The following is a 56553-nucleotide window of genomic DNA, read 5'->3' as shown; positions in this document are numbered from 1 at the left end:
CCGCAGCTATCTGATGGTGTCCACGGTGTTCGGCCTCATTGTCGCGGTCCTCGACACCGGCGCCCTCTGGCTGCTCGGCATCCCCCTGCCCTTCCTGTGGGGCCTGCTCTCCTTCATCACCAACTACATCCCGAACATCGGCTTTGTCATCGGTGTCATCCCCCCGGCGCTGCTCGGCTTGCTCGATGGCGGCGTGTCCAAGATGTTGCTGGTGATCGTCGTGTACAGCACCATCAACGTGATCATCCAGTCGGTGATCCAACCGAAATTCGTCGGCGATGCCGTTGGTCTCTCGACGACCCTGACGTTCCTGTCGCTGGTCGTGTGGGCGTGGGTGATCGGTCCGCTCGGTGCCATCCTCGCGGTGCCGCTCACCCTCATGTGCAAGGCGCTGCTCATCGACATCGATCCCTCCACGCGCTGGGTCGACGTCCTACTGACCTCGGCGGCACCGGCCGCCATCGAAGAGGTGGCCGAGGATGAGGAAGAGGCCGAAGCCGAGGGGGTGAATCCGCCGATCGAACCGGCTGTCGGCCCGCCGATCGTGCCGCACAGTGAGGACCCACCCACCGGATCGGGCGAGTCTACCCACCGCGACTGAGTAATCACCCGCATGTGGTGGGGGTCGCACTGGGCGACAGTAGGTGCCATGAGCAACCAAGAGATCCCCCAGACCCCCACCACCGCGGCCTATTTCCTGCAGGCCGCCATCGCCTTCGGTATCAGCCTCGCCACCGCCGTTGTCGGCATCTTCTACCTGCCGATCGACCCGTGGCAGCGCGGGTTCCTCGGCATCACCCTGCTCTTTCTGACGTCGAGCACCTTCACCCTGGCCAAGGTGGTGCGCGATCGGCAGGAGCAGACCACCGTCCGCAATCGTCTCGACGAGGCGCGGATGGACAAGATCATGGCCGAGCACGACCCGTTCACCCGCATTGCCTGAGCTCGACACTTCACCGCTTCATCCACCCGGCGTCCGCAGCGTTCACCAGAGTGCTGCGGACGCCTTCTTTCGTTCTTCGCCGTCGGTGACGTACTCTGCCTAGAGCTCACATATATTTGATATGCCATCGCTTCTGATGGCCGGACGCAAGGCAGGGTGACAGCCCGATGGACATGACCTGGTCGGATGCCGACATCGCTTTCCGCGATGAGGTGCGGAGCTTTCTCGACGAGAAGCTGACGCCGGAACTGCGGGCCGCGGGCCGCCTCAGCACAAGCGTGTACGCCGATCACGAGGCGTCGATGACCTGGCAGGCCATCCTGCACGAGCGCGGCTGGGCGGCCCCGGCATGGCCGGTTGAGCACGGCGGTTGCGACTGGTCGCTCACCCAGCACTACATCTACAGCCGCGAGTCGATCCTCGCCGGAGCGCCGTCGTTGTCGCCCATGGGGATTCGCATGGTGTCGCACGCGATCATGGCGTTCGGCACGCAGGAGCAGAAGGACTACTTCCTGCCCGGCATCCTCGACGGCAGCGTCTTCTTCTGCCAGGGCTACTCCGAGCCGGAGTCCGGATCCGACCTCGCGTCGCTGTCGATGGCCGCGGTCAGTGACGGCGACGATCTCGTGGTCACCGGATCGAAGATCTGGACCACCCACGCGCAGGAAGCCAACTGGATCTTCTGCCTGGTGCGCACCTCGAAGCAGGAACGCAAGCAGCAGGGCATCACGTTCGTGCTCATCGACATGACCGCCCCCGGCGTCGAGGTCCAGCCGCTGGTGATGGCCTCCGGTGAGGAAGTCCAGAACCAGGTCTTCTTCGACGGTGTGCGCGTCCCGAAGAAGAACGTCCTCGGGACGATCGACGACGGCTGGACGGTCGCGAAGTACCTGCTGGTGTTCGAACGCGGCGGCGGCGCGGTCGCGCCCGCCCTGCAGGTGATGGCCGAGAACGTGGCCGAACACGCCGCGACGGTGACCGGCCCGCTGGGCGGTCCGCTCAGCGACGACCCGGCCTTCGTGCAGAAGCTCGCCGACGCGCGGGTGCGCGCCAAGGTGCTCGAGGTGCTCGAGTACCGAGCGCTGGCGACGATGAGTTCCGGCAAGGATCCCGGGCCGGTCGCGTCGATGCTGAAGGTGCTCGGGACCGAGTTGAGCCAGCGGATCACCGAGCTGAGCCTCGAGGCTGCCGGACCGCACGGACGCGTCTACCAGCCGCACGCCACCAAGCCGGGCGGCCCGATCGACAAGTACGTACCGCCGGCCGACGGCTACGTGAGCGGCGATCCGTGGCAGGCCGTAGCGCCGCTGAAATACCTCAACGACCGTGCCGGCTCGATCTACGCGGGCAGCAACGAGATCCAACGCAACATCCTGGCCAAGGCCGCACTGGGACTGGGCTGAGAGAACAGGAAACTCACAATGGACTTCACCCTCACCCCCGAACAGCAACTGCTCCGCGACGGCCTGAGCAAGTTCCTCGACACCCGCTATGACCTCAACACCAGCCGCGACGTCGCCAAGATCGGCGACGGGTGGCAACCGGAGATCTGGCGGGCCTTCGCCGAGGATCTCGGGGTCATCGGCGCGGTGCTCCCCGAGTCGATCGGTGGCGCCGACGGCGGCGCCGGAGAACTCATGGTGGTCACCGAGGCCCTCGGTCATGCGCTGGTCGTCGAACCCTTCGTCGACACCGTGATCCTCGGCGCGCGACTGCTGGCTCGCTTCGACGACAAGCGCGCTCGCGCCGTGGCCGAGGCCATCGCCGAGGGCACCGCGCTCTCCGCGCTGGCCGCACTGGAGGACACCTCGGGCGGCAACCTCAATCGCGTGGCAACCCGGGCCGAACGCCACGACGACGGCTGGATTCTCAACGGCACCAAGGCCGTTGTCACAACCGCACCGCTGGCGAACTACCTGCTCATCACCGCTCGGACCGCCGGCGAGGTCGGCGACCGCGACGGCATCTCACTGTTCCTGGTCGACCTGACCGAGGGCGCGCCGGAGGGCTTGGCGATGGAGGCGGTGCGCACCGTCGATGATCGACGTGCCGCCGACATCACCATCAGCGACCTGCGACTGCCCGCCGATGCCCTCATCGGCACCGAGGGCGCGGCACTGCCCGAACTCGAGTTGGCGTGGGACGAGGCGACCGCCGCGGTCGTCTCCGAAGCGGTCGGCGCGATGCGCAAGGTGCACGACGACACCGTCGAGTACGCCAAGCAGCGCCAGCAGTTCGGTGTGCCGATCGGCAGCTTCCAGGCGCTGCAGCACCGCATGGTCGACATGCTGATGGAGCTCGAACAGTCCGTCGCCGCACAGTATCTGGCGATTCTGAACCTCGATGCCGCACCCGCGGAGCGAGCGGCCGCGGTGTCCGCGGCAAAGGCAACCATCAGCCGCGCCGCACGATTCATCGGCCAGAACGCGGTACAGCTGCACGGCGGCATGGGCATGACCGAGGAACTGGCCATCGGCCACTACTTCCGACGACTCACCGTCATCGAATACGAATTCGGTTCAGCGGACGCACATCTGGCCCGTTTCGCGGCACACACGCAGTAGCTACGAGTCGGTCCACACCGGCTGCCGTTTGCCCAGGAAGGCCGAAATGCCTTCCTGGGCATCGCAGGTCATGGCGTTGGTGGCCATGGTCTCGCCCATGATCGCGTATGCGTCGGGCTCACTCTGATCGATCTGCCGATAGAAGGCAGACTTGCCGATGGCCAGCGTCGAGGCACTCGACGACGCGATCCTGGTCGCGAGATCAGTCACCGCAGAAGATAATTCGGCATCAGGTACGACGTCGTTCACCAGACCCCAGTCGGCGGCGGTCGCGGCGTCGATCACATCACCGGTGAGTAGCATCTTCATCGCCCGCTTGCGTCCGATGGCGCGAGTCAACGCGACCATCGGCGTCGAGCAGAACAGTCCGATCTTCACTCCCGGCGTGCTGAACCTGGCCGATTCTCCGGCCACCGCCAGATCGCAGGTCGCGACCAGCTGACATCCGGCTGCGAAAGCGATGCCCGCGACCTCGGCGATCACCGGTTGCCGCACGGCGTGTACGGCGGCCATCATCTCGGTGCACGCGGCGAAGATCGCGCGTTCGTCGTCGAGGGTGCGGTCGACGAGTTCGGTCAGATCGTGACCGGCCGAGAACGCCGGCCCGAGCGCGCGGATCACGATCACCCGCACCGCGGGGTCCGCGTCGAACCGCTGCAAGGTCGAGGTGATCGCGCCCATCGTGGTCGCCGACAACGGATTGCGCCGCTTGGCCTCGGCGAGGGTGATCACCCCCAGCGGCGCGTCGACCTCGACCTCGATGGCTTTCGAATCGGTATCTACCGAATCCTGCGACATGACGGTCTCCTCACCGGTCGTCGATCTGTGCTGCCCGCTCACTCAGTCGGTTGTAGCACGCGGAGTGACCAACGGAAGGACCACTTCGTCGACGATCGCAGCCATCGCCTCCTCGGTCAGCGGCGCCATGGTCATCATCAGGTCGTGCCGGAAGAGGTCGAAGGCCACCGCCCGGACCCTGGGCGTGAGCCGCGCCGGATCGGCCTCGCCGCGCGCCACAGCACGATCGAAGAGCATGTCCATCGATCGTCCGGCCCGCTCGCCGAATGCTTCCTCCCGCAATTCGGCGAACGAGCGACCGGTCTCGGCGTGGTACGCACTGATGACGGCCACCAGCAACGACCCGATCTCACCACGATGATCATTGGCCCGCGCGAGGTAGGCGAGGAGATCACCGCGCAGCGACCCGGTGTCGGGCGGGTCATCTCTGGGCACCCGGTTCATTGCGTGTTTGATGGCGGCGCCGGCCAGGTCGGCTCGGTCTGTGAACCGTCGGTAGATCACCGGCCGGGAGGTCTCGGCGCGTTCGGCGACGGCCTCGATGGTGAACCCCGCGTAGCCGTTTTCGGCGAGCTGCGCCCAGGCCGCATCGAGGATGGCGTCCTCGAGTTCCTGGCCTCGCCGGCGTCGCGGCCGATCCGCCTCAAGAATCATTTGTGTATCTTATCGCGGCGGCGTACTCTGCGTTTAGATACACAAGTGTTTCTTGCGTGAGAGGGATTTCCATGACTCCGACGAGCAGCGCTCCGGCGGCTCCCCCGATCCCACGCTCGGCGATCATCACCGCGATGGTGCTGATCGTCGGCGGCATCGCGGTCATCTTCGACTCGACGATCGTCAGCATCGCCCTCGACACCCTCGCCCGCGATCTGAACGTGAGCGTCTCGACCATTCAGTGGGTCAGCACCGGTTACCTGCTCGCGCTCGGCGTCACCATCCCCGTCGTCGGCTGGGCGCAGGCCCGCTTCGGCGGTAAACGCCTATGGCTATCGGGTCTGGTGTTGTTCATGGTCGCCTCGATCGCGTGCAGCCTCGCGTGGAATGCGACCAGCCTCATCGCTTTTCGCGTCGTCCAGGGCGTCGGTGGCGGAATCCTGATGCCACTCATGGCCACCCTGGCCATTCAGCAGGTGCCCGGTGCGGCCAATCTCGGTCGCCTGATGGCCATGGTCAGTCTGCCCGCCGCCCTCGGCCCCATCCTGGGTCCGGTGGTCGGCGGCATCATCCTCAACTGGGGCGACTGGCCATGGCTGTTCTGGGTGAACGTGCCGTTCTGCGTCATCGGTTTCGCGTTGGCGTGGAAGTTCCTCCCGGCCGACGAGCCCACCGGACGGGCGCGACTGGACACCGTCGGCCTACTCCTAGCCTCCCCCGGCCTCGTCGGCATCCTCTACGGACTCTCGAACGTGCACGGCGACGGCGGTTTCGCCCGGACCGACGCGTGGCTGCCGATCCTCTTGGGCATCGCCCTGCTGGCGGCGTTCGTCGTGTGGGCGACCCGGCGCCCGGCGACCGCCCTCGTCGACGTCAGCCTGCTGGCACGCCGTTCGGTCGGTTCGTCGTCGGCCGTACTGTTCCTCTCCGGCGCTTCGCTGTACGGTTCGATGTTGTTGTTGCCGTTGTTTTTCCAGATCGTGCACGGTACCGACGCACTCAAGGCGGCGCTGCTACTGATTCCGCAGGGCGTTGGCGCCTTGCTGAGCCGAACCCTGGCCGGCAAGTACACCGATGCCATCGGCGCCCGCGTGGTGGCCACCGTCGGGTTCGTCATCATGGGTGCCGCGACCATCCCGTTCGCGCTCGCCGACGCCGACACGAGCCAATGGTGGCTGATGGCGGTCCTGCTGGTCCGCGGCTTCGGGATGGGCGCGGTGATGATCCCGGTGATGGCGGTCGCCTATATCGGCCTCGACCGCGCCGAGATACCGCACGCGAGCATCATCACCCGCCTCGCCCAGCAGGTCGGCGGCGCGTTCGGCACCGCGTTGCTGGCGGTGATCCTCGAGTCCAGCGTCGCCGGCGCCCACAGCCTCGCCGATCGTGCGCATGCCTTCGACGTCGCGTTCTGGTGGGCGGTCGGCTTCACCGTGGTCGCGATCGTCATCTGCGTGGCCTTGCCGGCCAAGCCCGCAGCAACCGCCCCCACCCCGGCCCCTGAGGTGTGAGGAGCGTTAGCGACGAGCCACGACCGATCCCTGGGTGTTACAGCTAGCGAAGAGCCACGACCGCTCCCTGAGGTGTGAGGAGCGTTAGCGACGAGCCACGAAGGGCCTGGTGAGAGACCCTCCATGACCCTTCGAGACGGCCCTCCGCTAGCGCTCCGGACCTCCTCAGGGAGCGGGAGGAGACGGCCCTCCGCTAGCGCTCCGGACCTCCTCAGGGAGCGGGGACGGTTACAGCTCGAGGGTGTTGACCGCCCATCCCGACGCAATCAACCGCGGCACGCGTCGTCGCTCTTCGGGCTTCACCGGCGGTCCGGTACTGGGCGCGGATTCGACTGTCCGCGAGTTCTTCTCCTTGTCCGGTGGCCGGTCCCGTTCCCGCAACCGGCTGGCCAACTCCGCACCGACGATCCCGTTGCGGTTGACCCGCGGCTTCCCCCGCCGCCCGTCACGCCCGTTACGCACCCACGCGGGACGCCCGGCATCGGGGCCGTCTTTGATGATGTGGGTCGACCACTGACCCGGCTTGTCCCCGACCATCCGATTGTGTTTGCCGCACGCACCTGCCAGGTCGATGACATCGGTGAACCCGCCCTGCGCCCAATCCTTCTCCGCATGATGAGCTTCGAGATGAGTGAACGGCTGCGTGCAATTCGGACACGTACACACCGCCCCGTCCCGGGCGAACAACATGAACCGCTGTGCTTGATTGGCAAACCGGTTGGCCTGACCCAGATACAGCGGCTCGGCACTGTGCCCGGAGAAAACAGCCAAGTGCTGCTGCGCCTCGGCGGCCAACTCGATCACATCCGAGATCGGCAGCAGCGCACCACTGGCGGTGGTGGCCACCCCGGCCTGTTCGCGCAGGGCGGTGTCGGTGATGGAGATGATCAGATGCGGAGGCAACCCCCGATGGGATTTACCGAGGACGCCGCCGTTGACGACCGCATCCAACAGTGCGTGCAACGCATCATGATTACGTTGCGCCGGAGTCCGGTAGTCCCGCTCGGCCGCCTTCTTCAACACCTCGATGTCAACGTCATCGCGGCTGCCCTGCGGCGAGTCCGGATCTCCGGGCATGTTCATCCCGGGAGCCGCCCACGCCGCGAACACCACATCGAGCAGGGCCCGGGTGACCGGATCGAGATGTCCTTCCAGGGTGCTCATCAACTGGGCGTCCTGCTTCGAGAGTTCGAGACTGCGGCGCCGCGCCCGGTCTTTGTCGTCGGTGAGGGTGCCATCGGGGTCGAGGTGCCCCAACAACTCGGCACCCAGCACGATCAGCTCTTTGGGCTCATGGTCGCGGGCGTAGCCGGCCATCACCTCTTCGGCCTTGTCCCGCAACTCGGGTTCCACCCCAGTCGGGATCTTGTCGAGAATCTTGATCACCGTCAACACATGCTCGGGACCGATCGCCCCCTCGGCGAACGCCGCCGCAAGATTCGGCAGCTTCGGGTCCACGAGTTCCCCGGTCAACGAGTACATCGACAACAACGCTGCCATCAACTTGCGGCGCCGACCCGGATCGGTGATCCGCAGATGCAACACCATGAAGTCGGTGAGCCGACTAAATCCCTCACGTTCCGGGACCCCGCGATCCGAGCAATCCATCACCCGCCGCAACCCGACATAGGCCAACCGCCGTGCGGAGCGTTCATGGGATTCGGCGACCGCCAGCACCTCGTCGTGCGACGCCGAGGTGCTCTCCGCAGCCACAATGCGGTCCACCAACTCGTCGAGCTCGCGGTACAGCCCGACGATCTCCGCACCACCCTCACCGCTGGTCATCGAGCCTCACCCCCTCAAGTGTCTCGAACTGATGTTCGATAGCCTACCTCGCACAAACGTTCGAGGCAAGGGGTGAACCGTCAATTGACATGGTGTGATGCATCGGGACATCGGTGAAGGTTCTGCATCAGGACATTGGTGACAGTTGGCGTGTCAGGACTTCGGTGACGGCGTGGTCTTGGTGGCCACAAACTGAGCGTTGAATGCGGCCGTATTGACTCACCGCCTCACCCCACCCGCGGAAAACGACCTTTACAGTTTCCTTCAGCCTTTACCAGTGAAGGACGCGCCGCCCGCAGGAGGAGGACCTCTAAGCCTGGGTGCGCTGGGCGTGTAGTTCGCGCAGGGTCTGATCAACCCAGTCGTTCACGCTGGTGCGCGGCAGGACGGTGATCTGGTAGCCAAGTTCTTTGTAACCGCAGGTGAGGCGCTCGTATTCTGCGGTTGCTTCGGCGAGTGAATGTCTGCGAGCGTCGTCTGTGGACCAGATCGCCTCCCACGGCGGTGTGAAGAACACGCGGTGGTGGTAGCTGCGCAAGGCGTCGAGGCTGATCGTCGCATCCGTGCCGGTGTAGTGACGGATTGCGATCGCAGCGTCTACCAGGCCGCGATCGAAGAACGTCCATGACGGACCCGGCGTATGTGACGCGGCGGCAATGTCAGCGGCGGCAAGGTTGGCGCAATTGTTGGCGAAGGCCGGTGCGTCGGCCCAAGGTAACGCGTTGCCGCCGGTAGCGAGCTCGTGTTCGACAACCCGCCGGCCGGGTTCGTCAACGGTGCGGTAGCCGCGACGCGCGAGTTCGCGCAAGAGCGTCGATTTACCGCCACCGGAGCAACCAGATATCACGACTAGACCACTCACTCCTCGACCTCTCCTCTCGTACTCAGCTGCGACTTCACAGATTGCGGACGGGGACCTGACGAGAGCGCATCAGGAACTAGATGCTGTCAGGTGCCTGTCGGGGGTCGCGCCAACACGGACACCGACTCATTGGTGATGAAGTGTCACCACCAAGACCACCCACTCTGTCACCGGTGTCCTGATGCGTAAGTGTCACCGATGTCCTGCAAGATGACAGGTCAATTGATATTGGCTCCCACCAACGCAATACACGCGGCCACGGCAGGTTCGACGATGGACGACAGCGGCTGATCGTGTTCCACCGCGGATGCGGCGAGTTCGCGGATGCCGCCCCAGATCATCACCGCGGTGGCATGCGACATCGGCGCGATGCCGGCCGCGTGCATGCGGGGCGTCGCCGTCAGCGGCACCAGTACCGCGATCAACGACTCCATCGCCTCGACTTGGATCTCGCGGGCGTCGTCGCCGAGCGCCGGCAGTTCCCGAATCCAGCTCCAGGTCACTTCCGGATGCTTCTCACACACCTCCACATACGAATGCACCGCCTGCCAAATCTGCACTTTCCATTCGGCGTCGGGGTCGACGCCGGCGACGATCGCGGACACCAGGGATTCGTTGGTGGTCCGCAACAGTTCGACGAAACACGCCTGCTTGTCCGCGAACTCCTGATAGAAACTGCGCCGCGAGGTCTGCGCGACGCGGACGATGTCAGCCACGGTCGTCGAGCGGTAGCCCTGGCCCATGAGGCAGGTGGTCATGGCATCCAGCAGACGTCGGCGCACCGGCGACACCTGTTGCGACACCACGGCCTCGGACACAGTTCACACGATACGACGCGCACCCTTGCCGTCGGCGGTACGCATGCGTACCGTCAGGTGGTACACACACGTACCGCATGGCCGACCTGGAAAGAGTGCTGGTCCGATGAACTCACCGCATGTAGACCTGCTCGACGCCGACCATCTGCCCACGACACTCCCACCGGGTCCCCGTCTACCCGTGGTGGTGCAGGGTCTCGGATTCGTCGCCGCGCGGCGAAGCATGCTCGCACACCTGACCCGCCGCCACGGCCGGGCTTTCACCATTCACATCCCACTGTTCGGCCGGGTGGTGATCCTCGCCGATCCGGCATTGGCCCGCCAACTGTTCACCACATCGACCGAGGTGGTGCACAACGTCCACCCCCATCTCGGACGAATCCTCGGCACGGGGTCGGTGTTCGCCCTCGAAGGCACCGATCACCGTCGACGCCGCAAACTGCTGACCCCACCGCTGCATGGCAAACGCATCAAAGGCTACGAGGCGGTCGTGGAGGCCGAGACGCTGGCCGAGATCCGGTCATGGCCCGCCGGACGCCCACTCCGGACCCTCGAACCGATGATGCGGATCACGCTGAACGTCATCCTGCGCACGGTATTCGGCGCCCAGGACGACGACCTCGATTCGTTACGCACACTCATCCCGCCGATGGTGACGGCGGGATCCCGCCTGGCCACCCTCCCCGACCTGCCCGTCCCGCTCGGCCCACGAGATCCCCGACGACGCTTCGACGCCTATCGCACGCAGTACGACTCGCTGATCGCCGGATTGATCACCAAGACGCGCAACGACTCCCGACTCGAGGAGCGCGACGACATCCTGGCACTCATGATTGCGAGCCGCTACGACCACGGCACCGCCATGACCGACGCCGACATCGCCGACGAACTCCTCACCCTGCTCGTCGCCGGCCACGAGACCACCGCGACCAGCCTGGCGTGGGCGTTCGAACGCATCTCCCGGCATCCGGCCCTGCTCGCCGATCTCACCGCCGAGGCCGCGACCGACGACAACGACCTCCGCACCGCGACCATCCTGGAAACCCAGCGCGCACGCCCGGTGATCGATTTCGCCGGCCGGAGCGTGGTCGCGGACATGGTGGAGCTCGGACCCTACCGAATCCCTCAGGGCTACAACGTCCTTGTCGCCATCTCGTTGCTGCACGACGACAGCCGCGAGTTCACCGACCCCGAACGATTCGACCCCTCCCGCTTCCTCGGCACCAAACCCGGTGCGGCGTGGCTCCCCTTCGGCGGCGGAACGCGACGCTGCATCGGCGCCGCGTTCGCCCACATGGAGATGGATATCGTGCTGCGCACGGTGTTACGCACCGTCACCATCGAAGCCACCAACGCCCCTGCCGAACGCTGGCATTCGCGCGGTGTGGCCTCCGCGCCGGGGCGGGGTGGGCGGATTACGGTGCGGCGCTATGCTTCTGGTTGAGTGCTGGGTTTCGGGTGTGGGTCACGTGCCCTTCGTGGCTCGGCTGGCGCCTCGCACCTCAGGGACCGTAGGAAACGACGGCGCCTCGCACCTCAGGGATCGTAGGGAACGGCTGGGCCTCGCTGCTCAGGATCGTGGGGAACGGCGGCGCCTCGCACCTAGGGATCAAAACGGCCTCCTCAGTGCTCCACCGACCCCAACAACTCATCCAGCGCAGCGGCGTCGAGACCGAGCATGGGCGCGATCCGGCCGAGTGGGAACGACGACACCAGCATCAGCATCGTCGGATCGAGATCGTCTATGCCCATCGTTGCCGCGACGCGTTTTCGGAGGACCGGGCCTGCAGTGGGGTCGTCGAGGATTTCGCCGAGCGTCGACGACCGACCGAGTGGTGCCGTCGCCCCGTCGCCGGCGACAGAGACGGTGGTGGTCAGTCGGATATCACGACTCGACGCACCGATCTCGACGCGGTAGTCCCCCGCCTCGACACTCCAGTCGTCGGTCGCCCGATCCCAGTAGGCGAGGTCACTGCGGGTGATCTCGATGCGGAGTCGTTGGCGCGCACCGGGTTCCAGGTCGGCGACGCCGATCCCCTTGAGTTCGCGGGGCGCCCGCGCCACCACCGAGGTGTCGAGGCCGACATAGCACTGCGCGATCGCCCGGCCCGCGCGGGCGCCGGTGTTGGCCGCGGTCAGTTCGACGACGAACCCGTCGTCGGTGTCCGCCACCGTCAGGTCACTGAATTCGATTGTGGTGTAGGACAACCCGTGTCCGAACGGGTAGCGGACGGCCAGGTCGCGGGCGTCGTACCAGCGATAGCCGACGAAGACTCCCTCGCCGTAGCGCACGTGGAGCTTCTCGCCGGGGAAGTCGAGAAAGGCCGGGCTGTCCGACAGCCGGAGCGGGATCGTCTCGGCCAGCCGCCCGGACGGATCGCTGTGCCCGTACAGGATGTCGGCGATCGCGCCGCCGCCGGCCTGCCCGAGCAACCAGCCCTCGAGGATGACCGGCGCCGCTTCCACCTCCGCGAGGTCGACAACACCGCCGTTGGACAGTACGACCACCGTCCGCGGATTCGCCTCGACCACCCGTGCGAGCACCTCGAGCTGCGACGCAGGCAACCTCCAGTCGCTGCGATCGAAGCCCTCGGATTCGTCGTCGTCGCCGAGTCCGAGGAAGAGCACCGCGACCTCGGCCGCGGCCGCCGCAGCCACCGCCTCGTCCACCAGGGCGGCGTCGGATTCGCTTGCTCCGACGACGAATCCGGGCGCGAACGACACCGTCTCGGCGACCGCCAGCGCCCGCATCTCGTCGAGCGCGCAGTCGAGCCGGAACGGGTTGATCTTGGAACTACCGCCACCCTGATAGCGCGGTGTCCGGGCGAACTCCCCGATCACCGCAACCCGCGTCGACTCGGTCAGCGGCAGCACCGGCGTTCCGTCGACATCGGAGTTCTTGAGTAGCACCGCACACCGTCGGGCGACCTCGCGGGCAAGCTGGTGATGCGCCTCCCGGTCATAGGTGGCGTCATCAAGACCACTCTCCCCGGCGGCCAACGCGAGCTCCACCACGCGTTGCGCAGCGGCATCGAGATGCTCGGGACCGAGGCGGCCGTCGGCGATCGCCGCCCGCACCGCGCCCGGTCCGACGTCGCCGCTCGACGGCATCTCCAGATCGACGCCCGCGGCCAACGCGGCCACCCGATTGTCGACGGCCATCCAGTCCGACACCACCAGACCGTCGAAACCCCAACGCTTACGCAAGGTTTCGGTGAGCAACCAGGTGTTCTCGGTGGCGTAGACACCGTTGATCTTGTTGTACGACGCCATGATGGTCCACGGTTGTTCGGTCCGCACGATGTATTCGAAGGCGCGCAGGTAGATCTCGCGCAGCGGACGGTCGTCGACGTCGGCGCTGACCCGGAGCCGTTCGTGTTCCTGATTGTTGACCGCGAAATGCTTCACCGATGTACCGATGCCGTGGGCTTGTACACCCCGCACGAGTGCCGCTGCCATCCGTCCGGTCAGAAACGGATCTTCGGAGAGGTACTCGAAATTGCGGCCGCCGAGCAGCGACCGCTTGATGTTGACCCCGGGCCCGAGGAGCACCCCGACCTCCTCGGCCAGGCATTCGACGCCGAGCGCGTCCCCGACCCGCTCGATCAGATCGGCATCGAACGACGACGCCATCGCAACAGCCGGCGGAAAACACACGGCGGGGACCGAATCGTTGATACCCAACGCATCTGCGCTACCCGATTGCTTGCGGATGCCGTGCGGGCCGTCGGTCAGCATCAGCGGCGACACCCCCTCGTCGTCCAGACCGACGGTGTACCAGAACGACGCGCCGGTGGTCAGCGCCGCCTTGTCGGCGCTGCTCAGACGCTTGACGATCTCGGCGGCGCGAGTGCGGTGGTTGGCCGGATGAGCCGCCGTCGACGACCCCGAAGGAGCACTGGTGGTATCGGTCATGTCACAAGCGTGCCGCAAAACCGTTCCGGTGTATGCCAACTCGGCAAGTTCACGCCGAGGGGCCCGCAACGGCCCACATGTCCGGGCGTATAGTGGCCCGGGCCACACTCCCGAGTCGAGGAAGGTCGCAGATGACGGCTACCGATGCACGTGCCGAGGACCCGAACATCAGTTACGTCTCGACCGATCCGGACCGCCCACCGGTGGCGATCGTCGATCGGTCGCCGATGACGACCGGCAAGAAGATCCTGTTCGCGGTGATCGGCCTCATCGGCGCCATCTCCTGGGCGATCGTCGCCTTCGTCCGGGGCGAGAACGTGAACGCGGTCTGGTTCGTGCTCGCCGCCGTGTGTACCTACGTCATCGCGTATCGGTTCTACGCGCGCATGATCGAGATAAACGTCATCAAACCGCGCGATGATCACGCCACACCGGCCGAGATCCTCGACAACGCACGCGATTACATGCCCACCGATCGCCGAGTGCTGTTCGGACACCACTTCGCCGCCATCGCCGGCGCGGGTCCCCTGGTGGGACCGGTACTCGCCGCGCAGATGGGCTACCTACCCGGCACCATCTGGATCATCATCGGCGCTGTGTTCGCCGGATGTGTGCAGGACTATCTCGTGCTGGCCATCTCGACGCGCCGCCGCGGACGCAGCCTCGGACAGATGGCGCGCGACGAACTCGGCCGGGTCGGCGGCACCGCGGCCATCGTCGCGGTCTTCGTCATCATGATCATCCTGATCGCGGTGCTCGCGCTGGTCGTGGTCAACGCCCTGGCGCACAGCCCGTGGGGCGTCTTCTCCATCGCGATGACCATTCCGATCGCCCTGTTCATGGGCGTCTATCTCCGCTACCTACGGCCCGGTCGGGTCAGTGAGGTCTCCCTGATCGGCGTCGTGCTGCTGCTCGGCGCGATCGTCGCCGGCCGCTACGTCGGCGAATCCGCCTGGGGCCAGGACTGGTTCAGCCTCTCCCCGGTGTTCCTGAGCTGGGCGCTGATCATCTACGGTGTCGCCGCCGCGATCCTGCCGGTCTGGTTGCTGCTCGCCCCGCGTGACTATCTGTCCACGTTCATGAAGGTCGGCACCATCGCCCTGCTCGCCATCGGCATCCTGCTGGTGCGACCGGTGATGGAAGCGCCCGCGGTGAGCGACTTCGCGTGGAACGGCAAGGGTCCGGCGTTCTCCGGAGCACTGTTCCCCTTCCTCTTCATCACCATCGCGTGCGGCGCACTATCGGGGTTCCACTCCCTGATCTCCTCGGGCACCACCCCCAAGATGCTGGCCAAGGAGGGACAGGCACGCATCATCGGCTACGGCGGCATGCTCACCGAATCGTTCGTCGCGATCATGGCGCTGGTCACGGCCTGCATCCTCGACCAGCACATCTACTTCGGGATGAACGCACCGGCCGCGCTGACCAAGGGCACCGCAGAGGGTGCCGCAGACTATGTCAATGGCCTCGGCCTGCCCGGCGACCCGGCGACGGCGCAGAAGTTCACCGAGGCGGCCCAAGCCGTCGGCGAGGAATCCATCGTCTCGCGGACCGGTGGAGCACCCACACTGGCCATGGGGATGGCCGACACCCTGCAGGAGGCGATCGGCGGCGAGTCGCTGCGGTCGTTCTGGTATCACTTCGCGATCATGTTCGAGGCGCTGTTCATCCTCACCACCGTCGACGCCGGTACTCGCGTCGCGCGCTTCATGCTCTCCGACGGCATCGGCAACCTGCCCGGCGCCGGGCGGTTCAAGGACCCGTCCTGGCGCCCCGGTGCGTGGATCTGCACGATCATCGTCTGCGCAGGATGGGGCTCGATCCTGTTGATGGGTGTCACCGACCCGCTCGGCGGCATCAATACCTTGTTCCCCCTGTTCGGTATCGCCAATCAGTTGCTGGCCGCCGTCGCGCTCACCGTGGTCACGGTCATCCTGATGAAACGGGGTCAGTTCAAGTGGGCGTGGGTCTCCGGCGTGCCACTGATCTGGGATGTGATCGTGACGATGAGCGCGTCGTGGCAGAAGATCTTCTCGTCCAACCCGTCGATCGGTTACTGGTCGCAGCATCGGGCCTTCGTCGACGCCAAGGATCAGGGGCTGACGACCTTCAAGACGGCGAAGACACCGCAGGAGATCGACGCGGTCATTCGCAACACCTTCATCCAGGGGACGCTGTCGATCATCTTCGCGGTGCTCGTGCTCATCGTGTTCATCGTCGGACTGATCATCTGCATCCAGGCGTTCCGGCGCGGGGGCCTGCCGACCACCGAGGAGGAGCCGGTCGATTCGGCGATCTTCGGCCCGAAGGGACTGATCGCCACGCCCGCGGAGAAGCAGATACAGAAGGAGTGGGACGAGTACTACGCCACCCACCCAGATGCTGCACCGACACCCGCGCGAGGTGCCCATTGAACTCGGTGATCGCCACGCTGCGACAGGGTTGCTCGACGGTCGGCTGGTACGTCGGCTCGCTGATGGGCGACCGCGACTACGATCGCTACCGGGCCCATCAGTCGACCAGACACCCTGGCGAGCCGATCCTGTCCGAACGCGACTACTGGCAATCTCGTTATGCCGCACAGGATCACAATCCAGGAGCCCGGTGCTGCTGAAACCACATCGACGTCATTAGTCGTTTTCACGCGGATTTGCACGTCACAATCGGTGACGTACCGCACAAAAACCCTGTGTTCTGCGTCACATTTTCGTGACGCACACTAACGGCGCGCCCGGGGTGCGACACGCCGCGATGCGCAGGGACTTCACAGGATTCAGCGGCCGTTATCATCGCGTTATCCAAACGTCGCCGGCCGCCGCCATAGCGTGACCAATCCGTTATCGCCTTGTACGGTCGTTCTCGGTTCGAAGATCAGCTGCCCAGCCCACTACGGGGCGGCGATAGGAGAAACGAAGACCATGAGCATCAAGAAGATCGCTATGCGCGCCGGCATCGTCGGCGCCCTGACCGTTGCCCCCCTCGCCGCGTTCGCCGGCACGGCATCCGCCCACAACTGGGATGCCGTCGCCGCATGCGAGAGCGGCGGCAACTGGGGCACCAACACCGGCAACGGCTACTACGGCGGCCTGCAGTTCTCGCAGAGCACCTGGGAGGCCAACGGCGGTTCCGGCAGCGCGGCCAACGCCTCGCGCGAAGAGCAGATCCGCGTCGCCGAGAACGTCCTGGCCAGCCAGGGCCCCGGCGCCTGGCCGACCTGCGGCGCGAATCTGTAGATTCTCGCCGGCTGATTCAGCCTGCAACGCCGGGTCGACGCACTACTGCGTCGGCCCGGCGTTCGCCGTTTTTCGGTCCGCCCGCGACCCGACCCACCTGGCGAGCATCGGGAAGACCAACACGGTCGTCGCGCCGGCGGCGACCAATGTCGACGCCAGACCCTGACCCATCAGCCCCGCATCGGTGGCGAACTGCGTGACCGCGACGATGATCGGCAATCCGGTCGACGCATAGAGCGCGAGCTGTATCCGCTCGGGCTCCGACGGCAGATTGAGGCCGTGGGGGACGAAACGCTCGCTCACCCACACCGGTACCCCGCGGGAAACGACGATGGCGACGACGAACAACACCCACATCCACGGGCGACTGAGCACTGCGTCGACATCGATCGCCATGCCGGACGTGACGAAAAAGACCGGGATGAACAGGCCGTAGCCGATCACATCCAGCGACCGACCGACCTGTGGGTGTTCGGGACCGAGCAACTCGCGCAGGATGAGTCCGGCCGCGAACGCGCCGAGCACCACGTCGAGGTCGAACTCGGCGGCGACGGCCATCAACGCGACCAGCAGCAGCACCACGATGCGCACCGGCATCTGGGTGGTCCCGCCGGCCATTCTCCCGATGGTCTGCTCGATTCCCGGGATGCGATCGAGCATTCGTCGCGGAACTGCCCAGATCAGCACGGCCGCGATCCCGAAAAGCACCAGCACGAACGCCGCGGCCTCGATGCTGCGGCTGGTGAGCAACAGCGACATCGCCAGAATCGGGCCGACCTCACCCACCGCTCCGTGCGCCATCACCGCACGCCCCAGCGGCTTACCCAGCAAACCCAATTGCCGCAGGATCGGCAGCAACGTGCCCAACGCGGTCGAGGTCACCGCGATCGCCACGGCGATCCGCGCGGTGAAGTCCTCGGAACCGGCCGCCAGCGTGATCACCAACAGCGCGAACGCCAGACTCACCAACCACGTGAGGCGGGCGACGCGTCCGGATTTGCCGCGCACCAGATCGGGATCGAGTTCATAACCGGCGAGCAGGAACAGCATGCCGAGGCCGAGCTGGCTGATGATGTCCACGTCCGATGGCCACGCCCAGCCGAGCGCGAACGGACCGACGATCATGCCCAGGATCAGGAGCACGACGACATCGGGTACGTAACCGCGCAAAATCCGGGCGATGATCGGGGCCGCGACGATGGCAACGGTGATCCAGAACAGTGAGACGATCGCCGACGTCTCCCCTGCCGCCGCGTCGGCGAGCACCATCATGTCCGTCATCCTGGCACAGGATCATCGACGTGGTCCTGCGCGGCACGGCTGTGACATTTTCCGCTCCGACCGACGTGACCCGCGAGTAGGTGCAAAGGTGAGGAACACGGCAAACCGACCCTGTTGGGAGCATCCGATGACCACCGCCGACGGCGACACCGACCTCGTCACCGAGCCGACCACCGACGATCCCGACGAACGCATCAGCCTGTCCATGTCGCTGCTGATGACCCCCGACATGGCGAACTTCTCCGGCAACGTCCACGGCGGCACACTGCTCAAGCTGCTCGACCAGGTCGCGTACTCCTGCGCCAGCCGCTACTCGCGGCACTACGCGGTGACCCTATCGGTGGATCGGGTCATCTTCCGCGAACCCATTCGCGTCGGTGAACTGCTCACCCTGCGGGCCTCGGTCAACTACACCGGCCGCACCTCGATGGAAGTCGGCATCCGCGTCGACACCGAGAACGTCCTCACCGGGCAACGGCGGCACACCAACAGCTGCTACTTCACGATGGTCGCCACCGACGAGAACGGTCGTCCGTGCGCGGTGCCGCAGCTCGTGCCGCGCTCCGATACCCAGCTGCGTCGTCAGCGGGAGGCGCAAGCCCGCCGAGCCGCCTTGCGCGAGGCGCAGTAACCCGTCAGTCTCTGGTGCCGTGCAACAACGGCAGACGCTCGTAGCTGTCGCGGATGTGCTGTTCGGCCAGGTGCGATGCCCGCGAAGCATCCCCGGCCTCGATCGCCGCCAGGATGGCGCGATGCTCGACCATCAGCTCGTCCCGAAGCGCCGACCAGTCGTCGATCTCCTGGAACGCGTCGAGGATGCTCGCGCGCAAGGCGTTTCGGATCGCGACCGTCAGAGCGGTGACGAGACGGTTGCCGCCGGCCTCGGCGATCGCGGTGTGGAAGGCGGTGTCATCGTCGTTGAACTGCTCGCGATCGGTGTCGTTGGCCTCCATCCGCGCCATGGCCGCACGCACGTCGACCAGCCGCTCGGGATCAGTGGCCCGGGCGGCGAGTGCGACGCTGGAACACTCGAGGGTGACCCGGGCCTCGATGATCTCGGCCAGCTCGAAGTTCGCCAGCGCGATGTGTAGTCGCAGGAAACGGCTCAACGCCTCGCCCGGCATCGCCGCGACAAAGGTCCCCGCTCCCGCGCCGCTGCCGGTCGCCGAACGCAGCACGCCCTGCGCCTCCAACACCCGCAGCGCTTCGCGCACGGCCGGACGGCTGACCTGCAGTCTCGCCGCCAACTCGCGTTCGGGCGGTAGCGCGTCACCGACCCGCAGGGTGCCGGCGAGGATCTGTTCCTCGATGGCGTCGATGACCAGCTCGTAGGTGCGGGCCCGCGCCACGGGCTGCCACCCGTCGCCCGACGACGACGGCGGCGCAGAGGACTCAACAGTCATAGTCGACAGCCTTTCAAAACGCGCCAGGTGTTGACACGTGACGCCAATCACCCTACCGTACGTCGTGTGGTCAGACCACACGTTGATTGACCCAACCAGGATCGACCCCAAGCCACTCGGCTACAGCCCCGGCCGAGTCCACGCCACGACCCCACGGCGGTGATTCATGTACATACCCGACCTCGACCCGATCGCGGACAGCCTCTTCTGGTCCGCCGTCATCGCAGTCCTCCCCCTGCTGACCGTCTTCATCACCCTCGGCTTCCTCCGGTGGAAAGCCCACTGGGCCGGCCTGACCGGGTTGCTGGTCGCGCTGATCGTCGCGATCGCCGCCTATCAGATGCCGGTACACCTGGCCTTGCTCTCGGGCACCGAAGGTTTCGTCTTCGGCATCTTCCCCATCATGTGGATCGTGGTGAACGCGATCTGGCTCTACGAATTGACCGTGGCCAGTGGACGTTTCGAGGATCTGCGACGCGTGATCAACAACGTGTCCGACGACCCGCGGATTCAGGCGATCATCATCGCCTTCTGTTTCGGCGGCCTCCTCGAGGCGTTGGCCGGATTCGGTGCACCCGTCGCCATCACCGGTGTCATGCTGATGGCCGTCGGATTCACCGCGATGCGCGCCGCCGCGGTGGTGCTCCTCGCAAACACCGCGCCGGTCGCCTTCGGCGCGATCGCCACCCCGATCATCACCGCAGGCAAGCTGACCGGCATCGACTACCACGACATCGGCGCGATGGTGGGTCACCAGACCCCGTTCCTGGCCGCCTTCGTGCCCTGCTTCCTGGTGTTGATCGCCGACGGCCGTCGCGGACTGCGGGACGTGTGGCCGATCGCGATCGTGGTCGGCGTCGTCTTCGGTGTCGCCCAATGGTTTTCCGCCACTTACCTGTCGGTCGAACTCACCGACATCATCGCCTCACTGGTCGCGCTAGCCGCCGCGGTCATCATGCTGCGGTTCTGGCAGCCCACGGGAGGCGCCGACGCACGGGAACGTCTGCTCACCGAGCGCACGGCCGAGGTCGATGCCATCGGCGACACGACCGGCGGAAGTGGTTCGGGTACCAGGCCGTCGACGGGTGGTACCGCAGTCGCGGAACGCGCCGAACTCGACACCGCACCCTTGGGCGCGCAACGCACGCTCATGGCACTGTTCCCCTACCTGCTCGTCGTCGTGGTGTTCGCACTGGCGAAGCTGCTGACGCCGGTGAAGGACTTCCTCACCGACACCGACGCTGTCTTCGGGTGGCCCGGCCTCGACGGCAACATCGCGACCGCCACCGGCAAGGTATCCACCTCCACCCAGTTCACCCTGGGCTGGCTCTCCTCGCCCGGCACCCTGCTGCTGATCTCCGGCGTGATCGTGGCCCTGGTCTACCGCATGTCACTGGCAGAGGCGGCCAAGATCTGGGGCCGCAACGTCTACAAGATGCGCTGGTCGATCCTGACCGTCGCCTCGGTCTTGGCACTGGCCTACGTGATGAATCAAGCCGGCCAGACCATCACCATCGGCACCTGGATCGCCGGCGCCGGAGCGGCTTTCGCGTTCTTCTCGCCCGTCCTCGGCTGGCTGGGCACCGCGGTCACCGGCTCGGACACCAGCGCCAACGCCCTGTTCGCGACGCTGCAGCAGGCGGCAGGCGAGAAGGCAGGCATCGATCCGACACTGCTGGTCGCCGCCAACACCAGCGGCGGCGTGGTCGGCAAGATGATCAGTCCGCAGAACCTCACCATCGCGGCGACCTCCGTCGGTCTGCTCGGGCGGGAGTCGGAGATCTTCCGCAAGGTGATCCTGTGGAGCGTCGGCCTGCTCATCGTCCTGTGTCTGCTCGTCGGCCTGCAGTCGACGATCCTGTCGTGGATGATTCCGTCATGAGGGTCGCGCTGTTCGCCACGTGCTTCAACGACACCATGTGGCCCAACACCCCCAAGGCCACCGTGCTGCTCCTCGAACGACTCGGCGTCGACGTCGAGTTCCCGGTCGAACAGACCTGCTGCGGGCAGATGTTCACCAACACCGGTTACGCCGAGGAAGCCATCCCCGGCGTTCGCAAGTTCGTGGACGTGTTCGCCGACTACGACGCTGTGGTCGCGCCGTCGGGCTCATGTGTCGGATCGGTGCGTCATCAGCATCCGGGAATCGCGGACCGTGCAGGCGATCCCGGTCTGCGACGGGCGGTCGACGAGATGACGCCGCGCGTCTACGAACTGTCCGAGTTCCTCGTCGACAAACTCGGCGTCACCGACGTCGGCGCCTACTTCCCGCATCGGGTCACCTATCACCCGACGTGCCATTCGCTGCGCATGCTGCGGGTCGCCGACAAACCATTGCAGTTGCTGCGCAACGTCAAGGGCATCGACCTTGTCGAGCTGCCCGCCGCCGACCAATGCTGCGGCTTCGGCGGCACCTTCGCGATGAAGAACGCCGACGTATCAGTGGCGATGGGCGGCGACAAGGTGACCCACGTCAAGGAGACCAAGGCTGAAGTTCTTGTGGCCAGCGATAATTCGTGTCTCGCGCACATCGGCGGGCTGATGTCGCGGGAACGGTCGGGAGTCCGCACGATGCATCTGGCCGAGATCCTGGCCTCGACCGACAAGGAGTTGGCATGACCGCCACATCGGCCGCAGCGCCGGGCACCCATCCCACCGGGCACCCACATGTCGGGGTGACCGCGACCTTCGTCGGTATGCCGAAGTTCCCGGCCGCCGCACGCGAGGAGTTGGCCAACACCACCCAGCGCCGAAACCTGGCCCACGCCACCGGGATCATCCGGACCAAGCGGGCCGCGGTGGTCGACGAACTCGACAACTGGGAGGAGTTGAGGCTGGCCGCCGAAGCCATCAAGAACCGCACGCTACGGCACCTCGACACCTACCTCGAGGAGTTCGAGGCCAAGGCGACGGCGGCGGGCGCCACGGTCCATTGGGCGCGGGATGCCGAGGAGGCCAACCGGATTGTCGTCGACCTGGTGCGCGCGCAGAACACCGACGAGGTGGTCAAGGTCAAGTCGATGGCCACCCAGGAGATCGAACTCAACGAGGCGCTGGCCGACGCCGGGATCGACGCCTGGGAAACCGATCTCGCTGAACTGATCGTGCAGCTCGGCGACGACTGGCCCAGTCACATCCTGGTGCCCGCCATCCACCGCAACCGCAGCGAGGTGCGCGAGATCTTCCTGCGCCGCATGAAGGAGGTTGGTAGGCCGGCTCCCGAAGATCTGACCGACGAACCCAAGCGGCTGGCCGAGGCGGCTCGACTTCACCTGCGCGAGAAGTTCTTACGCGCCAAGGTCGGCATCTCCGGCGCGAACTTCGCGATCGCCGACACCGGCAGCCTGGTCGTCGTCGAATCCGAGGGCAACGGCCGCATGTGCCTGACCCTCCCGGAGACGCTGATCTCGGTGGTCGGCATCGAGAAGGTGCTGCCCACGTGGTCGGATCTGGAGGTGTTCCTGCAGGTGTTGCCGCGTTCGAGCACTGGCGAACGGGAGAACCCGTACACCTCGATCTGGACCGGCGTCACCCCGGGTGACGGACCGCAGAACGTCCATATCGTGTTGCTGGACAACAACCGTAGCCAGGTCTTGGCCGATCAGGTGGGTCGCGCGGCGCTGCGCTGCATCCGCTGCTCGGCCTGCCTCAATGTCTGTCCGGTCTATGAGCGGGCCGGCGGACACGCCTACGGATCGGTGTACCCCGGTCCGATCGGCGCGATCCTCACCCCGCAGTTGCGTGGCACCAGCTCCAAGGTCGATCAGTCGCTGCCGTACGCGTCGAGTCTGTGCGGCGCCTGCTTCGACGTCTGCCCGGTGCGCATCCCGATCCCGGACATCCTGGTGCACTTGCGGACTCGGGTCGTCGACGAGCACCGCGGTGGCATTCCAAGCGCCGAGGCTGCGGCCATGAAGGCCGGGGCGTGGCTGTTCGACGACCACCGGCGGCTCGAAAAGGCGCAGAAGGCAGCCGAATTCAGCAACCGATTCTTCGGCAACCGCACCACCATCGGCGCACTCCCCTGGCCGATGACGGGGTGGGCGTCGGCTCGTGACACGCCGGTGCCACCGGCGCAGACCTTCCGCGACTGGTGGAAGAAAGAACGCGGACAGCAGGATTCGACCAAGGGAGAACAGTGATGGGCGGAGCACGCGAGGAGATCCTGGGCCGGGTCCGCACCGCGATCGCCGACGTCGCCGACCCCGACGTCACCGAGACCCCGATCGACTGGGCCTACGGTGCGGCGGTGTCCACCGGGGAGTTGGGGTTGATCGACCGGTTCGACGAGCGGGTGGCCGATTACCGGGCGGTCGTGGAGCAGGTCGCGCCCGATGTCTTGGCCGCCTCTGTGCAGGCCGCACTCGACGGCGTGACCGGCGGGGTCATCGGCGACGACGCGGTGCGTACTCTGGTCGGCGCCGATGGCATCGACTGGCTGCGCGACGACGCGCTCTCCCCCTACGATCTCGACGCCGCCGGCGCCGTGGTCACCACCGCCGCGGTGGGGATCGCCAACACCGGCACCATCGTGCTCGATCACGGTGCCGGGCAAGGCCGTCGGGCCGTATCCCTGGTACCCGATGTGCACGTGTGCATCGTCGCGGCCGATCAGATCGTCAGTGACGTACCGGAAGCCGTTGCGCGACTGGTCGAATCGGGCGCGAACACGCACCCGCAGACGTGGATCAGCGGTCCGAGCGCCACCAGCGACATCGAACTCGACCGGGTGGAGGGCGTGCACGGTCCGCGGACCCTGCACGTCATCATCGTGCGCGAGTAGCGGGTCAGTCCTCGGCGGATGCGTCGCTGTCGGTATCAGTATCGGTATCGGCGTCGCTCTCGTCGAGGGCACTCACCGCGATGCCGTACGGCAGGAACCGCACCTTCCGCTTCGGGTCGGTGTTGTGCTTGTTGGCGCGCAGCGCGTCGAGTTCGGCGGCGAACACCTGCTCGACGCGGGCGCCGCCGTGCTCACCGACCACAAAGATCGCCCACACCCCGGCGCCGGTCTCGCCGGTCGTCGGCGGCTCCGGCCGCGGACGGCGTGAGGTGTCGAACATCGTGGTGAAGGCGCTCGGACCGGGTTGGCCGGCGAAGAACTTGCCGACCATGTCCTTCAGACCGTCGGACGCCTCCCGCGCGAAGCGGTCGAAGTCCTCGGGATCCATCCCGAACGGGTTGTTGTTGTCGGCCATGTGTCCTCCTGTGGAACCTGGTCGCGGCTCGGCGCCGCTGCAGCACCAGCGCCGCATGGCATCCAGTGTCCACAGGATCGGTCCGGCGCGCCACCATCGCCACTGCGACGTGCAGTACCGACGAACTGTCCGGCCGGGGCCGCTCCGCGCCGGACAATCCGTCAGTTGTCCCGGGGGCGCGCAGCGCGCAGGGTGACGCCATGACTCTCGGCACGCCTTCCACCGACGACGCCTCTGCGGCTGCGCTGACCTACGGGGACAAGGTCCTCAAGGTCGAGCCGGGCGGCAACGAACCCATCCCACTCGAGGCGCGGCACGGGAGACCGCGCGGCCTCTTCTGGACCTGGACGGCACCCAACCTCGAGTTCGCAACGATCTTCGTCGGAGTGCTGGCGGTGGCGGTGTTCGGGCTGTCGTTCTGGCAGGCGGTGATCGCGGTCCTCATCGGCAACCTGTTGTCGGCGATCGCCCACTTCCTGCTGTCGGCCGAGGGACCACTGCACGGGGTACCGCAGATGGTGTTGGGACGCTTGGCGTTCGGCTACCGCGGTAATGCGCTGCCGGCCACGTTCATGGCGATCATGTGCGGCGTCGGCTGGTTCGCCACGAACAGCGTGAGCGGTGCGTTCGCGCTGAGCACACTGTTCGGGATCGGGCCGCTCGTCGCGCTGATCATCATCGTCGTCGTCCAGACCGCATTCGCGTTCTTCGGCCACAATCTGGTGCAGAGGTTCGAGCGGATCTCCGCACCCATCCTGGCGGTGATCTTTCTCATCGGCGCCGTCATCATCTTCGGCAAGGCCGACGTGATGGCCCCGGCCGCCGACGGCGGATTCTCGATGGCCGGTTTCCTGCTGACGGTCGGCGCGTCCTTCGGCTACACCGCCGGATGGACGCCGTATGCCGCCGACTACACCCGATACCTGCCGCCCACCACATCCAAACTGCAGACCGGCCTGTTCGCGTCGGCCGGCCTGTTCGTGTCCTGCACCTTCCTGATGGTGGTCGGCGCCGCGTCGATGACCATTGGCTCGCCGGCCTCGGACAATCCGACCGAGGCGTTCACCGCGAACTTCCCCTCGGTCATCGCCGACCTCACCCTGCTGGCGATCGCCGTCGGCGCGGTCGCGGCCAACGCCATCAATGTCTATTCCGGCTCAATGGCTTTCGTCACGATGGGCTTCCGACTGCCGGTCGGTACCCAACGGGCGATCGTCAGCGTGTTCTTCGGTGTGGCGGGCTTTTTGGTCGCATGGTGGGCGCTGGCCGACGCCGCCGCGTCGTACGAGGCGTTCCTGCTGTTGGTGGCGTACTGGATCGGCCCGTGGCTCGGCGTGGTGTTCGCCGACCGGGTGCTCCGCAAGGAGCCGCCGACCCTCGCGATGCTCTACGACGCCCGCTACACCAACTGGGGTGGGTTCGCGGCGTTCGTCATCGCGTTGATCGCGTCGGTGCTGCTGTTCTGCAATCAGGAGAAGTTCGTCGGCTACGCGGTACGGGCCGTCCCTGAACTCGGCGACATCGGGGCCTTCGTCGGTTTCGCCATCGCGTTTGTCGCCTATCTGCTCCTGGCCCGTAAGACGGTCGCCGCGTCAGACGCCGCCGACCGCGTCTGAGGCACGAAAGGCACTGATGGCCAATAGGATCGACGTGTACGTCTCGGGCGTCGAGGGGTCGAAACCGAGTAGCGCACGAATCCGATCCAGACGTTGGTACAGGCTCTGCCGGCCCAGGTGGAGCACCTGAGCGGACCGGGTGGCGCTGCACCCGTGCCGTAGATGCACTTCGAGGGTGTGCACCAACTGCGTCGACTGGGTCAGATCGTGGGTGACCAGCGGGGTGATGAGCCGGGCGAGACCCGCGCGCTCCGGCTCGGGCAGCGCACGCACTGCCGACTCGGCGCGGAGTTGCCGACCGGTGAATACCCGACCGCCGGTCATCGGGTCACGGACGAGGTCGAGTGCGATGGTGAGGTGATCACCGGCCGCTCCGAGCGCATCGGCGAGGGCTGCGGCGGTGGCGGTTCCAGGGCCGGTGTCGGCGACCGGATATGCGTCGCCGACCACCACGGTGACCTCACCCGCCGATGCAAATCCCGCGGCCACCCGGGCCGCCGGATCGGTTGCGGCACCGGCGGTGCCCGGGCCGACCGTCATCACCGCGAACACGCTGGCATCGACGACGGCGTGGACGACCCCGGCGCCGAGTGCCGCGGCCACCCGATCCATCGCGGCGGTGGCCATCCGGGTATCCGGCGATGCGGCCGCCACCGCGACGAGCGTCGTGGCGTTCGACACCGGGACCCCAGCTGCCGCGAAGCGGGAGATCAGGTCGGCACGCCGAAGCGGACGGCCACCCACGAGGTCTTCGACGAGTCGCGCGCCGCTCGCCGATCCTCGGTTCTCCGATCGGGTGAGGACTGCGCCCAGTGGTCCGGCACCCATCCGCAACAACGCCGCCGTCTTGGCAGGCGCCCGGGTGCCACCGGAACCCGCCACCACCCGCCCCACGTGGCGACCACGAACGATCACCGGGACGTCGGCGGTGGCGTGGTCGACGACCGTCCAGGCCGCCCGATCGTCGTCGACGCCATGCGCCGCGAGCAATGCACCGCCCGAGCCGACCAACACGACCGGCGCGTCAACTGCCTCCGACAGGTGCGCGAGCATTCCGGCGACGCCGCCGGTTGAGCCGAGGGCGACGTGCAGAGCGTCGTCGAGGTCACGTTGCGCGCGCAACTCCCCGATTTCCTCGGACACGATCGCCGTGTTCGCGTCGCGACAGACCTCGATGAACGGCACCACTCGTCGCAGTTCGATGATGGGCAATCGGCGGGCCGATCCCTCGCGGACCATCTCGTCAGGAACGGCGTCGAAGGTCCGCCCGATTTCCATCGCCACCCCGGCGACGCCGCGTTCCGCGAGGTCGCGGACGTAGTGGCGGCGGGTGCCCGCGTCGAGACCGGCCAGCCCGAGTCCGGTGGTGAGAAGCAGTTCCCCGCCGGCCAGGAGTGGGCCGATCTCGAAGATCTCACTCGAGTGCACCCAGTTGACCGTGGTGGTGAGACGGTCGTGTGCGGTGAGCACCCGTGGGTCCGCGGGAGCGAGGAAGCGGTCGATCACCTCGCGGAGAGTCGGGATCGATGTGGAGGTATGCGCCATGAGTGTTGACGATATGCACGTCGTGACACCCGCGCGAGGCGACGGATTGTCGGTTGTCGCTGGGCGTCGACGACGGCAGGGTCGTTGATCATGACCACCCGCTACGGGCCACCACCCGTCACCGACGCCGAACGGCTCCTCGAGACCGCATACCGTCAGGCCCGGCTCGGCCTCGCCGAAGGCGGCATCCCGATCGGCGCGGCCCTGTTCGCCGCCGACGGAACCCTGCTCGGCGAAGGCCGCAATCGTCGTGTCCAACATGACGATCCGTCGGTGCATGGCGAGACCGACGCATTCCGCGCGGCGGGCAGACAACACGACTACTCGTCGACCATCATGGTCACCACCCTCTCCCCATGCTGGTACTGCAGCGGACTGATCCGCCAGTTCGGCATCGGGTCGGTCGTGATCGGCGAGAACCGCACGTTCCGCGGCGGCGAAGACTGGCTGATCGAGGCGGGCGTCCTGGTCACCGTCCTCGACGATCAGCGCTGCGTCGGGATGATGACCGAGTTCATCGCCGAACGTCCCTCACTGTGGAACGAGGACATCGGCGTTCGGCCGAACGGAGCAAACCCATGAGTGACAGCCCGATCCTGACCGTCGATCTCGCCCAGTGGCGCGCGGGCGGCGCGGCAGCCGAGGAAGTGTGTGCGGCCGTGGACATCTCGCTGCAGCAGGCAGGCTTCCTGCTGGTGACCGGACACGGCATCGATCCGACGCTGCCGGCCCGTCTGCGGGCGACGGCCCGCGAGTTCTTCGCGCTCCCCGGCCACGTCAAGAGCAAGTACGCGGTCGGAGTGGGCGGACGCGGCTGGATCGGGCCGGGGATGGAGGCCAACGGTTACGCCGAGGGCACCGAGACACCCCCCGATCTCAAGGAGACCTACAACTCGGGCGCACAGACCCGGGTCGGCATTCCGGAGGTCGACGACTACTGGTTCGCGCCCGACGTATGGCCCGTCGAGGCGCCGGCGTTGAGTGAATTGTTCACTGCGTGGACCACCGCCATGAAGACCCTCTCCGACGATCTGCTGGCCCTCATGGCAGCCTCCCTCGGCTTGGCCGGCGACGCCAATCCCTTTCGCGGCCTGGCCGGAAACGCGACCTGGACCTCCAACATCAACCACTATCCGCCGTTGACCGCAGTCGGCGACCCGGCCGACGGCCAGTACCGGATCGGACCGCACACCGACTTCGGCACGGTCACCGTGCTGGATCGCGAACCCGGTGCGGGTGGCCTGCAGGTCTACAGCGACGACGGCGGCTGGGCCGATGCGCCCTATGCCCCGGATGCCCTCACCATCAACATCGGTGACCTGCTGGAGTACTGGTCGGGTGGCCGGTGGCCCGCCGGTCGGCATCGCGTGCTGCCGCCGCAACCCGATGCGCCGGAAGAGGACCTGGTGTCGCTGATCTTCTTCTACGAGCTCGACCACGATGCGGTGGTCACTCCGCTGGCACCGCCGATCGGCCGCGAGTCCGGTCGCGCGTCGGTGATCTCTGGGGAGTTCATCAAGACTCGCCTCGATGCGATCACCGTCGGCTGAGCGGACGTCAGCCGACAGCCCAGGCCAGCACCCGATCGATCGGCCATGTCGTCACGATGCGATCTGCCTCGATGCCGTGCTCGGCAGCCCGTTCCGCGCCCAACGCCTTGAACTCGAGCTGGCCGGGAGCGTGCGCATCCGAGTCGATCGCGAACAGACACCCGAGGTTGCGGGCGAGTTCGATGAGGTCGTCGGGTGGATCGACGCGTTCGGGCCGGGAATTGATCTCGACGGCGGTGCCGTGCTTGGCGCAGGCGGTGAAGACGGCCTCCGCGTCGAAGGTCGACGGCGGACGATGGCCGCGACCGGTGACGACGCGCCGTCCGGTGCAGTGACCGAGGACATGCACCCGCGGATCCGACGCCGCGGCCACCATCCGGTCGGTCATCGGACCCGCCTCCATCCGCAGCTTGGAATGCACCGACGCGGTGACGATGTCGAGTCGGTCGAGCATCTCGTCGGTCTGGTCGAGCGAACCGTCGTCGAGGATGTCCACCTCGATGCCGCACAAGATGCGAAACTCGTTGTCGCTCTGCCGGTTCAGCTTGCCGATCAACTCGATCTGGTCCTGTAGACGCTCCACGCTGAGCCCGTTCGCCACCGTCAGTCGCGGCGAATGGTCGGTGATCGCCATCCATTCGTGTCCGGATGCCTGTGCTGCCGACACCATCTCGGGTAACGGTGCGCCCCCGTCGCTCCAGTTGGTGTGCGCGTGCAGGTCACCGCGGATCGCGGCGTAGAGGTCGGCGCCGACACCGTCTGGGGCCGGTGATGCGCTGTCCTGCAGTTCCGCGAGGTAGTTCGGTAGGTCGCCGTCGACGGCCGCGCCGATCACCGCCGCCGTGGTCTTGCCGATCCCACGGATCTCGGTGAGCGTGCCGGTCGACGCACGCTGCGCAAGCGCGTCGGGACCGATGTCGGCCGCGGCGTGTGCGGCCTTCCGGAACGCCTCGACCCGATAGGTGCTCTCGCGCCGACGTTCGAGCAGCCAGGCGATCCGGCTCAGCGCGGTCACCGGATCGACCGGTGCCGCAAGCGGATCGTAGGGCCTCATGATCCGGCGCCGGACTCCGTCTGCGCGGCTCGCTCCTGCGCGTCGGCGAAGCGCTGATGCAGACGCTCGCGGACATCGTCGGCAGTGTAGGCCTGGCGCTGCCGCTGATCACGTGCCACCAGCACCCCACCGGCCGCCACGCCGACCGCACCGGCCAGACCGAGCCATTTCCACGCATTCCGCATGCACCCGAGAATAGTGCGAACCGCCGCAGGGCGGCCGCATAGTCTGGTGCGCATGCCCACCTCCATCGCGCTCGCCGACGCACTCGATCAGACCCGCACCGGCGACATCTGGCTGTTCCGCGGACGGTCTGGCCCGGACCGCGCGATCCGCACGCTCACCAACGCACCGGTGAATCACGTGGCGATGGCCGTCTGTCTCGACGATCTGCCGCCGCTGCTCTGGCATGCCGAGCTCGGCGACAAACTGACCGATGTGTGGACCGGCACGAATCACCGTGGCGTCCAACTCCATGACGCGCGGGGGGCCATCGAACAGTGGATGGATCGGTACGGTCAGGACTGCTGGCTACGTCAGTTGACCCCGGATGTGACCGTGGCGCAGGAGGACTCGCTACTAAAGGTGATCGCGCGGCTGGATGGCACCCCGTTCCCGACGACCGCCCGGCTGACCGGCCGCTGGTTCCGTGGGCGGCTACCAACCACAGTCGACGTCGTCCGCGGCATCCCGTATCTCGATCGCGCCGTTCGGAATCGGCGGGCGAAACGCCGTGCCCACCACGCCGATCTGGCGACGGCATACTGCGCCGAGGTCGTGGCGATCACCTATGCCGAGATGGGGTTGATCGATGCCGGCAAGGACTCCAACTGGTTCGATCCGGGCCGCTTCTGGAGCGGCGACGAACTCCCCCTCACCCCGGGATGGCGCCTGGGTCAGGAGGTCTCGGTGCTGCGGTGACCGTCGTGTCAGTGCGCGCCGACGAGTTGGGCTTCCACCTCGGCCCGGTCGAGTAGCGGATCGGTGCCCGGCACATAGGTGGGTTCGGTGTGCGCCGTCGCAGTCCCGCCGGCGACCCGCCGTCGCGCGGCGGTGACCTCGGGAGCTTCACCCATCGACGAGTGCAGCGAATTGAGCGTCGTCCATACGGCGCTGCGTCGAGCACGACGTTCGATCGGGTTGGGGCGCCGGTACTGCACCAACTGCGCCGCCCACGACGGCATGGTGTCGCGGATCGCCCAATCCACTGCGGACTGCAGCGGATTCGTGACGTTGCTGCCGGTGGCCAACGCATTGCCATGGGTCAGTGCGAGTTTCGGCAGATACTCCTCGAGACAGGTCAGGGTGTCGGCCTTGGTGGTGGGGAGATCGGTGCCACCGAGCGCGTGTCCGACGCGCACGAACTCGCCGTAGTAACGATCGAGGTCGGCACCCCGCAACGGTCGGGGATGGTAGATCTCGTGTGCGGTGGCGATGCCCCAGACCACGGTCGCATAGTTCCATCGCAACCAGTCCGGGTCATCGGCGTCGTAGCGCAAACCGTCAGGCCGGGTGCCCTTGATCGTGTGATGCATCGCGCGGACAGTGCGCGCCAGGCGTTCTGCACTCTCGGTGGAGCCGAATGCGGTGCCGACGAAGAACGCCACCGAATGACCCAGTCGCACGGTGGCGCCGGACTGGTCGATCCGCCCGGTGGGCACGCCGTCCTCGTTCTTCTCCACCAGTCGGGAGTGTTCGACGCCCATCCAGAAGATGCTGGGATCAAGCCGTTCAAGATACGACGCGCACTGCAGACCGAAGATCAGCGCCGGAAGGTGAGCATGCACGTGCCAAGTCGCGCTGCCGGGTCCGAACCACCCCGGGTCGCCGGCCGGCTCGTCGAACTCCATTCCCCGGAAGAACTTGGCGCGCACGGTTTTGTCGAACTGGTCGTTGAGCCAGAGACCAGGAAGCTGGTGCGGCAATGGAATCGGAAGTGCCGGACGCATCGAAGTACCCTCCACCGCTGTGATCGTGACCACGGACACCACCAGCCTACATTCTGACTACTGACGTCACCAGAAAGCCATCGCAGAAAACACTGGATACGCTGAGTGAACTGAGTGGAATTCTCTGGCTCGATTCTTGGCTTGCTCTCATGACTCATCGGCAATGTGGTGTCGTGAACGAACCTCGCCCCCCTTTCGGTGACGACGCAGCCACCGGACCAGTGCCCACCACACCCTTCTCCGGACCGCACACGCGGCCGGATCATGCGGTACCGCCGCAGAACCCGTGGCAGTCCACGGCCTACGGGGCCCCGACGACAACTATGCCGGTCACGCATCCCGCCCCGGCCCGCGGCGTGACCAAGCCGATCATCGTGACCGCACTGCTCGCGGGCCTCATCGGCGGTGGCATCGGAATCGGCGGCGCCGCCCTGCTCGGCGACCATTCCACCGCAGCCGCCCCGGTGTTGAACTCGCAGCCGGCCAAGGCAGCGAACGCCGCGGACGTCAAGCCCGGCTCCGTCACCTATGCCGCTCAGGTGGCGTCGAAGTCGACCGCCGACATCAAGGTCACCATGAGCCAGGGCACCGCGGTGGGCAGCGGCATCGTTCTCTCCCAGGACGGTTATGTGCTGACCAACAATCACGTGGTCGCCGGCGCGGGCAACGGTTCGTCGATCCAGGTCACCACCACCGACGGCAAGACCTATCCGGCAACCATCACCGGCACGTCCCCGTCCTACGACCTCGCGGTCATCAAGCTGAAGGATGCGTCCGGTCTCACCCCGGCTGCGCTCGGCGACTCCAGCGCGTTGCAGGTCGGTGAGCAGGTCGTCGCCGTCGGTAGTCCCGAGAACCTCTCCAATACCGTCACTTCCGGCATCATCAGCGCACTGTCGCGGACCGTCACCGCCGGCGATGAGAGCGGTTCCGGGGTGACCGTCTACAACGGCCTACAGACCGATACCCCGATCAACCCCGGCAATTCCGGTGGGCCGCTGGTGAATCTGGCCGGACAGGTCGTCGCGGTGAACTCCGCGGTCGACACCGGACAGGGCGGATCCGGCGGCGTGCAGGCCTTCGGTCTCGGCTTCGCCATCCCGATCAACACCGCCAAGCGCATCGCCAACGAGCTCCTGCAGGACGGCCGGGCCACCAAACCCGTTCTGGGCGTGTCGGGTTCACTCAACTCCAACTCGACCACCAACGGCGCGCAGATCACGTCGCTGCAGTCGGGCGGCGCGGCCGCCAAGGCCGGTCTGCGCACCGGTGACGTGGTCACCAAGATCGGCGACACCCCGATCAGCAACTACGCCGACCTCATGGCGCAGGTGCTGACCCACAATCCCGGCGACACCGTGCCGGTGACCGTCACCTCCGGCGGGCAGAGCCGCACCGTGCAGGTCAAGCTCGGCAGCGCGGTCGACAAGGAGCAGACCACCATCCCTGAGGGCAGTCAGAACGGTGGTGGCCTGCCCCAGGGCGGCCAGTCCGAAGGTGGCCAGTCCGAGGGCGGGCAATCCGGCAACGGCTACTCCGACGGTGGCCAGTCCGAGGGCGGGCAGGACGACGGATCGCAATCCCCCTTCGGCTCCGGCGGATTCGGTGGATTCGGCGGACTTCTCCCCTGATTTTGAGCCCGGGAGGGGTGGCCTGGGTGCCCGCCGGCGCCGTTTCGGTTCCGGCAGGCACCCAGGCCTTTTCACTATTCGGTTCTCAAAGATCGTGCGCGGTACCGACGTTTGTCGGATGCGCGGGAAATGTACTGAGCTCTCCGCTGGTTGAGCCGTCCCGAGCCGCCAGGCGAGGGGCGTGTCGAAACCTGCTGTTACGGTGGGCTTCTCGCTACCGGTTTCGACCAGCGTCGGGCTCGCTCGCGGATCCTGAGTAAGCGAGCTTGCGAGCGCATCGAAGGGCGCTCGTCGCGCTCAACCAGCGGGGACACGTTCACGCCGCGACCTTGTCGTCGACGGTCATGGTGCGTCTGTTGTAGGCAGGAATGGGTTGTCGGCGTGGGTCTTTCGACGCCGGCGGAATCAGCCACGGGTGCCCATCAGCACCCATGATGATGTCCCAGCCCAGGTGGTGGACATCGGCGTGACATGACGGACACAGCAGGCATCCGTTGTCCAGGTCCGTCGGCCCCCCGTTACTCCAAAAAATCCGGTGGTGCGCATGGCCCCACCGTGCCGGTGCCCCACACTTGATGCAGCACTGATCCCGAACGATGATCGCCTTACGGATGTGGGCGGGGAAGTAGCGGGTTTCCTTGCCCATCTTCAACGGCACCGTCTGGTTGTCGACGACCAGCGCGGTGATCCCGGCATCACACGCCAATAAGGCCGCGGTGGCGGCGGTGACCGGCCCGTTGGATTGCAGGTACGACATAGTGGGGTCGGCGGCCGGCATCATCAGATTCACATGGTTGTTCGGGCGGGTGACGAACGGACTCGTGGTGGCCGCAGCCGCATCCACTATCAACTCCAGCGCATCACTCTGACGCCGCGCCGTCGACCGAGCATCCTCCGATCCGTCCGGCTCGGGCCGCTTCTTCGACAGTGAACTGATCGCGCCCATCAACTTCTCCCCGGTCACGATGTCGACGTCCCCCCGAATCCGCACCCGCCCCTCCACCTTGCTCAACGACAGTTCGTTGAGGGTGCGGTCCTCGGCCGCCGGTAGCCCACCGGTCTCGGTCGCGTACTCGTTGCCCAGCGCACGGGCTTTGTCGGTGATCTCGGTGGGGGTGGCGCCGGAAGCGGCCTGGGCGATCAACGCGGATTCCACGTCTCGTTTCTCCTCGTCGCACAGTCCGTCGAGTGCGCGCCGCGCCACGTGGCCCAGTCCGGCGACGATGGCATCGAGATGTTCGATCGGGAACACTCCGTCCTCGGCGTAACCGGGCAGCAGTTGCATCGCCGGTAACCCGCGGCCGATCCGCAGCACCCGATCGGCCACCACCGGTGCCAACCCCATCTCGATCAGCAAAGGCTTGATCTTGCCGCCGGATTGGGTGGCCACCCCGAGGCGGTCCATCTCCGCGGCGCACACGCACAGCAGGTGTCCAATCGTGTTGGACAGGTCGATCACCGCGCGAGTGGTGTCGAACGCCTGGCGCTGGGTCAGGTCGGTGATCGTCAGGTCACGGGCGACGGCAAGCAGCGCCGCGACGGCGGTCTCCGGAGGGATGGCGGGCGGTGCGGTGGTGGGTGAGGGCATACCTCAAGCTTACTCGCACACACGTTCGAGTCAATAGATTCATGCGAGGCAAATCTTCTGTGCACCAGCACTATTCGCAAGCCTGATCATGTGAACCCGTGAGCATACCGCGCCCCTCCGACAGAATCAGATCGGCACAATCTCGGCGATGTGGACCCTATCCGGGCGGTCGTCGTCGCGGCCGGCATCCGAATCCACAAGGTGGTGCGGGGCGGTTGCGTCAGCCTTCTCAAGCCGATCCCGGCCTGCCCACGTCCGTGTACGCTGTCTCGCGTGACGGCCTCTGAACAGCCGCCGCCGAGCACCAGGCGGCGACTCAGCGCGATCGTCGCGTTGATCGCAATCGTTGTGCTGGCGGTCCTGGTGATCGACATCTTGATCGGCAATTTCATCTACGTGGTGATCGGCATAGCCGGCCTGGCCCTGGCCTTCGCCGGCGCGTGGTGGCTGGCCACCGAGCAGTCGCTACGACGCATCGCGGGAATCGGTTCGATCGTCGCCGGATTCGCGATCATGGTGGTGATGGCAGTTCTCGCTGCCGCCGACGACGCCAGTGCAACACTGCACATCGTGGCACTGGCGGTCGTGCTTGCCATCGCGACCGGCTGCGCCCGGTACGCACTGGTCTCCGACCTCCACGCCCTCGATCGCAAACGGGAGTCCGTGCGACCGACGAGGCCGGTGCTGATCTGCAACCCCAAGTCCGGTGGCGGCAAGGTGGAGAAGTTCGGACTGGTCTCGGCAGCAAGCGAACTCGGTGTCGAGACGATCGTCCTCGGGCCCGACGACGATCTCGAACAACTGGCCCGGGACGCCGTCGCACATGGCGCCGACTGTCTGGGGATGGCCGGCGGCGACGGGTCGCAGGCGCTGGTGGCCTCGGTCGCCATCGAACACGACATCCCGTTCGTCTGCATCAGCGCGGGAACGCGTAACCACTTCGCACTCGACCTCGGCCTCGATCGCGACGACCCTCGTCAGGGTCTGCGAGCCTTCCGTGACGCCGTTGCCCGGCACGTGGATTACGCCACCGTCAACGGTCGACTTTTCGTCAACAACGTTTCGCTCGGCATCTACGCAACCATCGTGCAGGAGGAGTCCTATCGCGCAGAGAAGGCGCAAACGGTGGCGACGATGTTGCCCAAGCTGTTGGGTCGCGATGCCAAGCCGTTCGACCTGCAGTTCACCACACCGACCGGGCAGGACGTCGACGGCGCATACCTGATCTTGGTGTCCAACAACCCGTATGCCGCGTCCGCAGGCTTGGATGCGGCCACGCGGCGGCGGTTGGACACCGGGCAGCTGGGCGTGATCGCGGTGTCTACCTCGACCGCCGCCGAAACTGTGGACCTCTTGACGCGCTCGGCGATCGGACTTCGAAAGACGAGTCCGTTCTGGCATGAGTTCACCACTGACAGCTTCGAGATCCGGTCGCGCACCGGCACCGTGTTCACCGGAATCGACGGCGAGGCACTGGAAATGCCGACGCCGCTGCGCTTCGACAGTCACCCCAAGGGATTGCACCTGCTCGTCCCCTCCGGCAACCGCGCGGTCGCGGAGCGACGCAAGGCCCGCGACGTTCGACTCGGCGCGATCGTGGACATCGCCCGCGGCCGCACGCCACGGATGTGAGCTGACCCCGACGCGCTGCTCGGCACAGGCGCTTCATTCGCGTGACCGACTCCCGCCATGACACAGGACACACCCGGCTGGCACGCTGTAGCGCGTGAAGTTCACGCACTCACCCTTGATTGGTCGTGCGTCCTGACCGCCGACTGGCAGAGCGACCTGTAGAGCAGTGCCACCTTGGCGGCGCTCACGCACGCCAGGGCACGATCCCCGCGGGCAGTTCCTGTTCGTCGAACACCCGGCCCATCCGCTTACGGACGCCGAGGACGAGACACCGGTCGACGATGCTCACCGCGGGGAGCTTCTGCTCGATCACCGCTTCGAGGCCTTCGATGTCGGCGAGGTCGCGCAGCCACACCGACATCAACATGTTGGCCGGTCCGGCGACCGTCAACACGGTCCGGACCGCCGGCAGATTACCCAGGATGGCGCCGACGCTCGCCAGTTGCACGGCAGGCACGCGGGCGAAGTACCAGGCACACACCGGGTAACCCGACGCCCACCGCGGCATGTCCGTGCGGAGATCGAAGCCGCCCGCAGCGAGCGTCGCGCTGAGCCGCTCACGCGCACGACGCACCGGAATGCCCAATGCGTCGGCGATGTCGCGGGTCGTGGCACGACCGTCCCGGGAGAGCACCGACACCACCTCACGATCGGCCACCGACCCACTCGCAGGCGCACCCCGACGCCCGTCATCGCGCTCACGCGCCGCCTCCACCAGGCCGACCTCCGTCGCGTCGAGCGCCCGCAGCCGCCACTCTGCTGCAGCCGCAACAACTTTCACCACCGGATGAGCGCGCACGGTCCGCACCCCGGCGAGTCCACCCACCCGCGAGATCACATATCGGGTCAACATCTCCGGAGTCGTGAAGGCTGCGGTCAGGATCAGGTCCCGACCGCCCGACCCCACATCGATCGAGACGCACTCGGCGTCGAGCGCCAGCGCCTCGGAGACACTGTCGATCGATCCGGCCGCACACTCCACCTCGATGACCGCCCCGCGTGCGGTGACCCCGAGGGGTGGTTGCGCAGTCACCCACGCCAACCCGCGATCGGTGAGTCCGGACCAGCGCCGGGCCAGGGTGACCGGGTCGGCGGCGAGGATGGGACCGAGTTGCGACCACGGCGCTCGCGGCCAGATCTGCAGCGCGTGAATCAGCCGCGATTCGTCGTCGGTGGGTGTCAACTCCTGCATACGAACCCCTGATCCGGCACAACTACTGCGCATTTACCTGGCGGAAATCACTCGAACCGACAGTTGACCGGACGAATCCAGTCGCCTTCCACAACATAGACCTGTCCGCCCTGTTGGGTGCATCACACATTGGGAGCAACAAATGGGAGAACCCCACGTCACGAACCGACCGGGCCGACTCGGCGCGGTCGCCGGCTTCGTCGGCTTCCTGTTCGCCATCGAACTCTCCAGCGGCTTCCTACAGATGTGGTTCACACCCGTCCTGTCGGCGCTGGGCACCAAGTACTCGGTGGGTCCGGCCGACCTGAACTGGGTACAGACCAGCTACCTGCTCGCGACCGCGGTCTTCGTCCCGCTGATGGCCAAGATGGGCGATCGCTACGGACACAAACGCATGCTGATGGTGGCGGCGGGCATGGTCACCGTCGGCAGCGTCGTCTCCGCGCTGGCACCCACGTTCGGCATCTTCCTCCTCGGACGCGCCATCACCGGCGCGCTGGCGGCCTTCCTGCCCCTCGAGTTCGCGATCGTGCGGGAACGGGCCGGCAAGGACTCCGGCAAGGCCATCGGACTACTCGTCGGTGGACTGACCCTCGGTGCCAGCGTCGGCCTGCTGCTGTCGGGAGCTCTCGCCCCGCACCTGAGTCTCGAGATGCTGCTGCTCCTCCCCGCGATCCTGATGGCGGTGGCCTTCGTCGTCGTCACCTTCCTGGTGCCGGAGACCACGGCCCGCACCACCGGACGTCTGGACTGGGTCGGTGCACTGTTGCTCGGCGGTGGTCTGGCGTTGGCGCTGTTCGCCATCAGCGTCGGCAACCGCTACGGCTGGACATCGAGCCAGGTGCTCGGATCGCTGGCCGCAGGCGTGGCCCTGCTCGCCGCGTGGGTCGTCGTCGAACGTCGCGTCGAGTCTCCGCTCGTGGACTTCAGTGTGCTGCGCGGCCGCAACGGCATCGGCATGCCGATCGTGCTCGCGGCACTGTTCGGTGCGGAGATGTTCGGCGGCCAGACACCCATCGCGCTGTTCGTCGGCACCAAGTCGTCGACGGCGGGCTTCGGCCTCGGTCTGTCGTCCGCCAGTATCGGTGTGGTGCTGGTGTTCTCGGCCGCCGCCGCATTCGTGGGTACCATCGTCGGCCCCCGGCTGGCGCTGCGGATCGGCGATGTCAACACGGTGATCGTCGGTGCCCTGGTCGCCGGCGTCGGCTACTTCATGATGGTCGCCATGCACGGCGGCGTGACGGCGGTGCTGATCTGCCTGGTCGTCAACGGCTTCGGCAATGGCGTGATCATCGCCGCCCTGCCCAATGTGGTGGTGTCGCGGGCGCCCGCCGACTCGATCGGTATTGCCTCGGGCCTCTACAACAGTGCCCGCACCGCGTCCGGCGCGGTGGCCGGCGCCGCGTTCACCGCGGTGATGTCCGGCTTCACGATGAAGCTCTCCACCGGGTCGGTCATCACCAACGAGACCGGCTACGAAGCGGTGTGGATCATCTGCGGGGTGCTGTCCCTTGCCGTCGCCGGCCTGGCGTTGTTCACTCGCGAACCCGCACCTGACCAAGCCATTTCGCCGGTCTCCGCCGTCGAACCTGCCTGACACGACACGCTGTCCCTTCGAGAGGAAACAATGACCGACACCATGACCATCGACACCGACACTGCCGCCGCGGATCTCCGACGACGATGCGAGGACGTCATCGCAGAGTGGCAGGACCGCCTCGTGGCCGCGAGCCACGACCTGCACGCCCACCCCGAGTTGGCGTTCGAGGAACACCGTTCGGCAGGGGTGGTGGCAGACCTGTTGCGCGAGGCGGGGTTTGCGGTCGAGGTGGGTGTCTGGGGTCTCGACACCGCGATCGAGGCGGTGTATGGCGACGGCGAGCTGACCGTGGTGGTGTGCTCGGAATACGACGCGCTGCCAGGTATCGGACATGCCTGCGGGCACAACATCATTGCGACTGCAGGAGTCGGCGCGGCGATCGCACTGTCCACCGTCGCCGACCAACTCGGCATCCGGGTGAAGCTGCTGGGCACCCCCGCCGAGGAGAAGGGCGCGGGCAAGGCGCACATGCTCGAGGCCGGCGCCTGGGAGGACGCGACCGTGTCGCTGATGGTGCATCCGGGTCCGGCCATCACGCCGCCGACGGCCACCACATCCACCCAGTCCCGCGATCGCTTCCACGTCGAGTTCACCGGGCGCGCAGCGCATGCCGCCGCTGCACCCACCGTCGGCATCAACGCCGGCGACGCCGCGACGATCATGCAGGTGTCGATGGGACTGCTGCGCCAGCATCTGCCCGACACCGTCCGGATCAGCGCGGTGACCCTGTCCGGCGGCGACGTCTCCAACATCATCCCGGCCCAGGCCGTCGTCGAGGCCGAGGTGCGATCGTTCGATCTCGCCGAGACCGTGGATCTGAAGAAGCGCGTCCTCGCCTGCGTCGACGGGGCCGCAACGGCCACCGGATGCAGCTACGAAATCACCCCGGTCGACCCGATCTACGAGCCGCTGATCCAATACCCGTTCCTCGCCGACCGTTTCGACGCCGCCCTCGAGCACCGGGGCCGCGTCATCACCCCGGTCGCCGGACTCGGCGGCGGATCGACCGACATGGGCAATGTGTCACAGGTGGTTCCGTCGATCCACCCGATGATCGGCGTGATGACCTCGTCGGCCGCACCGCACACCGCCGACTTCGCCAAGGACACGATCACGCCCGCCGCCGACGACGCCATCGTCGACGGCGCCTACGGCATGGCCGCAGCGATCGTCGACTTGGCCACCGACCCGGAGGCTCGTGCCGCAGTCCTCGAACTGCAGGCCAACCGAACTCCCGGCGCGACGCGTAAACCCGCCTACGCCGAGATCGCCGCTCGCGACTGAGCGGAAGTCACCGGCCCGGATCGTCGACCCGTCGGGGGATCGGCGGTCCGGGGGCGCTGCGTTCACTCCCGGTTGGCCGCGACCGCTGCCTGGATCAAGGCGACAAACGCGTCGGCGTCGACCTCGTCGTTCTCTTTGATGTCGATGGCCCGACGCGTGCCCGCGGTGAGGCTGGCATTGAACACCGACGACGGATCGGGCAGCGACGCCCCCTTGGCGAAGGTGAGCTTGATCTTGTCCTTGTAGGTCTCCAGCGTGCACACCAGTCCGTCGAGCGAAAACGTCGGCACACCATCAGGATTAGAGGGTTTTCGCCACTTGACCTCTTCGGTCATGTCGGGCTCGGCCCGCATTATCAGTGATCGGACTTCGTCGGCTTTCGCTTCTCGCCAATCGGTGCTCATTGGTTCACGGTAGTGGATCCCCGAAGACCGAGAACCTCATCCACTAAAGGTGGGATCGTGATGGTCACCGCGAGAGTTCACCGACTGGTGGAGAGCGATCATGTCGGCTCGCCCCAGTCCACGATAACTGCCACGCGGGCGCCAATCGACTCGTAGGTGGGCCGAGCCCGCGCATCGCGAGTGACGAGCACGGCATCGTGATCCCGTGCCGCAAGAGCAACGAGTCCGTCGTAGGCCGCCCCGCCCGCCACACCGGCGCTTGCGAGGTGACGATGTGCCTCGGCAGCGCCATCGGCCGAGAGCACAAAGTGCTCCACGAAGTTGTCGTCGATCAGGAGCACTGCGTCGGACGGACTGAGTCGCGCATCCCCGGGCAGCCGGGTCAGGACGGAGTATGTCTCCATCAGCGCATGACCACTAATTCCGACCTCTCGACCGGCCACCCATGTGCGGACCACCTCGTGTGCCTCGTGTGATGCAACCAGCAGCGGCACAGCCGCACTCGTGTCGAGGGCGAAACGTGGTTTGTCGGTCAACGTCGAGTCGAATCGATCAACCCGAACATGATTTCGTCCGTGACGGCTGTGTCGGCCTGCGCAACTAATTTCCCGTCCGAACCGCGCTTCAAGCGCGCCGTGCGGCCGCCCGGTGTGATCTGCAAACCACTGCCGTAGGGCGATACGTCAACCGTGCTACCCGGTGTCAGCCCGAGGAGGTCCCGCAGCCGTTTCGGCAGTAGCAGCCGTCCACCTGAGTCAATCGTCGCTTCCATGGGATCACGTTACCAGTGAAATCCCATGCACTGCGCCCTGCGCGGAGCGCAGCTCACGACGCTGAATCCAGGGCGACCTTGTCGCCTCCACCCACGGTCGGACACCCGCTCCATCCACAGTCGGAGACGAGAATCCACCCTCGGACCACAGACCAGCGCAGCGTGGCCGAATAGCGTCGGTGACACGCCGGTCGCCACAGACGCCGGCTCATCCGAGAGGAGTGCAGCAATGTCGGTTGTTCCGGGTACCGACTCCGTGGCCAACCCCGACTCCAGGTGGGCATACGCCCGCCGGATCCGAAGCACGGTCAATCGGCCCACGCACTGGCACCTCGCGCCGGCCGACGCCGCGTCGGGTGTCGCCGGCAGCGATGAGCATGCAGGTCCGATTGCCAACGGCGCCGAACCCGCATCGTGGACCCGCCTACGGCCGCGCACACTGCGCACCTCCCTGCAAATCGTGCTGCGCCAAGGCAACACCTTCTTCACCGATGCCGCCGAGCACGGCGACGTCCTGCGCTACCAGTTCCCCGGCGGCCCGGATTCGGTTGCGGTGCTGTGCAACCCGGCCCACATCGCATCCGTCATGACCGCCGACCCGGCGATCGCGCCGTCGGCCACCGCGCAGTCACCGCTGCGTCCCATCGTCGGGCCGAGTTCGGTGCTCACCACGGTCGGCCAGACGCACCGGCGCCAGCGAGCGCTGCTGATGCCGCAGTTCCATGGCAAGGCGGTGGCGGCCTACCGCGAGAGCATCGACCGCGCGACGGCCACGCGAATCGCGAGTTGGCCGGTTGGACAAGAGATCCGACTCGCCGAACTGGCACAGCAACTCACCCTCGACGTCATCATGGCCGCCGTATTCGGCATGCGCGACGGTCTGCCCACCACCGAGGCCGAGCACACGCTTCGCCGGTTGACGCTGCGGCTGCTGCGGCTCTCGACGCATCCGGTGGCGACGGTCGCGCAACTGGCCAACAGCTTCAGCGAGAACCCGGTCGGCATCACAAAACTCATGGTGCGGCCGTTCGACGCGGCGATCTCGGCGCTGCTCGCCGAACGTCGGGCAGAAGGTGACACCGTCGACCGGACCGATATCCTCGCGGTGCTTCTGTCAACCCGCACCGACGACGATTTACCGCTGCCAGACAATGAGATTCGCGACCAGCTGGTCACGCTTGTGCTCGCCGGGCACGAGACCACCGCCAACACCGTGGCCTGGACCTTCGAACGACTGACCCGGACGCCCGATGTGTATCGCGATGCACGCGACGCTGCCCGGGCCGACGACGCCGACTACATCGAGGCACTCCTCAACGAGTCCATGCGGTCACGGCCGGTGGTCCCGATCGTGGCGCGAGAACTCCTGCAGCCGTGGCAGTTCGGCACGAACCGTGTCGACGCCGGGACCGTCGCGCTGATCAGTATCCTCCTGCTGCATCACCGCGACGACCTCTATCCGCGACCGTTCGCCTTCGACCCGGAGCGGTTCCTCGGCGTGCGACCGGCACCCCACACCCTGATGCCCTTCGGCGGCGGCAATCGTCGGTGTCTCGGTGCGTCGCTCGCGATGGCCGAACTCAGGATCGTGGTCACCGAGATCCTGCGACGCGTCGACCTCGCACCCAGCGACCGGCCGTCCGAACGGCCCCGGCACCGCAATGTGACCATGATCCCCAACGACGGTGGGCTGGTGCGGGCCACCATGATTCGGTAGCCCTGCGGTCAGGCCGGTTCGCGCATCACGTCGAAATGCCGCACCGTGCCCGACAGTCCGGGCAACACCTTGTTGGGTGACCACGAGCGCATCCCATCGCGACTGTCGGAGTAGAAGTACCGACCACTTCGGTAGGAATCGAAGTAGATCCGCCACGCGCCGTTCGGCAACTGCACCACGGTGGGACCTTCCACGTACGTACCCCAATTGCCCGGCGGGACGAACCGATAAGGTCCCGCCAACGACGGCGCCACCGCGTGCTCGATGATCTTCTTCGTCTTCGTCTCGTTCTTGGTGAAGGCGTGGTAGGTCGTGCCGACCTTCACGATGGTGGTGTCGATATGGTCCGCGCCGATCCCAGCGATCGGCACCGGGGGACTCCAGAAACGCAGCGACGGATCCAGGGCGGTCATCACATACGGCACGAAGCCGCCGCCGGTCGACATCGACAGGATGACATTGACGCGGCCACCGTCGACAAACCACTGCGGCGCCCACGCTTTGGTGGTGAACGGCGAGAGCGACGGTCCGTCGGACGAGCCGGCCGACCCCGACGAACCCGCCGAGCCCGACGACCCGGATGAGCCGGAGGAGCCGAACAGGCCTTTGCCGTCGCCCGTGCCCGGCAGTAGTGCGCAGCAGAACGGCACCGGCCAATTCCCGATGAACGCCCAGTTGAGGCGGTCGCGGCTACGGGCGAATCCGATGTTCGCCCCGTCAGCCGTGGTGTAGGTGAGGTAGTACCAGCCGTCGGCGTTCCGGAAGATGCTCGGGTCGCGCACCAACCCGGACGGCGGCCGGTACGCGTTCTTCTTCACCAGGCGGAAGTTCGTGCCGTCTGCTGACTGGTAGACGTCCATGTCGCGGTCACTGGCGTTGCTGAACGCGACCATGGTGTACCGCCAGCCCGGTGCTGCGCCGCTGCTGCCCGGCACGGACACCAGCACGCCGGCCACCGTCAACACGATCACCGATAACACGGTCAACAGAGTTCGCTTGGTGAGCATCACCGATGCAGTATCGGTGATGACCGGCTCTCGCGGCGCTATTTCGATGGTTTGTGGTGGCGCGGGCGGCCGGTCCTCGGACGAATGAAATGATGGCACACATGCCGATGACCCCGCCGCTCCCCGTGCGGGACGGCGTCGGCCCGACTCGACTGCGCGTCCCGGCGTCCGGACCATGGGCGACGATCGCCGACTATATGGTGGCCTCGTTCGATCACCTCGACGCCGACGTGCTCTATCGACGCTTCGACGACGGCGAGATCGTGGGCGCCGACGGCCGGCCGATCAGACGCGAGACCCCTCTGGGCACGCACCAATTCGTCTGGTACTACCGCAATCTGCCAACCGAGACGCCCGTACCGTTCCATGAGGACATCCTGCACGTCGACGACGACCTCGTGGTGATCGACAAGCCCCATTTCCTCCCGACCACGCCCGGCGGCCGGTACCTACGGGAGTCCGCTCTGGTCCGATTGCGGACCCGCCTCGACAATCCCGACCTGACGCCCATCCATCGACTCGACCGCCCGACCGCCGGTCTCGTGCTGTTCTCCGCCCGCCCGGAGACACGGGGCGCCTACCAGTCGCTGTTCGAGAAGCGTTTGGTCACAAAGGTATACGAGGCGGTGTCGGCACAGCCGCCCAATTGGGATTCCGACCGGCCGACGCTGGGCGGGCGCGCCGCCCCGGTTCTCTACCGCAATCACATCGAGGCGCGACGTGGCGAACTGCGGGTCGTCGTCGACGATCGTCGGGAGCCAAATGCCGAAACCCTGGTCGACGTCCAGGCTTCCGGCGTGAGCGCATCGGGACGCCCCGTGCTGCACACGATTCTGCGTCCACACACGGGACGGATGCACCAGTTGCGGGTGCATCTCGCGGCGTTGGGCATCGGCATCCTGGGTGATCGCTGGTATCCCGAGCTCTTCCCCGAGGCGCCCGATGATCACTCACTCCCCCTCCAGTTGCTCGCGCGGGAACTGGAATTCGCCGATCCGCTCACCGGGACACCACGACGGTTTGTCACCCGGCGGACGCTGAGTGAGGCGCCGGTGTCGGGCGTCAGACGGCGATCGCAGTAACCAGGATCTCGTGCCCTTCCGGCAGACCACCATCGGTAACGACGTCGACCTCCATGCCCAGCAATTCGGTTGCCTCCGCAGCGAAAGCCGCGATCTCGAGCAATCCGATGCCGAAGGCTCGGGCCACCACGATATCCAGATCGCTGTCTGGACCATCGGCTCGGCGGGCCACCGAGCCGAAGACTCGGACGTCACCGAGGCCGTATCGGCCGGCCAGACTCAGCAGGTCGGCGCGATGCGCTGCCAGCGCTTCGCGCGGCAGCGGCCGTGCTCGAATCCGTTTGATCAAGGTCCGACCATATCGTGTGGCAGTGGTACGCGGACATTGATTTTTCGGCCAGGCAACTGACCAGCTGACGTCAGCTCTTCCCCAACTCCTGGGCCAGCATCACGATGATCCCGCTGGGTCCGCGGACATAGGTGAGTTTGTAGACGTCCTGATAGTTGGCGACGCCGCGCAGCGGATGGCATCCGTGTCGCGCGGCGATCTGGAGGGCTTCATCGATGTCGTCGACGGAGAAGGCGATGCGGTGCATGCCGATTTCGTTGGGCAGCGTTGGGGTCGTCGCGATCGCGTCGGGATGGATGTATTCGAACAACTCGATGCTCCCGTGCCCGTCCGGCGTCTGCAGCATCGCGATCTTGGCGTGATTGCCGTCGAGTCCGACCGCCGTGTCGGTCCACTCGCCGCTGACGGTGTCACGGCCGACGACACTCAGACCGAGGTCGGTGAAGAACGCGATCGTTGCTTCGAGGTCTTCGACGGCGATGCCCACGTTCTCGAGTTTGATGGCCATGAATCACACGGTAGCGACTCGGCCACCAGCAGGCCCCCGAGATCATCGTTCGCCCGTAGTGCGTGGCTTAGGGTGAGGTGCGTCCCCATCGCCACCGGAGGTATGCATGCCCGCCCACGCGCGTCGACGGTTTTGCCGACTCCGGCGCGATCGTTCCGGCCGCCGCCCGAGCCGCTGCCCGTCCACTACAGGGTGACCGGATGACCGTCGCAGCAATCTATCTCGTCGTCATCTTCGGTCTCGGTGGTCTGGCGATGGCGATGCGCCTGCCGCCCTTGGTCGGATTCCTGGCGGCCGGCTTCGTTCTCAACGCAATGAATGTCGAGGATCTGCCGCAGCTGGATACCCTCGCCGATCTCGGTGTCACTCTGCTTCTGTTCGCGATCGGCCTCAAGCTCAACGTACGAATCCTTTTGCGCCGCGAGGTGTGGCTGTCGACCTCCGCCCACATGGTGTTCAGTGTGGTCATCTGCGGCGCACTGCTGTGGCTCGCAGCGCTGGCCGGGTTGGCGATGCTGGCTGGACAGAGTCTGCAGACCATCGCGCTGCTCAGCTTCGCCCTGTCGTTCTCCAGCACCGTCTTCGTGGTCAAGATCCTCGACGAGCGGGGCGAATCAACGTCGCTCTACGGCCGTGTCTGCATCGGCATCCTGGTCATGCAGGATCTCATCGCCGTGGTCTATCTGACCGTGGCCGGCGGGGAGGCCCCGAGCCCATGGGCGCTGACCCTCGTGGCCTTGTGGCCGGTCACGCGGATCTTACGCAAAGTCTGGGGTCGCTTGGGTCACGGTGAGATGCAGTCGCTGTTCGGCATCGTCATGGCGTTGGTTCCCGGCTACGTGTGGTTCTCCTCGGTCGGACTCAAGGGCGACCTCGGCGCGCTGATCGTCGGTGTGCTGCTCGCTTCCCATCCGGCGGCCACCGAACTGTCGCGTTCGCTGTTCCACATCAAGGAACTGTTGCTGGTGGCCTTCTTCGTGTCGATCGGCCTCACCGGTCTGCCCGATGTGCCGAGCATCTACGTCGCGCTTCTGATGACGGCACTCCTGCCGATCAAGGCGGCCGGCTACACGGTACTGCTGACGTTGATGAAGCTTCGATACCGCACTGCGGTACTGACTGGTCTGAGCCTGATGAACTACTCGGAGTTCGGACTGATCGTCGTCTCGGTCGGGGTGAGCGCCGGACTGCTCACGCATGCGTGGTTGGTCGAGCTGTCCATCGCCGTGGCGCTTAGCTTCGTCGTCTCCGCTCTGGTCAACGGGCGGGCCAACGCGCTGGCAGAGAAGATCGTGGCACGCCTGCCCGCCCAGGACGAACACTCCTTGGTGCCCGAAGAACGGCCCGGCGACGCCGGTGATGCCGAGGTCGTCGTGATCGGAATGGGTCGGGTCGGGTTCGCGGCCTACCAACGCCTGACCGAACGGCATCAGCTGCGGGTGGTCGGCGTCGACTACGACGGAAACCGAATCCACCGGCTCGCCGATCGGGGCGTCCGCGTCATCGAGGCCGACGCCACCGACCTGGACTTCTGGGTCCGTCTACGGCGTTCGGATTCGGTCCGACATGCAGTACTGGCGATGCCGAATCACAGCGCCAACGTCGTCGCGCTCGAATGTCTACGCAAGTCGGGTTTCAGCGGTCAGATCGCCTCGGCGGCGCGCTACGAGGACGAGGTCCAGTGGGCCACCGACCACGGCGTCGACATCGCGTTCAACGTTTATGCGGGCGCCGGACTCGAACTGGCCGACCAGGTCGGTGCCGGGGCCGGCGACCCACCGCCCGATGAGCCCGGGAAGGACTCCACCGAGGGCGATCCCCCGGAACGCTGATGCGCGCGGCCACAACACCCGGGAGTCCCCCGACTCACTCAGTCGACCGAACTCGCTCCATTCGCAGCAGCGGATACGGACGTCCGTCATCATCGAGTTCGCTGCGCTCGATCACATCGAAGCCCCATCGGCGATAGAACCCAACTGCCTGCATATTCGCCTCATTGACGTCGACGAAGCGAACGGCATTGGCATCGAAAACCTCTGACAAGAGCGCACTTCCAACGCCAGTCCCCCGATGATCTGCATCGACAAACAGCATCGCCAGCTTGTCCGCGTCGACACCGGCGAAGCCGACCACTCGGTCGCCCTCCTCGGCAACGACGAGATTCACACTCGGGAGGTAGTCCGTGGCCAGACGTTGCTCGATGGCGTCGCGGTCTGCCGTTCGGAGGAAGTCATGCGTGGCATCGACGGAGCTCCGCCAAATCTCGACGAGTCGCGGATACTCGTCGCGCGCCACGTCTCTGCGCAGGGAGACACACGGGGCGCGGGCCGACACTTCTTCGCGCTCCCAGATCTCAGACGTTGAACCGGAACTCGACCACATCCCCATCAGCCATCACGTAATCCTTGCCCTCCATCCGCACCTTGCCAGCGGCCTTGGCCGCAGCCATGGAGCCGTTCGCGTCGAGGTCGTCGAAGGACACGATCTCGGCCTTGATGAAGCCCTTCTCGAAGTCGGTGTGGATTACGCCGGCCGCCTTGGGTGCGGTGTCGCCCTGATGGATCGTCCAGGCGCGCGACTCCTTCGGTCCCGCAGTCAGATACGTCTGCAGTCCGAGGGTGTGGAAGCCGGCGCGGGCCAGCGAACGCAGGCCGGGTTCGTCCTGACCGATGGAGTCGAGCAGTTCCTGGGCGTCGGCCTCGTCGAGTTCGAGGAGTTCGCTCTCCACCTTGGCGTCGAGGAACACCGCATCCGCAGGCGAAACCGCTTCGCGCAGTTGCTGTTTGCGGGCGTCGTCGGTGAGCACGCCCTCGTCGGCGTTGAAGACGTACAGGAAGGGCTTCGCGGTCATCAGGTGCAGTTCCCGCACCGATGACAGGTCGAACGAATCCTTTTGCGAGAAGAGGGTTTTGCCACTGTCGAGGAGTTCCTGCGCCTGCTTGGCCGCGGCGAGGGTCTCGACGAGATCCTTGTTCTTGCGCGAGTCCTTCTCCAGCCGGGGGATCGCCTTCTCCAGCGTCTGCATGTCGGCGAGGATCAGCTCGGTCTCGATCACCTCGATGTCGGCGAACGGATCGACCCGGCCGTCGACGTGCACGACGTCGTCGTCGGAGAACACCCGGACGACCTGACAGATCGCGTCGGCCTCGCGGATGTTGGCGAGGAACTGGTTGCCCATGCCCTCACCCTCGGAGGCGCCCTTGACGATGCCGGCGATGTCGACAAAGGACACCGTCGCGGGCAGGATGCGTTCGCTGCCGAAGATCTCGGCCAGGCGGTGCAGGCGCGCGTCCGGCAGCTCGACGACACCGATATTCGGTTCGATGGTGGCGAACGGGTAGTTGGCCGCCAGCACGTCGTTACGGGTCAGCGCGTTGAACAGGGTCGACTTCCCGACGTTGGGCAGTCCGACGATTCCGAGGGTAAGACTCACGGGTGGCCAGTCTATCGGCCGCAGGTCAGCCGACGGCGGGCACCGTCTGACTTCTCAGTTGCCGGTCGACGTGCCGGGGTCCCCGGGCGGTGCCTCCGGCGGCGCGTCGTCGTCCGGCACACCCACCTGAGCGGTCACCGGGGTGTCCGGTGGCGGCAACGTCTCCCCCGCCCGCTCGGCGATCTGCTCGTTGAGATAGCGCAGCACGACGGCCAGCGAGGCGGCGGCCGGGACCGCCAGGAACGCGCCGGTGATCCCGAACAGCGTGCCGCCCAGTGTCACCGCGAGCAGCACGATGACCGCATGCAGATCCATCGACTTCGACTGCAGCCACGGTTGCAGCACATTTCCCTCGAGCTGCTGCACCGCCAGGATGATGCCGAGCACGATCAACGCGGTGGTCAGCCCGTTCGACACCAAGGCGATGAGCACCGCAAGTGCACCGGCGACGAAGGCACCGACGATCGGGATGAATCCGCCGAGGAAGGTGATCACGACGAGGACACCCGCCAGCGGCACCTGCAGGATGAACAGACCGATACCGATGAAGGTCGCGTCGACCAGACTGACCAGCGCCTGCGTGCGAATGAACCCACCCAGGGTCGACCACATGCGCTGCAGCACCTCGCCGACGTGAGCGCCCGACGGTCGGCCGAGGGTCCGATCCAGCCACGGGATGAACTTCGGACCGTCCTTGAGGAAGAAGAACACCAGGATCAGCGCGGTGAACAGCGTGACCAGCAGTGACGTTGCCGTACCCACCCCGCTGAACACGCCTGAGGCGATCGCAGACGCGCTTGACTGCAGTTTGTCGGTGATGGTGTTGACGATGTTGTCGAGCTGGTCGTCCTTGACGTTCAGCGGCGGCCCCTGAATCCACTCCTGGAGCCGACGCACACCATCGGTGGCCCGGGAGGCGAGCTCGGGGGCCTGACGCACGATCGACGGCACGATGAGGCTGATGACGCCCGCCAACACCCCGACCGCGACCAGCATCATCACCAACGACGCCGCCGCAGCGGGCACCCGGCGGTTGCGCATCCACCTCACCGGCGGCCAGAGCACTGTGCAGACAATGATCGCGAAGAGCACCGGCAGCAGGACCACCCACAGCTTGCCGAGTACCCAGACGAGCACCCAGAACGCCGCCACCACGAGGACGAACTGCAGGCTCACGATCGACGTCGAACGAAGTCCCCCGAGCACCACCTGCACGCGACTCGGGAATCTGCGCGCTCCGCTATCCGGGGTATCGGGTGGACCCGACTCGTTCGTCACGCACAGATCGTCACATACATCGCACGTCGTGCGACGTCGGGTCGGTCAGTGTCGCTTGAACTTCCGTTCGAGGTAGTGCACCAGTTGGTTGACGGCCTCGATCTGCATGGTGACCGGCGTCATCGGTTCGACGTGGCGGGGCGGTGCCGAATCGGGTCGGGTCGACGTCCCAGTACCGCCACCCGCCGATGGTTCACCACCCCAGTCGTAGGAACCCAAGCGTTCCTGCCACGGCCGCTCGGGTTGCAGTTGACCCGGCGAATCGTCGATCACTTTCGCCGACACACCGTCGGCTTTCTCGTCGGCGCAGAGCCGACCCACGGTGTCGGGTCCGTAGAGACCCATCATGATTTCCAGCCCCCACGCCGGCAGTTCCGACAGGGCCATCTCGCGGTTCCGACGTCGTTGTCGGTCACCAAACGGTGTAGCCATGGTTCACATAGTGCCAGGGAGTGTTATCTACGTCACGTCAAACCCCCAACAAAGCCGCCGCGCGAACTGCCGGATTGGCGTCACGTCCGATTTCCGCCAGTACGCGGTCGCGATCGATGCCAGGCTGGTGACGTGCCCACGACGACGACCGCCACCGACACCCTTGACTTCGACCGCTGCTATCGCGCGCTGTCGGCCCGCGACACCCGGTTCGACGGTCAGTTCTATGTCACGGTCCGCACCACCGGGATCTACTGCCGGCCGTCCTGCCCCGCCCAGACACCACGCCGCGAGAACGTCCACTTCGTCATCACCGCGGCCGCCGCCCAGCATCTTGGCTATCGGGCCTGCCGCCGATGCGCACCCGACGCGGTTCCCGGATCTCCGCGCTGGAACTCCGGTGCCGACCTCTCATCGCGGGCGATGCGGCTGATCGCCGACGGCATCGTCGACCGCGCCGGGGTCGACGGGCTCGCGGCCCAGCTGGGCTACACACCGCGGCATCTGAACAGGGTGCTCTCCGAGAACTTGGGCGCCGGTCCGCTGGCGCTGGCCCGGGCACACCGGGCCGCGACCGCCCGCATCCTCATTCAGTGCACCGCGATGCCCATGTCCGACATCGCCTTCGCCGCCGGTTTCACCAGCATCCGGCAGTTCAATGACACGGTCCGCGAGGTCTTCGCGCTCACCCCCACCCAGCTCCGGCGGCTGCGGTCGCCGGTGGCGGCCGCAGCACCACCGGTGGGTGGCGTGTCGTTGCGGCTGGCCTACCGCAGCCCCCTCGACACCCGCTGGCTGCATTGGTTCCTGGCCGGTCACGCCGTCACCGGCACCGAGGAGGTCGACGATCTGGGCGCCGGCAGATGGCGCTACCGGCGTGCGCTTCGCCTGCCCCACGGACCTGCGCTGGTCACGCTACAACCGGCCGACGGTCACGTGGTCGCCGAGCTGACCCGCCTGGACATGCGCGATCTGGGTGTGGCCGTCAACCGTATCCGCCGCCTTCTCGACCTCGACGCGGACGCCGAGAGCGTCGACGCTGCGCTGGCCGGCGACCCGCTGCTCGCGCCACTCGTCGCGGCCGCCCCCGGTCTGCGCGTACCCGGCTCGGTCGATCCCGGCGAAACCCTGATCCGCACGATGATCGGCCAGCAGATCAGCGTCAAGGCCGCACGGCATCACGTCGATCGTCTGGTCGCCGCGCTCGGTGAGCCCCTGCCCGCCGACGGCCACGACGACCTCCCGCCCGGCGACTGGCGACTGTTCCCGCAGATGTCCGCGATCGCCGAGCACGGACGCGAGGTGCTGTCCGGGCCGCAGCGCCGGATCGACGCCATCGTCGCCGTCGCCGGCGCGGTGGCCTCCGGGCGGGTCGACCTGCATGCCGGTCGGTCGACGCCGGATCTGCGCGCCGACCTGTTGGCGCTGCCCGGGATCGGCCCCTGGACGGCCGACTATGTCGCCATGCGGATCACCGGAGACCCGGACATCCTGCTCGACACCGACCTGGTGGTGGCCCGCGCCGCAGCCGACCTCGGCATCGACCTGGCCGGCCACGCCCACCGCTGGTCCCCGTGGCGGTCGTACGCGTCCATGCACCTGTGGCGCCACGCATTGTCGGTGCGGGAGTCCATACTGACTCCAGCGACGACGACCGAGCCGATGATGACGCCACCCCGGACGCGGGCCCCACGCTCTGCACCATCCACTGCCGGGCCGACCGGCGCACCGTTAGAAAGGCCATCATGACCTCGCACACCGCACCCGTCATCACCGTCGACACGCCCGACGGCCCGTTCACCGTCGTCGCCGACGACCAGGATCGCGTCCTCGCATCGGGCTGGACCGATGATCCGAACTATCTTGTCGCACTTGTTCATTCATCGATCCGGCCGGAATCGACCGCTCCCACCGACGGGCTCGCCACCATCCGCGACGCGGTCGCGGCGTACTACGGCGGCGAGTTCCCGGCGCTGGACAAGATCGAGGTGATCCAGCATTCGGGTCCGTTCCTCGAGCAGGCGTGGACCGTGTTGCGCACCGTCGCCCCAGGATCCCCGGTCAGCTACACCGAGTTCGCCGAGCTGGCGGGCAACCCATCGGCGACCCGCGCGGCCGCCGCCGCATGTGCCCGTAACGCCGCCGCGTTGTTCGTCCCGTGTCATCGGGTCCTGCGCAGCGACGGCTCCCTCGGCGGATTCCGCTACGGATTGCCGGTCAAGCAGTCGCTGCTGGCCCGCGAGGAGAAGCTCCCGGAGTAATTCTGTCGGACCCATCGAGCACGATGGCGGCCATGCACACATCGATTGTGGTCGCCGTGCTCGTCGGGGCCGTTCTGGGGTTGGTCATCGGATGGCTCGCGCATGCGTCGCGGTCGGCGGCCACGGTGGCCGCGGCGCGCGCCGAACTCGACGCGATCCGGTCCGCCCAGGACCTGGCCGCCCGGTCCCTGTCGAGCGCGAGTGAGGACGCGGCCCGACGTCAGTCGTCGGCGATCGGGGCGCAGGTCTCGCACATCGTCGACCCGCTGCGGTCGGTGCTCGGCCAGCTCTCCGAGGAGTTGCGCCGTACCGAGCATCATCGGGTCGGCGCCTATGCGGGGCTCACCGAGCAGGTCCGTGGCATGCACGCGGTGTCGACTGCGCTGACCGAACAGACCCGGGCGTTGACCAATGCGCTGCACACCCCGCAGGTGCGGGGACGCTGGGGCGAGCTGCAGCTCGAGAGGGTGGTCGAGCTCGCCGGCATGACCAGACACTGCGATTTCGACGCACAGGTGTCGATGCAGGTGGAGTCCGGCGCGATCCGACCGGACATGGTCATCCGGTTGTCCGGGGGCCGGTGCATCGTCGTCGACGCCAAGGTGCCGCTGCAGTCGTATCTGGGTGCAATCGAGGCCGACGACGCCGCGAGCGCGGACCGACTCTTTGCCGAGCACGCACGCGCCATGCGCGCCCACATCGGCCATCTGTCGTCGAAAGCGTATTGGTCGGCGTTTCCGAACACCCCCGAGATGGTCGTCCTGTTCGTCCCGAGTGACCCGGTGCTCGAGGCCGCGATGCGCGCCGATCCGGAACTCATCGAGCTCGGGTTCACCAAGAATGTGGTGTTGACCACACCGTCCACCCTCGTCGCGTTGTTGCGGACGGTCGCGCTCGGCTGGCGACACGACGCCATGGCGCGTGATGCCGCGACGATCCACCAGTTGGGCACCGAACTGCATCATCGGCTCGGCAGTGTGCTCGGTCACCTCGATCGCCTGGGCGGATCGCTGCGGCGCGCAGTCGAATCGTTCAACTCGACGGTCGGTGCCGTCGACGCCCGAGTGGGCGTGACCGCGCGTAAGCTCGCCGAACTCGACGCGCTCGACGGCGAGGCCGAGCCGGTCGTGGTCACACCGATCGATGTCGTCCCGCGCCGCGCGGGCACCGATCAATGGGCAACATGACTCGACGGTTAAGGGTTTTCCGAAAGGGAACCGGTACCTTCTACATGTGCCTTCTGCCCCTAGCCAGCGTTCCGCCGTGCCCTTGGACCAGCAGTCGGTGCTGCCCACGGTCCGCGGTCTCCCCTGGTGGGGAGCGGTCGTGGTGGCCACTGTCATCACCGGGATCGGTGCGGCGATCGATGCGAGCAACACCGACTCCCTGGGATCGGTGTTCAAGTTCTGCTACCTGCTCGGCTGCGTCGTCGCGGCCCTCGCGGTACGTCGCCGCGCACTGTTCACCGCCGCCGCCCAGCCCCCGCTGATCGCCTTCCTCGTCGGGGTCATCACCCTCTACGGCCTGAACTCCGACGCCGCGTCGTCGGGACTCAAGAGCCTGATCTTCAAGGTGCTGCTGCCGATCGCGAACGACTTCCCCTGGCTTGCGTTGACCTTCCTGGTCACTCTCGCCCTGGTCCTCGCACGCTGGTTCCTCACCCGTGATCGCGCGACGCCGACCCCGGCTCGTCCCCGAGGGGCCGGCAGCGGAGGTCCGGCGAGGCAGCCCGCCGACGCTGCCCGCACCGCGTCGTCCGCAGGA

At 66.6% G+C, this 56553-nt stretch carries 54 protein-coding genes (2 of these 54 running past the window's edge); 29 read left to right on the top strand and 25 right to left on the bottom strand.

Features of this window, described 5'->3' with window-relative positions:
• The 4 genes from AAFP30_RS01855 to AAFP30_RS01840 all read left to right on the top strand — a co-directional run.
• Positions 1-601: the final stretch of an AI-2E family transporter gene (locus AAFP30_RS01855; protein WP_419228120.1), read on the top strand. The gene continues 608 nt to the left of window position 1, outside the view; only the last 601 of its 1209 coding nucleotides appear in the window; its start codon lies off the left edge, out of view; the stop codon is at positions 599-601.
• A gap of 48 nt (positions 602-649) precedes the next feature.
• Complete coding sequence (locus tag AAFP30_RS01850) at positions 650-943, top strand: YiaA/YiaB family inner membrane protein (protein WP_419228119.1); 294 nt, start codon at positions 650-652, stop codon at positions 941-943.
• Between the two features lie 167 nt (positions 944-1110).
• Positions 1111-2346, top strand: coding sequence for an acyl-CoA dehydrogenase family protein (locus AAFP30_RS01845; RefSeq protein ID WP_419228118.1), 1236 nt, complete (start codon positions 1111-1113; stop codon positions 2344-2346).
• Positions 2347-2364: 18 nt separating this feature from the next.
• The gene (locus AAFP30_RS01840) at positions 2365-3507 is read left to right on the top strand and encodes an acyl-CoA dehydrogenase family protein (protein WP_419228117.1); all 1143 of its coding nucleotides are present in this window, start codon (positions 2365-2367) and stop codon (positions 3505-3507) included.
• Here the strand turns inward: AAFP30_RS01840 and AAFP30_RS01835 are convergent, their stop codons facing one another.
• On the bottom strand, positions 3508-4305 hold the full coding sequence (locus AAFP30_RS01835; protein WP_419228116.1) for an enoyl-CoA hydratase: 798 nt from the start codon (positions 4303-4305) through the stop codon (positions 3508-3510).
• Positions 4306-4347: 42 nt separating this feature from the next.
• Complete coding sequence (locus AAFP30_RS01830; RefSeq protein WP_419228115.1) at positions 4348-4959, bottom strand: TetR/AcrR family transcriptional regulator; 612 nt, start codon at positions 4957-4959, stop codon at positions 4348-4350.
• 71 nt (positions 4960-5030) lie between these two features.
• On the opposite strand from AAFP30_RS01830, the gene AAFP30_RS01825 reads away from it, so the two are divergent.
• Entirely contained in the window at positions 5031-6470 is a 1440-nt protein-coding gene (locus AAFP30_RS01825) for an MDR family MFS transporter (protein WP_419228114.1), read from the top strand.
• A gap of 228 nt (positions 6471-6698) precedes the next feature.
• On the opposite strand, the gene AAFP30_RS01820 is transcribed toward AAFP30_RS01825, so the two are convergent.
• From AAFP30_RS01820 to AAFP30_RS01810, 3 genes are all read right to left on the bottom strand, one after another.
• Positions 6699-8255 (bottom strand): DUF222 domain-containing protein, encoded by a 1557-nt coding sequence (locus AAFP30_RS01820; protein WP_419228113.1) that lies wholly within the window; start codon positions 8253-8255, stop codon positions 6699-6701.
• Positions 8256-8565: 310 nt separating this feature from the next.
• Entirely contained in the window at positions 8566-9102 is a 537-nt protein-coding gene (locus AAFP30_RS01815; RefSeq protein ID WP_419228112.1) for an AAA family ATPase, read from the bottom strand.
• 233 nt (positions 9103-9335) lie between these two features.
• Positions 9336-9935 carry a TetR/AcrR family transcriptional regulator gene (locus AAFP30_RS01810; protein ID WP_419228111.1) on the bottom strand — a complete coding sequence of 200 codons (600 nt, stop codon included), beginning with the start codon at positions 9933-9935 and terminating at the stop codon, positions 9336-9338.
• Positions 9936-10041: 106 nt separating this feature from the next.
• On the opposite strand from AAFP30_RS01810, the gene AAFP30_RS01805 reads away from it, so the two are divergent.
• The gene (locus AAFP30_RS01805; protein WP_419228110.1) at positions 10042-11379 is read left to right on the top strand and encodes a cytochrome P450; all 1338 of its coding nucleotides are present in this window, start codon (positions 10042-10044) and stop codon (positions 11377-11379) included.
• A gap of 179 nt (positions 11380-11558) precedes the next feature.
• On the opposite strand, the gene AAFP30_RS01800 is transcribed toward AAFP30_RS01805, so the two are convergent.
• The gene (locus AAFP30_RS01800; RefSeq protein ID WP_419228109.1) at positions 11559-13850 is read right to left on the bottom strand and encodes a glycoside hydrolase family 3 C-terminal domain-containing protein; all 2292 of its coding nucleotides are present in this window, start codon (positions 13848-13850) and stop codon (positions 11559-11561) included.
• 131 nt (positions 13851-13981) lie between these two features.
• Here AAFP30_RS01800 and AAFP30_RS01795 point away from each other — a divergent pair, with 131 nt between their 5' ends.
• The 3 genes from AAFP30_RS01795 to AAFP30_RS01785 all read left to right on the top strand — a co-directional run bounded on the left by AAFP30_RS01795 (position 13982) and on the right by AAFP30_RS01785 (position 17083).
• The gene (locus AAFP30_RS01795) at positions 13982-16264 is read left to right on the top strand and encodes a carbon starvation CstA family protein (RefSeq protein WP_419228108.1); all 2283 of its coding nucleotides are present in this window, start codon (positions 13982-13984) and stop codon (positions 16262-16264) included.
• 5 nt (positions 16265-16269) lie between these two features.
• On the top strand, positions 16270-16464 hold the full coding sequence (locus AAFP30_RS01790) for a YbdD/YjiX family protein (protein ID WP_419228640.1): 195 nt from the start codon (positions 16270-16272) through the stop codon (positions 16462-16464).
• Positions 16465-16768: 304 nt separating this feature from the next.
• The gene (locus tag AAFP30_RS01785; RefSeq protein WP_419228107.1) at positions 16769-17083 is read left to right on the top strand and encodes a transglycosylase family protein; all 315 of its coding nucleotides are present in this window, start codon (positions 16769-16771) and stop codon (positions 17081-17083) included.
• 42 nt (positions 17084-17125) lie between these two features.
• Here the strand turns inward: AAFP30_RS01785 and AAFP30_RS01780 are convergent, their stop codons facing one another.
• The gene (locus AAFP30_RS01780) at positions 17126-18355 is read right to left on the bottom strand and encodes a cation:proton antiporter (RefSeq protein WP_419228639.1); all 1230 of its coding nucleotides are present in this window, start codon (positions 18353-18355) and stop codon (positions 17126-17128) included.
• Positions 18356-18491: 136 nt separating this feature from the next.
• Here AAFP30_RS01780 and AAFP30_RS01775 point away from each other — a divergent pair, with 136 nt between their 5' ends.
• On the top strand, positions 18492-18995 hold the full coding sequence (locus AAFP30_RS01775; protein ID WP_419228106.1) for an acyl-CoA thioesterase: 504 nt from the start codon (positions 18492-18494) through the stop codon (positions 18993-18995).
• Between the two features lie 4 nt (positions 18996-18999).
• On the opposite strand, the gene AAFP30_RS01770 is transcribed toward AAFP30_RS01775, so the two are convergent.
• A complete protein-coding gene (locus AAFP30_RS01770) occupies positions 19000-19767 on the bottom strand; it encodes a FadR/GntR family transcriptional regulator (protein WP_419228105.1) in 768 nt (255 codons plus the stop codon).
• 166 nt (positions 19768-19933) lie between these two features.
• Between AAFP30_RS01770 and AAFP30_RS01765 the strand changes: the two genes are divergently transcribed.
• From AAFP30_RS01765 to AAFP30_RS01750, 4 genes are read left to right on the top strand one after another with little or no spacing between them, the layout of a single operon-like run.
• Complete coding sequence (locus AAFP30_RS01765) at positions 19934-21649, top strand: L-lactate permease (RefSeq protein ID WP_419228104.1); 1716 nt, start codon at positions 19934-19936, stop codon at positions 21647-21649.
• Positions 21646-22386 (top strand): (Fe-S)-binding protein, encoded by a 741-nt coding sequence (locus AAFP30_RS01760; RefSeq protein WP_419228637.1) that lies wholly within the window; start codon positions 21646-21648, stop codon positions 22384-22386. Before AAFP30_RS01765 ends, AAFP30_RS01760 begins: the two co-directional genes overlap by 4 nt.
• The gene (locus tag AAFP30_RS01755; RefSeq protein WP_419228103.1) at positions 22383-23909 is read left to right on the top strand and encodes a LutB/LldF family L-lactate oxidation iron-sulfur protein; all 1527 of its coding nucleotides are present in this window, start codon (positions 22383-22385) and stop codon (positions 23907-23909) included. The genes AAFP30_RS01760 and AAFP30_RS01755 overlap by 4 nt, the downstream gene beginning before the upstream one ends.
• The gene (locus AAFP30_RS01750) at positions 23909-24550 is read left to right on the top strand and encodes a LutC/YkgG family protein (RefSeq protein WP_419228102.1); all 642 of its coding nucleotides are present in this window, start codon (positions 23909-23911) and stop codon (positions 24548-24550) included. Before AAFP30_RS01755 ends, AAFP30_RS01750 begins: the two co-directional genes overlap by 1 nt.
• Positions 24551-24554: 4 nt before the next feature.
• Here AAFP30_RS01750 and AAFP30_RS01745 read toward each other — a convergent pair whose 3' ends face one another.
• Positions 24555-24965 carry a hypothetical protein gene (locus AAFP30_RS01745; protein WP_419228101.1) on the bottom strand — a complete coding sequence of 137 codons (411 nt, stop codon included), beginning with the start codon at positions 24963-24965 and terminating at the stop codon, positions 24555-24557.
• Between the two features lie 200 nt (positions 24966-25165).
• Here AAFP30_RS01745 and AAFP30_RS01740 point away from each other — a divergent pair, with 200 nt between their 5' ends.
• On the top strand, positions 25166-26581 hold the full coding sequence (locus AAFP30_RS01740; RefSeq protein WP_419228636.1) for a purine-cytosine permease family protein: 1416 nt from the start codon (positions 25166-25168) through the stop codon (positions 26579-26581).
• Here the strand turns inward: AAFP30_RS01740 and AAFP30_RS01735 are convergent.
• A complete protein-coding gene (locus tag AAFP30_RS01735) occupies positions 26558-28126 on the bottom strand; it encodes a PucR family transcriptional regulator ligand-binding domain-containing protein (protein ID WP_419228100.1) in 1569 nt (522 codons plus the stop codon). The two genes, AAFP30_RS01740 and AAFP30_RS01735, sit on opposite strands and share 24 nt — an antisense overlap.
• Positions 28127-28216: 90 nt before the next feature.
• Here AAFP30_RS01735 and AAFP30_RS01730 point away from each other — a divergent pair, with 90 nt between their 5' ends.
• A complete protein-coding gene (locus AAFP30_RS01730) occupies positions 28217-28708 on the top strand; it encodes a nucleoside deaminase (protein ID WP_419228099.1) in 492 nt (163 codons plus the stop codon).
• Entirely contained in the window at positions 28705-29676 is a 972-nt protein-coding gene (locus AAFP30_RS01725) for an isopenicillin N synthase family dioxygenase (RefSeq protein ID WP_419228098.1), read from the top strand. Before AAFP30_RS01730 ends, AAFP30_RS01725 begins: the two co-directional genes overlap by 4 nt.
• A 7-nt stretch (positions 29677-29683) precedes the next feature.
• On the opposite strand, the gene AAFP30_RS01720 is transcribed toward AAFP30_RS01725, so the two are convergent.
• Complete coding sequence (locus AAFP30_RS01720; RefSeq protein WP_419228097.1) at positions 29684-30730, bottom strand: PHP domain-containing protein; 1047 nt, start codon at positions 30728-30730, stop codon at positions 29684-29686.
• A complete protein-coding gene (locus AAFP30_RS01715; RefSeq protein ID WP_419228096.1) occupies positions 30727-30915 on the bottom strand; it encodes a hypothetical protein in 189 nt (62 codons plus the stop codon). The genes AAFP30_RS01720 and AAFP30_RS01715 overlap by 4 nt, the downstream gene beginning before the upstream one ends.
• Positions 30916-30967: 52 nt before the next feature.
• On the opposite strand from AAFP30_RS01715, the gene AAFP30_RS01710 reads away from it, so the two are divergent.
• On the top strand, positions 30968-31651 hold the full coding sequence (locus AAFP30_RS01710; RefSeq protein ID WP_419228095.1) for a guanylate cyclase: 684 nt from the start codon (positions 30968-30970) through the stop codon (positions 31649-31651).
• An 8-nt stretch (positions 31652-31659) separates the two neighbouring features.
• Here the strand turns inward: AAFP30_RS01710 and AAFP30_RS01705 are convergent, their stop codons facing one another.
• Positions 31660-32679, bottom strand: a complete 1020-nt coding sequence (locus AAFP30_RS01705; protein ID WP_419228094.1) for an oxygenase MpaB family protein — start codon at positions 32677-32679, stop codon at positions 31660-31662.
• A 221-nt stretch (positions 32680-32900) separates the two neighbouring features.
• Between AAFP30_RS01705 and AAFP30_RS01700 the strand changes: the two genes are divergently transcribed.
• Entirely contained in the window at positions 32901-34310 is a 1410-nt protein-coding gene (locus tag AAFP30_RS01700; RefSeq protein WP_419228093.1) for a S1C family serine protease, read from the top strand.
• Positions 34311-34626: 316 nt separating this feature from the next.
• Here the strand turns inward: AAFP30_RS01700 and AAFP30_RS01695 are convergent, their stop codons facing one another.
• Complete coding sequence (locus AAFP30_RS01695; RefSeq protein WP_419228092.1) at positions 34627-35898, bottom strand: HNH endonuclease; 1272 nt, start codon at positions 35896-35898, stop codon at positions 34627-34629.
• A gap of 273 nt (positions 35899-36171) precedes the next feature.
• Between AAFP30_RS01695 and AAFP30_RS01690 the strand changes: the two genes are divergently transcribed.
• Positions 36172-37530 (top strand): diacylglycerol/lipid kinase family protein, encoded by a 1359-nt coding sequence (locus AAFP30_RS01690; RefSeq protein WP_419228091.1) that lies wholly within the window; start codon positions 36172-36174, stop codon positions 37528-37530.
• Positions 37531-37714: 184 nt separating this feature from the next.
• Here the strand turns inward: AAFP30_RS01690 and AAFP30_RS01685 are convergent, their stop codons facing one another.
• Entirely contained in the window at positions 37715-38722 is a 1008-nt protein-coding gene (locus tag AAFP30_RS01685) for a hypothetical protein (RefSeq protein ID WP_419228090.1), read from the bottom strand.
• A 142-nt stretch (positions 38723-38864) separates the two neighbouring features.
• On the opposite strand from AAFP30_RS01685, the gene AAFP30_RS01680 reads away from it, so the two are divergent.
• Positions 38865-40319 (top strand): MFS transporter, encoded by a 1455-nt coding sequence (locus AAFP30_RS01680; RefSeq protein WP_419228089.1) that lies wholly within the window; start codon positions 38865-38867, stop codon positions 40317-40319.
• A gap of 30 nt (positions 40320-40349) precedes the next feature.
• A complete protein-coding gene (locus AAFP30_RS01675) occupies positions 40350-41606 on the top strand; it encodes a M20 family metallopeptidase (protein WP_419228088.1) in 1257 nt (418 codons plus the stop codon).
• A gap of 62 nt (positions 41607-41668) precedes the next feature.
• Here the strand turns inward: AAFP30_RS01675 and AAFP30_RS01670 are convergent, their stop codons facing one another.
• The 3 genes from AAFP30_RS01670 to AAFP30_RS01660 all read right to left on the bottom strand — a co-directional run bounded on the left by AAFP30_RS01670 (position 41669) and on the right by AAFP30_RS01660 (position 42782).
• Positions 41669-42010 (bottom strand): DUF1801 domain-containing protein, encoded by a 342-nt coding sequence (locus AAFP30_RS01670; RefSeq protein ID WP_419228087.1) that lies wholly within the window; start codon positions 42008-42010, stop codon positions 41669-41671.
• A 98-nt stretch (positions 42011-42108) separates the two neighbouring features.
• The gene (locus tag AAFP30_RS01665; RefSeq protein ID WP_419228086.1) at positions 42109-42546 is read right to left on the bottom strand and encodes a PIN domain-containing protein; all 438 of its coding nucleotides are present in this window, start codon (positions 42544-42546) and stop codon (positions 42109-42111) included.
• Positions 42543-42782, bottom strand: a complete 240-nt coding sequence (locus AAFP30_RS01660) for an AbrB/MazE/SpoVT family DNA-binding domain-containing protein (protein ID WP_419228085.1) — start codon at positions 42780-42782, stop codon at positions 42543-42545. Before AAFP30_RS01660 ends, AAFP30_RS01665 begins: the two co-directional genes overlap by 4 nt.
• A gap of 229 nt (positions 42783-43011) precedes the next feature.
• On the opposite strand from AAFP30_RS01660, the gene AAFP30_RS01655 reads away from it, so the two are divergent.
• Positions 43012-44499 carry a cytochrome P450 gene (locus AAFP30_RS01655; protein ID WP_419228084.1) on the top strand — a complete coding sequence of 496 codons (1488 nt, stop codon included), beginning with the start codon at positions 43012-43014 and terminating at the stop codon, positions 44497-44499.
• 8 nt (positions 44500-44507) lie between these two features.
• Here the strand turns inward: AAFP30_RS01655 and AAFP30_RS01650 are convergent, their stop codons facing one another.
• A complete protein-coding gene (locus AAFP30_RS01650; RefSeq protein ID WP_419228635.1) occupies positions 44508-45506 on the bottom strand; it encodes an arabinofuranosidase in 999 nt (332 codons plus the stop codon).
• A gap of 89 nt (positions 45507-45595) precedes the next feature.
• Between AAFP30_RS01650 and AAFP30_RS01645 the strand changes: the two genes are divergently transcribed.
• A complete protein-coding gene (locus AAFP30_RS01645) occupies positions 45596-46588 on the top strand; it encodes a pseudouridine synthase (protein ID WP_419228083.1) in 993 nt (330 codons plus the stop codon).
• On the opposite strand, the gene AAFP30_RS01640 is transcribed toward AAFP30_RS01645, so the two are convergent.
• Entirely contained in the window at positions 46569-46877 is a 309-nt protein-coding gene (locus AAFP30_RS01640) for a nucleotidyltransferase family protein (RefSeq protein ID WP_419228082.1), read from the bottom strand. The two genes, AAFP30_RS01645 and AAFP30_RS01640, sit on opposite strands and share 20 nt — an antisense overlap.
• 70 nt (positions 46878-46947) lie before the next feature.
• Positions 46948-47385 carry a VOC family protein gene (locus AAFP30_RS01635; RefSeq protein ID WP_419228081.1) on the bottom strand — a complete coding sequence of 146 codons (438 nt, stop codon included), beginning with the start codon at positions 47383-47385 and terminating at the stop codon, positions 46948-46950.
• 200 nt (positions 47386-47585) lie between these two features.
• On the opposite strand from AAFP30_RS01635, the gene AAFP30_RS01630 reads away from it, so the two are divergent.
• On the top strand, positions 47586-49217 hold the full coding sequence (locus AAFP30_RS01630; protein WP_419228080.1) for a cation:proton antiporter: 1632 nt from the start codon (positions 47586-47588) through the stop codon (positions 49215-49217).
• 34 nt (positions 49218-49251) lie between these two features.
• Here the strand turns inward: AAFP30_RS01630 and AAFP30_RS01625 are convergent, their stop codons facing one another.
• Genes AAFP30_RS01625 through AAFP30_RS01610 form a run of 4 tightly spaced genes read right to left on the bottom strand, consistent with a single transcriptional unit; the run spans position 49252 to position 52528 of the window.
• Positions 49252-49680 (bottom strand): acetyltransferase, encoded by a 429-nt coding sequence (locus tag AAFP30_RS01625; RefSeq protein WP_419228079.1) that lies wholly within the window; start codon positions 49678-49680, stop codon positions 49252-49254.
• A gap of 58 nt (positions 49681-49738) precedes the next feature.
• The gene (gene ychF / locus AAFP30_RS01620) at positions 49739-50818 is read right to left on the bottom strand and encodes a redox-regulated ATPase YchF (protein WP_419228078.1); all 1080 of its coding nucleotides are present in this window, start codon (positions 50816-50818) and stop codon (positions 49739-49741) included.
• Positions 50819-50872: 54 nt separating this feature from the next.
• The gene (locus AAFP30_RS01615; protein WP_419228634.1) at positions 50873-52102 is read right to left on the bottom strand and encodes an AI-2E family transporter; all 1230 of its coding nucleotides are present in this window, start codon (positions 52100-52102) and stop codon (positions 50873-50875) included.
• A gap of 39 nt (positions 52103-52141) precedes the next feature.
• Positions 52142-52528, bottom strand: coding sequence for a hypothetical protein (locus AAFP30_RS01610; RefSeq protein WP_419228077.1), 387 nt, complete (start codon positions 52526-52528; stop codon positions 52142-52144).
• A gap of 132 nt (positions 52529-52660) precedes the next feature.
• Between AAFP30_RS01610 and AAFP30_RS01605 the strand changes: the two genes are divergently transcribed.
• The 4 genes from AAFP30_RS01605 to AAFP30_RS01590 all read left to right on the top strand — a co-directional run.
• Entirely contained in the window at positions 52661-54277 is a 1617-nt protein-coding gene (locus AAFP30_RS01605; protein WP_419228076.1) for a DNA-3-methyladenine glycosylase 2 family protein, read from the top strand.
• Positions 54274-54789, top strand: coding sequence for a methylated-DNA--[protein]-cysteine S-methyltransferase (locus AAFP30_RS01600; RefSeq protein ID WP_419228075.1), 516 nt, complete (start codon positions 54274-54276; stop codon positions 54787-54789). Before AAFP30_RS01605 ends, AAFP30_RS01600 begins: the two co-directional genes overlap by 4 nt.
• Positions 54790-54812: 23 nt before the next feature.
• Positions 54813-55976 (top strand): DNA recombination protein RmuC, encoded by a 1164-nt coding sequence (locus AAFP30_RS01595; protein ID WP_419228074.1) that lies wholly within the window; start codon positions 54813-54815, stop codon positions 55974-55976.
• A 76-nt stretch (positions 55977-56052) separates the two neighbouring features.
• Positions 56053-56553, top strand: partial view of a DUF6542 domain-containing protein gene (locus tag AAFP30_RS01590; protein ID WP_419228073.1) — the 5' portion only. Its footprint extends 441 nt past the window's final position; the window shows 501 of its 942 coding nt (coding positions 1-501); it begins with the start codon at positions 56053-56055; its stop codon lies beyond the right edge, outside the window.

It is taken from the genome of Gordonia sp. CPCC 205515, from assembly GCF_048537925.1.
Lineage (GTDB): Bacteria > Actinomycetota > Actinomycetes > Mycobacteriales > Mycobacteriaceae > Gordonia.
This window is presented reverse-complemented; position numbering and strand designations above follow the sequence as displayed.

Coding starts and splice junctions, on each gene's coding strand:
- AAFP30_RS01850 (WP_419228119.1), top strand. CDS start 650: ATGAGCAACCAAGAGATCCCCCAGACCCCCACCACCGCGGCCTATTTC.
- AAFP30_RS01845 (WP_419228118.1), top strand. CDS start 1,111: ATGGACATGACCTGGTCGGATGCCGACATCGCTTTCCGCGATGAGGTG.
- AAFP30_RS01840 (WP_419228117.1), top strand. CDS start 2,365: ATGGACTTCACCCTCACCCCCGAACAGCAACTGCTCCGCGACGGCCTG.
- AAFP30_RS01835 (WP_419228116.1), bottom strand. CDS start 4,305: ATGTCGCAGGATTCGGTAGATACCGATTCGAAAGCCATCGAGGTCGAG.
- AAFP30_RS01830 (WP_419228115.1), bottom strand. CDS start 4,959: ATGATTCTTGAGGCGGATCGGCCGCGACGCCGGCGAGGCCAGGAACTC.
- AAFP30_RS01825 (WP_419228114.1), top strand. CDS start 5,031: ATGACTCCGACGAGCAGCGCTCCGGCGGCTCCCCCGATCCCACGCTCG.
- AAFP30_RS01820 (WP_419228113.1), bottom strand. CDS start 8,255: ATGACCAGCGGTGAGGGTGGTGCGGAGATCGTCGGGCTGTACCGCGAG.
- AAFP30_RS01805 (WP_419228110.1), top strand. CDS start 10,042: ATGAACTCACCGCATGTAGACCTGCTCGACGCCGACCATCTGCCCACG.
- AAFP30_RS01800 (WP_419228109.1), bottom strand. CDS start 13,850: ATGACCGATACCACCAGTGCTCCTTCGGGGTCGTCGACGGCGGCTCAT.
- AAFP30_RS01795 (WP_419228108.1), top strand. CDS start 13,982: ATGACGGCTACCGATGCACGTGCCGAGGACCCGAACATCAGTTACGTC.
- AAFP30_RS01785 (WP_419228107.1), top strand. CDS start 16,769: ATGAGCATCAAGAAGATCGCTATGCGCGCCGGCATCGTCGGCGCCCTG.
- AAFP30_RS01780 (WP_419228639.1), bottom strand. CDS start 18,355: ATGATGGTGCTCGCCGACGCGGCGGCAGGGGAGACGTCGGCGATCGTC.
- AAFP30_RS01775 (WP_419228106.1), top strand. CDS start 18,492: ATGACCACCGCCGACGGCGACACCGACCTCGTCACCGAGCCGACCACC.
- AAFP30_RS01770 (WP_419228105.1), bottom strand. CDS start 19,767: ATGACTGTTGAGTCCTCTGCGCCGCCGTCGTCGTCGGGCGACGGGTGG.
- AAFP30_RS01765 (WP_419228104.1), top strand. CDS start 19,934: ATGTACATACCCGACCTCGACCCGATCGCGGACAGCCTCTTCTGGTCC.
- AAFP30_RS01760 (WP_419228637.1), top strand. CDS start 21,646: ATGAGGGTCGCGCTGTTCGCCACGTGCTTCAACGACACCATGTGGCCC.
- AAFP30_RS01755 (WP_419228103.1), top strand. CDS start 22,383: ATGACCGCCACATCGGCCGCAGCGCCGGGCACCCATCCCACCGGGCAC.
- AAFP30_RS01750 (WP_419228102.1), top strand. CDS start 23,909: ATGGGCGGAGCACGCGAGGAGATCCTGGGCCGGGTCCGCACCGCGATC.
- AAFP30_RS01745 (WP_419228101.1), bottom strand. CDS start 24,965: ATGGCCGACAACAACAACCCGTTCGGGATGGATCCCGAGGACTTCGAC.
- AAFP30_RS01740 (WP_419228636.1), top strand. CDS start 25,166: ATGACTCTCGGCACGCCTTCCACCGACGACGCCTCTGCGGCTGCGCTG.
- AAFP30_RS01735 (WP_419228100.1), bottom strand. CDS start 28,126: ATGGCGCATACCTCCACATCGATCCCGACTCTCCGCGAGGTGATCGAC.
- AAFP30_RS01730 (WP_419228099.1), top strand. CDS start 28,217: ATGACCACCCGCTACGGGCCACCACCCGTCACCGACGCCGAACGGCTC.
- AAFP30_RS01725 (WP_419228098.1), top strand. CDS start 28,705: ATGAGTGACAGCCCGATCCTGACCGTCGATCTCGCCCAGTGGCGCGCG.
- AAFP30_RS01720 (WP_419228097.1), bottom strand. CDS start 30,730: ATGAGGCCCTACGATCCGCTTGCGGCACCGGTCGATCCGGTGACCGCG.
- AAFP30_RS01715 (WP_419228096.1), bottom strand. CDS start 30,915: ATGCGGAATGCGTGGAAATGGCTCGGTCTGGCCGGTGCGGTCGGCGTG.
- AAFP30_RS01710 (WP_419228095.1), top strand. CDS start 30,968: ATGCCCACCTCCATCGCGCTCGCCGACGCACTCGATCAGACCCGCACC.
- AAFP30_RS01705 (WP_419228094.1), bottom strand. CDS start 32,679: ATGCGTCCGGCACTTCCGATTCCATTGCCGCACCAGCTTCCTGGTCTC.
- AAFP30_RS01695 (WP_419228092.1), bottom strand. CDS start 35,898: ATGCCCTCACCCACCACCGCACCGCCCGCCATCCCTCCGGAGACCGCC.
- AAFP30_RS01685 (WP_419228090.1), bottom strand. CDS start 38,722: ATGCAGGAGTTGACACCCACCGACGACGAATCGCGGCTGATTCACGCG.
- AAFP30_RS01680 (WP_419228089.1), top strand. CDS start 38,865: ATGGGAGAACCCCACGTCACGAACCGACCGGGCCGACTCGGCGCGGTC.
- AAFP30_RS01675 (WP_419228088.1), top strand. CDS start 40,350: ATGACCGACACCATGACCATCGACACCGACACTGCCGCCGCGGATCTC.
- AAFP30_RS01670 (WP_419228087.1), bottom strand. CDS start 42,010: ATGAGCACCGATTGGCGAGAAGCGAAAGCCGACGAAGTCCGATCACTG.
- AAFP30_RS01660 (WP_419228085.1), bottom strand. CDS start 42,782: ATGGAAGCGACGATTGACTCAGGTGGACGGCTGCTACTGCCGAAACGG.
- AAFP30_RS01655 (WP_419228084.1), top strand. CDS start 43,012: ATGTCGGTTGTTCCGGGTACCGACTCCGTGGCCAACCCCGACTCCAGG.
- AAFP30_RS01650 (WP_419228635.1), bottom strand. CDS start 45,506: ATGCTCACCAAGCGAACTCTGTTGACCGTGTTATCGGTGATCGTGTTG.
- AAFP30_RS01645 (WP_419228083.1), top strand. CDS start 45,596: ATGATGGCACACATGCCGATGACCCCGCCGCTCCCCGTGCGGGACGGC.
- AAFP30_RS01635 (WP_419228081.1), bottom strand. CDS start 47,385: ATGGCCATCAAACTCGAGAACGTGGGCATCGCCGTCGAAGACCTCGAA.
- AAFP30_RS01630 (WP_419228080.1), top strand. CDS start 47,586: ATGACCGTCGCAGCAATCTATCTCGTCGTCATCTTCGGTCTCGGTGGT.
- AAFP30_RS01610 (WP_419228077.1), bottom strand. CDS start 52,528: ATGGCTACACCGTTTGGTGACCGACAACGACGTCGGAACCGCGAGATG.
- AAFP30_RS01600 (WP_419228075.1), top strand. CDS start 54,274: ATGACCTCGCACACCGCACCCGTCATCACCGTCGACACGCCCGACGGC.
- AAFP30_RS01595 (WP_419228074.1), top strand. CDS start 54,813: ATGGCGGCCATGCACACATCGATTGTGGTCGCCGTGCTCGTCGGGGCC.